Source organism: Vibrio sp. sp1 (assembly GCF_016920955.1).
Lineage (GTDB): Bacteria > Pseudomonadota > Gammaproteobacteria > Enterobacterales > Vibrionaceae > Vibrio > Vibrio alginolyticus.
This window is the reverse complement of record NZ_CP060590.1, coordinates 747,810-805,480: the sequence shown is the minus strand read 5'-3', so window position 1 is coordinate 805,480 and position 57,671 is coordinate 747,810. Positions and strand designations below refer to the sequence as shown.

General features: G+C 43.8%; 55 protein-coding genes (2 of these 55 cut by a window edge). 34 read left to right on the top strand and 21 right to left on the bottom strand.

Features of this window, described 5'->3' with window-relative positions; genetic code table 11:
* The 6 genes from H9L11_RS19110 to ppiC all read right to left on the bottom strand — a co-directional run.
* Positions 1 to 384: the beginning of an ABC transporter permease subunit gene (locus tag H9L11_RS19110; RefSeq protein WP_170893358.1), read on the bottom strand. The gene continues 1,329 nt to the left of window position 1, outside the view; the window shows 384 of its 1,713 coding nt (coding positions 1-384); it begins with the start codon at positions 382 to 384; the stop codon falls past the left edge of the window.
* A gap of 46 nt (positions 385 to 430) precedes the next feature.
* Positions 431 to 1,945, bottom strand: a complete 1,515-nt coding sequence (locus H9L11_RS19105; protein ID WP_205391399.1) for an ABC transporter substrate-binding protein — start codon at positions 1,943 to 1,945, stop codon at positions 431 to 433.
* Positions 1,935 to 2,783, bottom strand: coding sequence for a dipeptide/oligopeptide/nickel ABC transporter ATP-binding protein (locus tag H9L11_RS19100; protein ID WP_205391398.1), 849 nt, complete (start codon positions 2,781 to 2,783; stop codon positions 1,935 to 1,937). The genes H9L11_RS19105 and H9L11_RS19100 overlap by 11 nt, the downstream gene beginning before the upstream one ends.
* Positions 2,784 to 2,803: 20 nt before the next feature.
* Positions 2,804 to 3,565 carry an ATP-binding cassette domain-containing protein gene (locus tag H9L11_RS19095; RefSeq protein ID WP_205391397.1) on the bottom strand — a complete coding sequence of 254 codons (762 nt, stop codon included), beginning with the start codon at positions 3,563 to 3,565 and terminating at the stop codon, positions 2,804 to 2,806.
* Positions 3,566 to 3,736: 171 nt separating this feature from the next.
* Entirely contained in the window at positions 3,737 to 5,041 is a 1,305-nt protein-coding gene (locus tag H9L11_RS19090; RefSeq protein WP_161441156.1) for an MATE family efflux transporter, read from the bottom strand.
* A 343-nt stretch (positions 5,042 to 5,384) separates the two neighbouring features.
* Positions 5,385 to 5,663, bottom strand: a complete 279-nt coding sequence (ppiC, locus tag H9L11_RS19085; protein WP_005375342.1) for a peptidylprolyl isomerase PpiC — start codon at positions 5,661 to 5,663, stop codon at positions 5,385 to 5,387.
* Positions 5,664 to 5,940: 277 nt separating this feature from the next.
* On the opposite strand from ppiC, the gene H9L11_RS19080 reads away from it, so the two are divergent.
* Positions 5,941 to 6,855, top strand: coding sequence for a chemotaxis protein (locus tag H9L11_RS19080; protein WP_005385059.1), 915 nt, complete (start codon positions 5,941 to 5,943; stop codon positions 6,853 to 6,855).
* 80 nt (positions 6,856 to 6,935) lie between these two features.
* Here H9L11_RS19080 and H9L11_RS19075 read toward each other — a convergent pair whose 3' ends face one another.
* From H9L11_RS19075 to hutW, 4 genes are all read right to left on the bottom strand, one after another.
* Positions 6,936 to 7,472, bottom strand: a complete 537-nt coding sequence (locus H9L11_RS19075) for an ATP:cob(I)alamin adenosyltransferase (RefSeq protein ID WP_115386758.1) — start codon at positions 7,470 to 7,472, stop codon at positions 6,936 to 6,938.
* 97 nt (positions 7,473 to 7,569) lie between these two features.
* Positions 7,570 to 8,100 carry a heme utilization protein HutZ gene (gene hutZ / locus H9L11_RS19070; protein ID WP_005375331.1) on the bottom strand — a complete coding sequence of 177 codons (531 nt, stop codon included), beginning with the start codon at positions 8,098 to 8,100 and terminating at the stop codon, positions 7,570 to 7,572.
* 56 nt (positions 8,101 to 8,156) lie between these two features.
* On the bottom strand, positions 8,157 to 8,660 hold the full coding sequence (hutX, locus tag H9L11_RS19065) for a heme utilization cystosolic carrier protein HutX (RefSeq protein ID WP_005375329.1): 504 nt from the start codon (positions 8,658 to 8,660) through the stop codon (positions 8,157 to 8,159).
* 32 nt (positions 8,661 to 8,692) lie between these two features.
* Positions 8,693 to 10,063, bottom strand: a complete 1,371-nt coding sequence (gene hutW, locus H9L11_RS19060) for a heme anaerobic degradation radical SAM methyltransferase ChuW/HutW (RefSeq protein WP_025768508.1) — start codon at positions 10,061 to 10,063, stop codon at positions 8,693 to 8,695.
* Positions 10,064 to 10,223: 160 nt separating this feature from the next.
* Here hutW and H9L11_RS19055 point away from each other — a divergent pair, with 160 nt between their 5' ends.
* The 6 genes from H9L11_RS19055 to H9L11_RS19030 are packed head-to-tail and all read left to right on the top strand — an operon-like array spanning position 10,224 to position 14,805.
* Positions 10,224 to 10,970 carry an energy transducer TonB gene (locus H9L11_RS19055; RefSeq protein ID WP_172563903.1) on the top strand — a complete coding sequence of 249 codons (747 nt, stop codon included), beginning with the start codon at positions 10,224 to 10,226 and terminating at the stop codon, positions 10,968 to 10,970.
* Positions 10,970 to 11,668, top strand: a complete 699-nt coding sequence (locus tag H9L11_RS19050; protein ID WP_005375324.1) for a MotA/TolQ/ExbB proton channel family protein — start codon at positions 10,970 to 10,972, stop codon at positions 11,666 to 11,668. The genes H9L11_RS19055 and H9L11_RS19050 overlap by 1 nt, the downstream gene beginning before the upstream one ends.
* On the top strand, positions 11,665 to 12,078 hold the full coding sequence (locus H9L11_RS19045; protein WP_005375322.1) for a biopolymer transporter ExbD: 414 nt from the start codon (positions 11,665 to 11,667) through the stop codon (positions 12,076 to 12,078). The genes H9L11_RS19050 and H9L11_RS19045 overlap by 4 nt, the downstream gene beginning before the upstream one ends.
* 28 nt (positions 12,079 to 12,106) lie before the next feature.
* Complete coding sequence (locus tag H9L11_RS19040) at positions 12,107 to 12,976, top strand: ABC transporter substrate-binding protein (RefSeq protein WP_005375320.1); 870 nt, start codon at positions 12,107 to 12,109, stop codon at positions 12,974 to 12,976.
* Positions 12,977 to 12,985: 9 nt separating this feature from the next.
* Complete coding sequence (locus tag H9L11_RS19035) at positions 12,986 to 14,023, top strand: iron ABC transporter permease (protein WP_005375318.1); 1,038 nt, start codon at positions 12,986 to 12,988, stop codon at positions 14,021 to 14,023.
* Positions 14,023 to 14,805 carry a heme ABC transporter ATP-binding protein gene (locus H9L11_RS19030; protein WP_005385036.1) on the top strand — a complete coding sequence of 261 codons (783 nt, stop codon included), beginning with the start codon at positions 14,023 to 14,025 and terminating at the stop codon, positions 14,803 to 14,805. Before H9L11_RS19035 ends, H9L11_RS19030 begins: the two co-directional genes overlap by 1 nt.
* A 112-nt stretch (positions 14,806 to 14,917) precedes the next feature.
* Here H9L11_RS19030 and H9L11_RS19025 read toward each other — a convergent pair whose 3' ends face one another.
* Positions 14,918 to 15,379: a TetR/AcrR family transcriptional regulator gene (locus H9L11_RS19025; protein WP_005385033.1), complete on the bottom strand. Its 462-nt coding sequence runs from the start codon at positions 15,377 to 15,379 to the stop codon at positions 14,918 to 14,920.
* A gap of 607 nt (positions 15,380 to 15,986) precedes the next feature.
* Here H9L11_RS19025 and H9L11_RS19020 point away from each other — a divergent pair.
* Positions 15,987 to 16,286 (top strand): YfcZ/YiiS family protein, encoded by a 300-nt coding sequence (locus tag H9L11_RS19020; RefSeq protein ID WP_005375307.1) that lies wholly within the window; start codon positions 15,987 to 15,989, stop codon positions 16,284 to 16,286.
* Between the two features lie 88 nt (positions 16,287 to 16,374).
* Here the strand turns inward: H9L11_RS19020 and H9L11_RS19015 are convergent, their stop codons facing one another.
* Complete coding sequence (locus H9L11_RS19015) at positions 16,375 to 16,647, bottom strand: YnjH family protein (RefSeq protein ID WP_005375306.1); 273 nt, start codon at positions 16,645 to 16,647, stop codon at positions 16,375 to 16,377.
* A 319-nt stretch (positions 16,648 to 16,966) separates the two neighbouring features.
* Between H9L11_RS19015 and H9L11_RS19010 the strand changes: the two genes are divergently transcribed.
* On the top strand, positions 16,967 to 17,566 hold the full coding sequence (locus tag H9L11_RS19010) for a hypothetical protein (RefSeq protein WP_033906776.1): 600 nt from the start codon (positions 16,967 to 16,969) through the stop codon (positions 17,564 to 17,566).
* A gap of 73 nt (positions 17,567 to 17,639) precedes the next feature.
* Here the strand turns inward: H9L11_RS19010 and H9L11_RS19005 are convergent, their stop codons facing one another.
* Positions 17,640 to 18,749, bottom strand: a complete 1,110-nt coding sequence (locus tag H9L11_RS19005; protein ID WP_005385027.1) for a 1-acyl-sn-glycerol-3-phosphate acyltransferase — start codon at positions 18,747 to 18,749, stop codon at positions 17,640 to 17,642.
* Between the two features lie 191 nt (positions 18,750 to 18,940).
* Between H9L11_RS19005 and H9L11_RS19000 the strand changes: the two genes are divergently transcribed.
* A complete protein-coding gene (locus tag H9L11_RS19000; protein WP_033906775.1) occupies positions 18,941 to 19,549 on the top strand; it encodes a hypothetical protein in 609 nt (202 codons plus the stop codon).
* Positions 19,550 to 19,658: 109 nt separating this feature from the next.
* Here H9L11_RS19000 and H9L11_RS18995 read toward each other — a convergent pair whose 3' ends face one another.
* Positions 19,659 to 20,141, bottom strand: coding sequence for a hypothetical protein (locus tag H9L11_RS18995; RefSeq protein WP_017635276.1), 483 nt, complete (start codon positions 20,139 to 20,141; stop codon positions 19,659 to 19,661).
* A gap of 14 nt (positions 20,142 to 20,155) precedes the next feature.
* Positions 20,156 to 20,689: a nicotinate-nicotinamide nucleotide adenylyltransferase gene (locus H9L11_RS18990; RefSeq protein ID WP_005375300.1), complete on the bottom strand. Its 534-nt coding sequence runs from the start codon at positions 20,687 to 20,689 to the stop codon at positions 20,156 to 20,158.
* Positions 20,690 to 20,867: 178 nt separating this feature from the next.
* Here H9L11_RS18990 and nadE point away from each other — a divergent pair, with 178 nt between their 5' ends.
* Positions 20,868 to 21,698: an ammonia-dependent NAD(+) synthetase gene (gene nadE, locus H9L11_RS18985; RefSeq protein ID WP_005375299.1), complete on the top strand. Its 831-nt coding sequence runs from the start codon at positions 20,868 to 20,870 to the stop codon at positions 21,696 to 21,698.
* Between the two features lie 100 nt (positions 21,699 to 21,798).
* On the opposite strand, the gene H9L11_RS18980 is transcribed toward nadE, so the two are convergent.
* A complete protein-coding gene (locus H9L11_RS18980; RefSeq protein ID WP_205391396.1) occupies positions 21,799 to 23,616 on the bottom strand; it encodes a hybrid-cluster NAD(P)-dependent oxidoreductase in 1,818 nt (605 codons plus the stop codon).
* Positions 23,617 to 23,883: 267 nt separating this feature from the next.
* Between H9L11_RS18980 and H9L11_RS18975 the strand changes: the two genes are divergently transcribed.
* Together H9L11_RS18975 and pyrC are read left to right on the top strand one after the other, a co-directional pair.
* On the top strand, positions 23,884 to 24,048 hold the full coding sequence (locus H9L11_RS18975) for a YqaE/Pmp3 family membrane protein (RefSeq protein ID WP_005375297.1): 165 nt from the start codon (positions 23,884 to 23,886) through the stop codon (positions 24,046 to 24,048).
* Between the two features lie 155 nt (positions 24,049 to 24,203).
* Complete coding sequence (gene pyrC, locus H9L11_RS18970; protein ID WP_005385019.1) at positions 24,204 to 25,232, top strand: dihydroorotase; 1,029 nt, start codon at positions 24,204 to 24,206, stop codon at positions 25,230 to 25,232.
* A 95-nt stretch (positions 25,233 to 25,327) separates the two neighbouring features.
* On the opposite strand, the gene H9L11_RS18965 is transcribed toward pyrC, so the two are convergent.
* Positions 25,328 to 26,233, bottom strand: a complete 906-nt coding sequence (locus tag H9L11_RS18965; RefSeq protein WP_017821242.1) for a DUF808 domain-containing protein — start codon at positions 26,231 to 26,233, stop codon at positions 25,328 to 25,330.
* A gap of 172 nt (positions 26,234 to 26,405) precedes the next feature.
* Here H9L11_RS18965 and H9L11_RS18960 point away from each other — a divergent pair, with 172 nt between their 5' ends.
* From H9L11_RS18960 to H9L11_RS18930, 7 genes are all read left to right on the top strand, one after another.
* Complete coding sequence (locus tag H9L11_RS18960) at positions 26,406 to 27,326, top strand: M14 family metallocarboxypeptidase (RefSeq protein WP_205391395.1); 921 nt, start codon at positions 26,406 to 26,408, stop codon at positions 27,324 to 27,326.
* 761 nt (positions 27,327 to 28,087) lie between these two features.
* A complete protein-coding gene (locus tag H9L11_RS18955; protein WP_205391394.1) occupies positions 28,088 to 29,032 on the top strand; it encodes an iron chelate uptake ABC transporter family permease subunit in 945 nt (314 codons plus the stop codon).
* Complete coding sequence (locus H9L11_RS18950) at positions 29,029 to 29,982, top strand: iron chelate uptake ABC transporter family permease subunit (RefSeq protein ID WP_275890755.1); 954 nt, start codon at positions 29,029 to 29,031, stop codon at positions 29,980 to 29,982. Before H9L11_RS18955 ends, H9L11_RS18950 begins: the two co-directional genes overlap by 4 nt.
* A 53-nt stretch (positions 29,983 to 30,035) precedes the next feature.
* The gene (locus H9L11_RS18945; RefSeq protein ID WP_054701806.1) at positions 30,036 to 31,004 is read left to right on the top strand and encodes a siderophore ABC transporter substrate-binding protein; all 969 of its coding nucleotides are present in this window, start codon (positions 30,036 to 30,038) and stop codon (positions 31,002 to 31,004) included.
* 94 nt (positions 31,005 to 31,098) lie between these two features.
* On the top strand, positions 31,099 to 33,279 hold the full coding sequence (locus H9L11_RS18940; protein ID WP_205391393.1) for a TonB-dependent receptor: 2,181 nt from the start codon (positions 31,099 to 31,101) through the stop codon (positions 33,277 to 33,279).
* A 264-nt stretch (positions 33,280 to 33,543) separates the two neighbouring features.
* The gene (locus H9L11_RS18935; RefSeq protein WP_005375287.1) at positions 33,544 to 35,154 is read left to right on the top strand and encodes an ABC transporter ATP-binding protein; all 1,611 of its coding nucleotides are present in this window, start codon (positions 33,544 to 33,546) and stop codon (positions 35,152 to 35,154) included.
* On the top strand, positions 35,151 to 36,842 hold the full coding sequence (locus H9L11_RS18930) for an ABC transporter ATP-binding protein (RefSeq protein WP_033906768.1): 1,692 nt from the start codon (positions 35,151 to 35,153) through the stop codon (positions 36,840 to 36,842). The genes H9L11_RS18935 and H9L11_RS18930 overlap by 4 nt, the downstream gene beginning before the upstream one ends.
* A 203-nt stretch (positions 36,843 to 37,045) precedes the next feature.
* Here H9L11_RS18930 and H9L11_RS18925 read toward each other — a convergent pair whose 3' ends face one another.
* Complete coding sequence (locus H9L11_RS18925; protein ID WP_005385013.1) at positions 37,046 to 37,834, bottom strand: helix-turn-helix transcriptional regulator; 789 nt, start codon at positions 37,832 to 37,834, stop codon at positions 37,046 to 37,048.
* A gap of 98 nt (positions 37,835 to 37,932) precedes the next feature.
* Between H9L11_RS18925 and H9L11_RS18920 the strand changes: the two genes are divergently transcribed.
* The 3 genes from H9L11_RS18920 (at position 37,933) to H9L11_RS18910 (ending at position 39,886) form a co-directional block, all read left to right on the top strand.
* Positions 37,933 to 38,838, top strand: coding sequence for a DMT family transporter (locus H9L11_RS18920; protein WP_017821248.1), 906 nt, complete (start codon positions 37,933 to 37,935; stop codon positions 38,836 to 38,838).
* A gap of 145 nt (positions 38,839 to 38,983) precedes the next feature.
* A complete protein-coding gene (locus H9L11_RS18915; protein ID WP_005375279.1) occupies positions 38,984 to 39,469 on the top strand; it encodes an acyl-CoA thioesterase in 486 nt (161 codons plus the stop codon).
* Between the two features lie 171 nt (positions 39,470 to 39,640).
* Complete coding sequence (locus tag H9L11_RS18910) at positions 39,641 to 39,886, top strand: hypothetical protein (protein ID WP_005375277.1); 246 nt, start codon at positions 39,641 to 39,643, stop codon at positions 39,884 to 39,886.
* A gap of 367 nt (positions 39,887 to 40,253) precedes the next feature.
* Here the strand turns inward: H9L11_RS18910 and malG are convergent, their stop codons facing one another.
* The 3 genes from malG to malE all read right to left on the bottom strand — a co-directional run bounded on the left by malG (position 40,254) and on the right by malE (position 43,989).
* Entirely contained in the window at positions 40,254 to 41,144 is an 891-nt protein-coding gene (gene malG, locus H9L11_RS18905) for a maltose ABC transporter permease MalG (protein WP_005375275.1), read from the bottom strand.
* Positions 41,145 to 41,156: 12 nt separating this feature from the next.
* Positions 41,157 to 42,731 carry a maltose ABC transporter permease MalF gene (gene malF, locus H9L11_RS18900; protein WP_005375273.1) on the bottom strand — a complete coding sequence of 525 codons (1,575 nt, stop codon included), beginning with the start codon at positions 42,729 to 42,731 and terminating at the stop codon, positions 41,157 to 41,159.
* Between the two features lie 79 nt (positions 42,732 to 42,810).
* Positions 42,811 to 43,989: a maltose/maltodextrin ABC transporter substrate-binding protein MalE gene (gene malE, locus H9L11_RS18895; protein ID WP_005375272.1), complete on the bottom strand. Its 1,179-nt coding sequence runs from the start codon at positions 43,987 to 43,989 to the stop codon at positions 42,811 to 42,813.
* Positions 43,990 to 44,661: 672 nt separating this feature from the next.
* On the opposite strand from malE, the gene malK reads away from it, so the two are divergent.
* The 11 genes from malK to H9L11_RS18840 all read left to right on the top strand — a co-directional run.
* Positions 44,662 to 45,780 carry a maltose/maltodextrin ABC transporter ATP-binding protein MalK gene (gene malK / locus H9L11_RS18890; RefSeq protein ID WP_005375271.1) on the top strand — a complete coding sequence of 373 codons (1,119 nt, stop codon included), beginning with the start codon at positions 44,662 to 44,664 and terminating at the stop codon, positions 45,778 to 45,780.
* 420 nt (positions 45,781 to 46,200) lie between these two features.
* Positions 46,201 to 47,601, top strand: coding sequence for an undecaprenyl-phosphate glucose phosphotransferase (locus H9L11_RS18885; RefSeq protein ID WP_042521578.1), 1,401 nt, complete (start codon positions 46,201 to 46,203; stop codon positions 47,599 to 47,601).
* A gap of 10 nt (positions 47,602 to 47,611) precedes the next feature.
* Positions 47,612 to 48,817, top strand: a complete 1,206-nt coding sequence (locus tag H9L11_RS18880; protein WP_017821252.1) for an outer membrane beta-barrel protein — start codon at positions 47,612 to 47,614, stop codon at positions 48,815 to 48,817.
* 33 nt (positions 48,818 to 48,850) lie between these two features.
* Positions 48,851 to 49,363: a polysaccharide biosynthesis/export family protein gene (locus H9L11_RS18875; RefSeq protein ID WP_240199948.1), complete on the top strand. Its 513-nt coding sequence runs from the start codon at positions 48,851 to 48,853 to the stop codon at positions 49,361 to 49,363.
* Between the two features lie 15 nt (positions 49,364 to 49,378).
* A complete protein-coding gene (locus H9L11_RS18870; protein ID WP_171342490.1) occupies positions 49,379 to 51,559 on the top strand; it encodes a polysaccharide biosynthesis tyrosine autokinase in 2,181 nt (726 codons plus the stop codon).
* Positions 51,537 to 52,346 (top strand): putative capsular polysaccharide synthesis family protein, encoded by an 810-nt coding sequence (locus tag H9L11_RS18865; protein WP_154203977.1) that lies wholly within the window; start codon positions 51,537 to 51,539, stop codon positions 52,344 to 52,346. The genes H9L11_RS18870 and H9L11_RS18865 overlap by 23 nt, the downstream gene beginning before the upstream one ends.
* Before the next feature lie 2 nt (positions 52,347 to 52,348).
* Entirely contained in the window at positions 52,349 to 53,401 is a 1,053-nt protein-coding gene (locus H9L11_RS18860; RefSeq protein ID WP_053303827.1) for a glycosyltransferase, read from the top strand.
* Positions 53,367 to 54,614 (top strand): O-antigen ligase family protein, encoded by a 1,248-nt coding sequence (locus H9L11_RS18855; RefSeq protein WP_205391391.1) that lies wholly within the window; start codon positions 53,367 to 53,369, stop codon positions 54,612 to 54,614. The genes H9L11_RS18860 and H9L11_RS18855 overlap by 35 nt, the downstream gene beginning before the upstream one ends.
* Before the next feature lie 15 nt (positions 54,615 to 54,629).
* Positions 54,630 to 55,463 (top strand): putative capsular polysaccharide synthesis family protein, encoded by an 834-nt coding sequence (locus tag H9L11_RS18850; RefSeq protein WP_205391390.1) that lies wholly within the window; start codon positions 54,630 to 54,632, stop codon positions 55,461 to 55,463.
* Positions 55,460 to 56,491: a glycosyltransferase gene (locus H9L11_RS18845; RefSeq protein WP_205391389.1), complete on the top strand. Its 1,032-nt coding sequence runs from the start codon at positions 55,460 to 55,462 to the stop codon at positions 56,489 to 56,491. Before H9L11_RS18850 ends, H9L11_RS18845 begins: the two co-directional genes overlap by 4 nt.
* Before the next feature lie 8 nt (positions 56,492 to 56,499).
* Positions 56,500 to 57,671, top strand: the 5' portion of a protein-coding gene (locus H9L11_RS18840; protein ID WP_205391388.1) for an oligosaccharide flippase family protein. The gene runs 136 nt beyond the window's last position; the window shows 1,172 of its 1,308 coding nt (coding positions 1-1,172); it begins with the start codon at positions 56,500 to 56,502; its stop codon lies off the right edge, out of view.

Here is a 57,671-nt window from a genome sequence, read left to right as displayed (position 1 = left end):
ACGACGCACAGTGTAAAGCACACTCGCCATGCACATTACAAATGCCATGCCTAGCGCTGTAAGCATCAGTAATAGCGACGTTTTTGCGGTTTGTTGAACGCTCTCCATGACGGATGCCCCGCTCACCCAAGAGACACCTAAGTCACCTTGCATGGCAAGCGTCAACCAATCCCACAGTCGCTCAGCAGCGCTGCGGTCAAGTTGAAGATCTTCTCGAATTGCTTGCAGAGCTTCCGCCGTCAGCAATTGTTGAGCACCCGCACGGGCACGCAGGATTGATTGGCTTGGGTCAATACCTGCAATATCCGGCATCAAACCCACCAGCACAACCACTACCCCGAGTGACAGGAAGCGCGACAAAAAACGCGTAAACCATTCAGGCATACAAGCGCTCCAACGAGAGCGCATGTTGGCAACAGACGACATCGAGTTAGTTCACCTCAGTAAACTGGTCGATCAGGCGACGCTCACGTGGGTCACGTTGTGCATTCTTCACGCGATCACTCTCACCTTGGATTACACGCTCGTGAAGCAGTGGAATCACAGCGTATTGCTCAAGGATTTTGCTTTCTGCTTCGATGATCGCTTGTTGGCGTTTCTCACCCAATGGTTGACGGTCAGCGTGTTTCAATGCAGCATCCACTTCTTCAGAGCAGAACTGACCTAGGTTGTAAGAACCTTTACAGCTAAAGTCACTTTGCATGTACGCCACTGGATCACCAGAATCCAACACTGTTGCACGTGACAACAAGAACGCATCGAACTTACCTGCTAGTGCATCGTTTTCGATTTGTGCGTATTCACGAACGTCTAGTTCAACCACAAAGCCAGCCGCTTCAAGTTGTTGCTTTAGCAGCACCGCCACTTCTGGCAACTCAGCACGGTCGGTAAATGTACCAATGGTGATCTTCTCACCGTTCGCGTGGCACATTTCCATGGTTTCCATACGAGGGTTCGCATCACGAATTGGTTGAGCCCATGCCAATGCTGGACCTAACAGACCTTTCGCTGAATCGGCGTGGTTCTCGTAAACCGTTTTGATGATTTGCTCACGGTTAACCGCTTGAGCTGCTGCTTTACGCAAACCGAACTGGCTAAACACATCTGATTTGTTGTTTAGGTAAAGCGTGTTGGTACGCGGCATTGCGACTTCGTGCAGCTGTGAAGATTCCATCATCGCGATTTGCGAAACAGGAACGGCTTCCACTACATCCGCCTCACCGGTACGCAGTGCTGCAGCACGAGCAAAACCGTTTGGTACGTATTCAGCAAAGATACTGTCTACTTTTGCTTTTTCACCCCAGTAACCGTCAAAACGCTTCAGTTTTGCGCTGGTTGTCCCGTTGATTTCTGTCAGAACGAATGGGCCCGTACCTGCTTTGATTGGCACAACACGACCGTTTTCTTGATATGCAGCACCAGAAAGGATCGCTAGCTGTGGGCTAGATAGACGGCTTGGCAACAGTGGATCATTAAAGGTCGTTTTGATTTCAACAGTGAAGTCGTCCAGTGCGCGAACTTGCCATTCGATACCATCCAAAATACGTGGCTTAGGTGCAGCATCTAATGCTTTTTGTAGAGAGTTCACAACCGCGTTGGCGTCAAGGTCAGAACCATCGTGGAATTTAACGCCCTTACGTACCGTAAATTGCCACGTCATCGGATCAACTTGTTCCCATTCCGTTGCCAGCATAGGCTCTGCTACCGACTGATCGTTTAGGTTCACTAGCGTTTCTGCTGTGCTCCAACGTGACAGTTTGAACGCGTCATCTGAAAGTGGTGACAAACCTGTGCGTGGTGGTTGCATCATGGCGACGCGAATTTCCGTTGCTTGCGGTGCAGCTGCTTTTTCCGCTTCTGGCTTGCTTTCGCCAGAGTCAAAACAACCCGTCAGCAGTGCGCTTAAAGCCAGCGACAAAGCCAACTTGGGAGTACTAAGGTGCATAAGAAACCTCTCCAATGGTTTTTGTGAATTCATTACTTTTGTGTTGAGCGCTCATCAAGGCTCTCGTGATCAAGTGCGATGGGTTATTTGTCACGTTTTGTGCCGTGCCGTGCTCGACAACACGCCCTTTGTCTAACACTAAGATTTCATCGCATAGGGTTTGTGCCGCATCGAGGTCATGCGTCACCAAAATCAGGCGCATCTGACGACTCTTTTGAATGCCTGCCAACAAGTCGAGAATCTGTTTACGACTGACGGGATCTAGGCTGCTGGTTGGCTCATCGGCAACCAGCACACAAGGCTCGACAATCAAAGCTCTGGCGATAGCCACACGTTGCGCTTGCCCAACTGATAATTGCTGCGGGTTACGATCCAACAATGTGAGATCCAAACCGACATCCGCCAAGACCTTTTCCACCTTCTCGTTAAGCTCTTGCGTTAAACCAATATTGCTTAGCGGCTCCAGTAAGATCTGACGAACGGTGTAATACGGATTCAAGCTCGATTGCGGCTCTTGTGGGATCAGTTGAATGTGCTGACACAACTCTTGTCGCTGCTTAGCCGAGCTGCGCGATAGCGGATAGCCACACACATACACTTCACCAGATGTGGGCTTACGAAGACCGAACAGAAGCTCAATCAAAGTCGATTTGCCCGCACCAGAAGGACCAACAATCGCAATGTTCTTTGTGTCGATGGCAAGATCCAATTGGTCGAGCGCTTTAAACGGTTTGCCCCCTAACCAACTTGGTTTGGAGTAATAATGAACACTGGCTTGCTCAAAGCGAACTTCCGCCGATTTAGACTGCGTGTGCCCGCTCAAGTTGTGCTTAGTCAAAATAGGCTCCAGAGATGAGGTTAAGGCAGCAGTTGCGCAAGTTGTTGGCAGAAAGGATGCGAACTTTGCTGAATGGCTTGCCATGGTGCGCCATAAGCCACCATGGTGTTGTCCGCAATCACCAAGACTTTGTCACACGCCAAAGCCGCAGAGAGATCGTGCGTGATCAACAAACCACTGATGTTGCGTTGCTGAACACTACTGCGAAACAACTCGAGGATCTCCGCTTCGGTGATTGGATCGAGCGCACTGGTGGGCTCATCAGCGATGATCAAGTTGGCACTACCAAGCAACGCAATCGCAATACAAATACGCTGGCGCTGACCACCAGATAACTGGCTTGGATGCTGCGCCAATGCTGCTTTTGGATCCGCAAATCCGAGTTGAGACAACAAGGTCGTCACCGTTTCTCGGTTTACTGAAGACAAGCGTGTTTTGTTACCTGTCAATGCCAAACACAGTTGTTGCTCGACAGAGGCCAATGGATTCAGTGCTTTAAGTGCATCTTGGAAAATGACCGCGGGACGCTGGGATTGACTCCGTTGCAGCATGGCAGTTTGTGCGACTTCACTGCTGTTAAGCTGGATACTTCCGTCTACCCAAATATCAGACGGCAAAAAACCTGCGACGGCTTTCGACAACATGGATTTACCAATGCCGGAAGGTCCCATAATGGCAAGAACTTCACCTTGAGACAGCTCAAAAGAAATGTCTTTGAAGAGTGTACGCTCTGAGTCTGTAAGGCTGAGATTATTAACGGAGAGTATTGGTTGAGAAATCACGGCATAAACTAAATGTAATAATATAACATCACAAATAATATCATGCGGGTTAAAGCAAGGAAACCAGTCGGAAAGGTTATTTCATCACCTTTTTCAGATTTATCAACAAGGGCAGATGGCTCCACCCTTGTTATAAGAACATCTAAATTAGGTCGTTTGTGACAGTGTGAATTAAAGACACTTTTGTTTAACTTGACCGAGGTATCGAAACAAGAAGACAAAGCGCCCAACGTAGAACAAAGTGAATGCCAGCCATAAACCGTGGTTGCCCCAATATTGCACCGCAATCAATTGAGTCACTAAGAACAACACCATGGTTAGAAAGGTAGAGTTACGCACTGGTCGCGTCGTCCCTGTACCGGTAAAGATGCCGTAAAACGTAAGACCAAAACCAGCAACCAACGGGAATGCCAATAACCAAGGGCTCATGTCTAGATACAGTTCAACAAGGTTTGGCAAGGTGGTAAACAACATCACCACTTGGTGTTTGAACAGCACTAACAGCAAGGTCAAGACAACAACGAACGCCGCGGTCCATTGCGTGTTTAGCTTAATCACGTTATCAAGCAATGTCGGATTCTTCTGCCCTACCGCTTTACCTGCAAAGACGCTCGACGCGTTCGCTACACCGTCGAACATGTAGCTGACGATAAAGGTCACTTGCATCATGATTGCGTTCGCAGCAAGCACATCAGAACCAAGCTGAGAGCCTACACGCGCCATCATGTTGAAGAACACCAATAGACACACAGTACGAAGCAGCAGATCCATATTGGAAGACGCAATGACTTTGAGATCTTTACGCGTCATTTTTGCGGTCTGAATGTGATCAAACAGCGGGAAGCGACAGGTTTTCAACACCAGCACCGCACCAATAACAAACGTCGAGATTTGCGCGATAAGTGTCGCCACCGCAACACCAGCAATGCCCATATCGAAGTACAACACAAAGACGATATCCAGCACGATATTCAGCACGTTACCAAACACTTGCGTGAACAAGGTTTCTTTGGCTTTCGCCTGCCCCATCAGCCAACCAATCACGGTGTAGTTCAGCAGTACAAACGGTGCACCAAAGATCATGATATCGAAGTAAATCTTCGCGTTTTCGGCCACGACTGCATCAGGGGAGATAATCAGCTCTGCCCCCATCCAAATCACGGACTGCAACGCAATGAAAATCAAGCCAAGGCAAAGCGAAAGCACGAAAGGACGAAATAAGCTGCTCGCTTGATCTTCTGGGCTATTTTTACCTAATGCGATTGCACTTTGCCCCGTAGTACTTACGCGGAAAAAGCCAAACAACCAATACAAGGTGTTCATGATGACGGTGCCGATCGCCACACCACCAATCATCTCAGCCACACCGAGTTTACCGATCACCGCGGTGTCCACCGCCCCCAACAATGGTTGGGTAACAGTAGAAACAATGAAAGGAAATGCGATTTTAAAATAGTCTTTATGAGTCAGGGACATCTTAAATTATGAACGGGGTTAATTTTTATAAGGTCGCTATCATATGCGAATGGCGCCCGAACATGAACCAAAGTTCGCCAGCAAGGAATAGCATTGATAATTGATACAACCAGCAAACGTATTCTCATACCAAAGCTTGAAATAGGATAACGACTTATGAGAAAAGCCAAGTTAACTGCATATAAATGAGTTTCTAGTTTGGAAAGATTAGCGTTTGGTTGAGCATGGCAGATCAGAATGTATCTGCCATGTCATGACGGTAGTGATTGGTGAAAAGAGACCGTACAGATGATATTTAATGCTTGTGGGTTTCATCTGACAATGTTTAGGTCGATACCAAGCCTTATGTTCTGTAAAGCACCTTTACAACATGCCAACCGAACTTGGTTTTAACTAAATGCGGCGTTAACACTTCGCCAGAAAAGCACACTTTGTCGAATTGAGGTACCATTTGACCACGGCGGAATTCACCAAGGTCACCACCGCGTTTGCCTGACGGGCAAGTTGAATACTTCTTCGCTAATGTCTGAAACTTTGCGCCTTTTTTCAGTTGCTTGATTATGTCTTCCGCTTGCTCTTTGTGCTTCACAAGAATATGTAATGCGGCTGCTGTATTTGCCATTGATCTATCTCTCACTATTCTGGTCGCGCAAGTGTACCCAATCCTTTTTAACAGACCAAACATTTCTTAATAATAGCTCAGCGGTAAAGGCCCAAATACACGAGGAATATAAAATCGTCTACATAATGAGTTTAAAATACAAACAAGTTTTGCTCAGTTAATCACTATTCTCTAAAAGATTGTCTAAAAAGCTCACATTTGTCTCTCCGATGGTTGAAGCCTTCGTCTGATAAGATTAGATTAGACACAATTCGGTGGTATTTATAAGGTTATTTTCATGGCAAAAGTCGTTAGCAAAGCGAATCAATCTCAGGGCATGTTGATGTTTAAGCTCACCCTGCAACAGAGTTTCGCTATCGGTACGCTAAAAGTCCGTGAAATCGTCCCGTACATGCCAACGACAAAGATCCCTTACTCGCATCATCACGTCATTGGAACCGTTACGATACGGAACTTAACAGTACCAGTGATCGATATGTCAGCGGCTGTTGGCTTTCGTCCTATAAGTGAAGAAGAATATAAAAGCTGCTACTTGATCGTGACAGATTGCTTGCGAACCGTGGTTGCTTTTATGGTTCGTAGTATAGAGAAGATCATTGAGTGCGATTGGAAAGCTATTGAAACGCCACCTCCGAGCGCTGGAAAAAATATTTTCGTGACTGGAATTACTCGCTACGAGGATAAAACGGTTCAAATGCTGGATGTGGAACTGCTACTTTCCAAAATTTATCCGCAGTACGAGAATTCAAAGATCCCAATGCTGACAGATATTGAGCGAGAACGCCTAAAAGCACTCAGTATTCTATTGGTGGATGACTCTTCCATCGCTCGTAAACAGCTATGTGACGCACTCGATAGCATCAATATTGGGTATCAAATCTGTAAAAATGGTTTAGATGCATTGGAACTGATGAAAAGTGACGCTGCGGCTCATCGCCCAATTGATATTCTGGTCAGCGATATTGAAATGCCCGGATTAGACGGTTATGAGTTAGCATTTGAAGTTCAGAATAATTCCTCTCTGAACCATTCATACCGCATTTTACACACATCGTTATCGAGCGAAATCTGTGTAGACAGAGCTCACCAAGTTGGCGCGCATGAGGCACTTGAGAAATTCAATGCAGGAGAACTAATCGAAGCGATGCTTCGCGGAGCAAAAGAGCTAGAAGCCAAAGCTATGACTTCTTAACTCTTATTGGACGACTTGATTTGAGAATATAATGCAGTGCTTGTCCTATCCCTGATGCTCACATCCGCTAATTTCTCAGCTCACTTCTTTGGCATCGCGTAACTACGAGAAACGAATTCCGTCTCTTTGACTTGGTGAGCATGATTAATATAAGAAGCTAGGCTGTAAAGTACATTCGCTAATAAGTTCGCGTAACGAAACAAAATAGGTGCGGGCTGCTTCTTACCTGTATGTTCAACGGCAACTAATGCTCGTACCGTTTTTTTAGCTTGGCAACGGCACAAATGCAATTGACTGGCTGCCGGGTGCCCTCCGGGTAGAACAAAGCCTTTGAAGCCGCCATCAATACGTTGCTTGAGCAAAGCATAATCGGCCTTTAACTCTTCAACTTCCGCCTCTGTAATCGCTAATTTTCCGCGAACCGAGCCATTTAGATGATAAACATTAGGCTGCATTCTTGTCAGTATATCGCGGCTAAACTCGTCCAACTCCATAGCGAGAACAAGGCCAATACGACTACAAAGTTCATCTGCTGTAATTTCAAAGTCACAAACCGGACTGTCCTCGTAAATAAACGGATAGCAAATCTCGCTCAATTCCTTACTTACAGGTTTCATGCTTTTGTTCCAATATAAAAAAGGGAGTCAGTATAACCTAACTCCCTTTAAACGTTCATTATGCCAAATGATCGACATTCATATGATCGGTTAACAATCAGGCACTTTCGACTTTCTTGTGACCTTCTTGAAGGTGAACAAAATCGACTAAATCATCACCAGACACTTGATACGCCTGACCAAAACCTTTAACAAATAGCCCCGATTCTGGCTTTAAGTTGAACAAAACGAAATCCTCTAGCTGGCTTAGACCATCAATAATCTCACCAAAACGCTCTTTCATTTGTCCAACAACTTGTTGCCACATCTCTGTGTCTCGCTCAACTACATTTGCTACCGCATCAAAAGTTAAGCGCTTACGAGCAAACAGCTGCTTTGAAGACTCTTCATCTTCGATCATCATCAATGAAACATTTGGATTTTCTAAAAGGTTACGGGCATGACGAGCGATTTTAGAAATGAGAACGAAATAACCTTCCTGGTTTTGGACATAAGGCGCGTAGCTTACATTCGGGCGACCTTCTGCATCGACAGTTGCAAGCTGAAGTGTACGACGCTCCTGACGGAACTCTTTGATCTCTGGCCCTAAACGACCTTGCAAACGCTCTTGTTTAACTTGTTGATCCATATTGATACCTGACTTTACTAATTAGTATTCGAGTTAAGCCTCGATTATGTTTGTGATTACTTTTTTAATTCGGCTTGTAGGGCGCGAAATGCGGTGACTTGCTCTTCAATCAACTCGCGCTTTTCGTTACGGCCTAAATAAATCTTGAAAATATTGCTTCCGCACTCTGAGAAAAAACCAAAATAGTGACTCTCTCTACCCATAAACGGTTTACTGACTAATGCGACATTTTTAACGTTATCTAATTTAAGGTGGCCGTGCAGTTCACCTTCTCTACCCATTAAATTGTAATAGCCACGCGCCACTTTTCCTTTTGGAAACGGCGCTTTAACTTCAAAGATAGAACCAAAAGAGTGGACGATGGTCGTCACCGGGCCAAAACCAACCAAACTTTCTAAGATGCTTTGCGCTTGCTCTCCTGGTGCAATAGCCACCATTTCCTGAGGTAGAGCCGCAACAACCTCAAACTCGGAAATGCCAAGACGCTCTGCCATCGCAGCTGGCAATAATTGTGGTTCTTGCTCTAGTAATACTTCAACTTGTTGCTTGATTGATTCCATTGTGTCTTCCGTTTTTATTCAATTTGTTTTCATTAATTATTGGATGCTTTCGGTACGGTTTCGTTCATCTCTGACGTGAGTACCTGAATACAACTTTGAGCCAATGACACAGCCCAGAAGCTGCCTGCAAGAGTAAGGACTGCGCTACGTTCATGTAGTTGTACTAAGCCTTTCGCTTGCCACACTTTAAATAGAGGCAATAAAAACCCGAACGCGTCCTCTCCCATAAATGATGGAAGTTGATTTGCTTGAACAATGCCACGGTCAAACGCAGATTTGAGTGCAGAAAAAAGTGGTTCTAGAGGGCTTTGCTTCATCATCATCGCGATGGTGCTTTGACCTTCTTTGACCGCTTTAATATAGGTCTCTAGTGTGCGGTGTTGCATCATCCCGTAGCCACCGATATTACCTCCAGCACCACAGCCAATTGGCAATACCTCTGCATAAGTCTTGGCTAAACTATTGTATAAACTGCGCTCGCGGTTATCGATTGCCCAATGGTTCACACTCAGTTGCTTCATATGGTGTTTGGCCATAAAGTTCACACCGAGCTCATACATTCCCGCTTTTTCTGGTGTGGTCGCAGGTGGCGGGATTTTTCCCTTTTCTACGAGGTTGAGCATGGGAGCTGACCCACCAACCACTAACTGATACAAGTCCAGTCCGTGTGCGCCAGTCGAGAGGAAATCATTTAAATCTTGCTCTAACACTTCTTTGGTTTGATAAGGTAAGCCATAGAGTAAATCAATAATGACCGGAATTTTGTCTTCTTTGGCGATCTCGCTCACCCGTTTGAGGACATCTTCTCTATCATCTAAACGTTTTGCGCTGCGGCGCACTTGTGTATTAAAACTTTGCACACCAAAAGAGAAACGATTAAACCCACCGTCTAAAGCGCCTTGATACAACTCATCAGAAAAACGATTGATGCGACCTTCTAAGGTGATTTCGCAGTCTGCGGCCAAAGGAAAGTGGTCTCGGATAGCCTGGCCTAACACACGAACCTGTATTGGAGATAAATCCGTTGGCGTTCCGCCCCCGATATATACGGCGTGAAAAATACCATTTTGTGTCCAAGGTAATGCCGCTTTCTCTCTAAGCTCCTGCATTAATGCTTCAAAGTACTCATCAACCAGTGTGCGACTTGCAGCATTTTGAAAGAAGTTACAAAAAGTGCAACGAACGCGACAAAACGGAACATGAATATAAAGACAGCGCTTATTGGTCGCTTTAATTGAGTTAGCCGTAATACTCGAAAAAATCGCCTGTTGTTGAGACGAGGGCACAGGTACGCTCGCTCCCCCGGCATGTGCAGAATGCTTCTTAACAAAAGCAAATCGCAATGGATCAGGACTATCACTGCCCAACACTGATTCATCAAGCTTATCGATATCGACGCTCATATATACTCGCTTAACTCCCATCATGTAAGGGATGGAAGCTGATCTTAAAAATTCTGCAAGAATCATAATTTGAGCGTAATGATAATGCAATTGATAATTGATCTTATTTCCATTGTAAGTAATAATCTGCCCAAGTTTTCATAGTTTCCCGAGATATTCCGTGAACGTACAAAGATATGTCATTGCAGGAGGTGCTTCCCTTGCCATCCATGCCGCACTTCTTTTTGTTTCTCAAGAGACAAAGGTGTTCGCGATGCCGGCTGGAAACCCAGCAAGTTCGGTAAGTCTAAATCTTGTGTCTGCTCCTCCCGCTGTCGAAAAATCTACACCAGAAAATGTAGCGCCACCAAAAGAGCAGCAGCCTCAAGACCAACCTGAACCAGAAAAGAAGATTGTAAAAAAACAGGTCGTCAAGAAAGACGCTGTTAAGAAGAAGGTAGTAGAGAAAAAACCTGAACCGGTTAAACAATCTAAACCTAAAGCGGTCGAGCCCACCAAAACCGTAACAAAGCAAAAGGTTCAGCCCGAAGCGAAACCAAAGAAAAAAACGGAACCAGTGAAGAAAGAGACGGTAGCTCAACAATCCGCACCTGCGAGCCAATCCAAAGGGGCAACGTCTCAGCCTGTCTTGGTCGACAAACCAACGTTTGTGAGTCAACCAACACAACCCCGTTACCCAAGATCTGCACAAAGACGCGGTATTGAGGGTGTAGCCTTGTATGAGATATGGCTAGATGAGAATGGTAACCAGATTAAACAGGTTTTGATTGAGTCTTCCGGCACAGAGTCGCTAGATGCCTCAGCACTTCGTGCGATCAAACAGTGGCAATTTACACCACATATTTTAGGTGGGCTAAAAGTCGCTCACCGAGTACAAGTACCTGTTCGTTTTAAGTTGGATGGATAATGGAACAACTACAAGAATTACAAACTCAATTTGGGCTGATGACATGGCCTTTGATCATTTGCTCAGCTCTAACGGTGATGATCATCGCCGAGCGATTATTCCATGTGTTAATTAGCCTTGGTGTAGGAAAGCGAGCCATTCGCCAAAAGCTCACAGGATTAGACCCAACAAATGGGAGCGAGCTTGAAGCACTTGCTGAAGAGTTGTCGAATAAGCGGCCGCTTCTGTACCGTGGTGTTGCGATGTTGCTTGCTCATCATTCTTTCTCGAAATCTTTAAGAGAGGATGCCGCAGGTATTTGGCTGCAAGAAAAACGCCATCAGCTGCATTCCGGCCTTCGTTTGCTGACGCTGATTGGCGTCATCAGCCCTTTAATTGGCTTGCTTGGTACGGTACTTGGCTTAATTGACATGTTTAAAGGCATCGCGGTTTCAACGGGGAATATCACTCCGAATGATTTGGCTGACGGCCTAGGTCTTGCTATGCGCACCACTGCCGCGGGTCTCATTATCGCACTTCCTGCCATTTCAGGAGCGCAGATCATTGGTTTGTGGGCGGATCGTGTAATCGCCAAGCTTGAGCACACTTTAAACTACGTCAACTTATGGCTTGAAGGTATCTCGTTACAGCATGTCTCGCCAGACCACTCAAAAGTAACACTGCGCTCTTCTGAGAAGATTGAGGCAGCAACTAAATGATTAAAACACCACAAGAAAATAGTCGTAACGGTTTAACCCCCGATTTAACACCGCTGTTAGACATTATTTTTATCGTCATGGTTTTCCTGATGTTAACCGCAGCGGTCAAACTCGATTCATTAGACGTCAATTTACCGAGCACAGAATCTCAGGCTGTTGCAGATGTCGATAAGCAATCCATCACGGTAAATATTCTTAAAGACGAGCCTTACTGGGCTATTAACGGCAAGACATATATCGATTGGGACAACTTTACCCTCGCGCTGTTAGAAGAGAGTAAGTCAAGCGATAAACCGATTGTAATTGGAGCAGAAAAAACCGCGAATATTCAGTCGCTAGTACAACTTCTCGGCTTTTTACAAGAAAACGGAATTCAAGCAACTCAGTTACTCACTGAAGAGCCATCATAAAAATAAGTAAGATAGAGATCCTTTCAAAATGAAGAACACACGCATCACTATTCATGCTGTTGTCACGGCAGCTATTTCCCTACTTGCGAGTAGTCAACTTTTTGCCAATGAAACGCCATCCTCAGAGCGCGTTGTTAGCGCAGGCAGCGCCGTCACTGAACTCTTGCTTGAACTCGACGCTAAAGATAGCTTGGTTGCTATCGACGTCACCAGTCAATTACCAAAAGGAATGGAACTGCCTAAAGTGGGCTACCATCGTCGTCTTTCAGCGGAGGGGTTGCTCGCCTTACGTCCGACAAAAGTCATTGGTTCTGATGAGATGGGGCCGAAAACAACATTGAGCCAATTGAAATCGGCTGGCGTAGATGTAGAAATCGTTAATACTGATGCAAATGTCGAGGGCCTTTATCAACGTATTGATCAAATTGCGAACCTTATGGATCGCAAAGCTCAAGCTGAAAGCTTAAAGCAAGATGTCCAGGCGCAAGTACAAGCACTCAATGCAAACCAACCTGATCAAGCGAAGAAAAAGAAAGTGCTCTTTCTGCTGATCCATGAAGGGCGACCTGCAAATGTTGCGGGCTCACAAACGACACCCGATGCAATTATTCAACTCGCCGGCGGACAAAACCCAGCCGCTACACAACTCTCGTCTTACAAGCCTCTATCCACAGAAGCGATGGTAGAGATGCAGCCTGACGTGATTCTTGTTAGTGGTCGCAGCTATGAAACGTTGGGTGGTGCCGATGCAATTTTAAAAGCAATGCCGCTTCTTGCTGCAACACCCGCTGGAAAGAACAAAGACATCATAACGATTGATGGCCATGCTCTGGTAGGTGGTTTGGGCCTTAAAAGCCTTGCAGAAGCTAAACGCTTGAATGCACTGCTTTACCCATAGAGACATGACATGTTGTTAAGACGCATCCCCCTTTCAACGACGTTATCAGTGCTTAGTGGATTTTTAGCATTTATTGCTATCGCCTCTATTACCGTTGGCCCAATGAACATTAGCTTTGCTGACAGTTTGCGTAGCCTAACGGGAGGCAGTTCTGATCTCGCTCCTCACATTCAGTTGGTCATTAACGAAATCCGATTGCCTCGCACCATTTTGTGTATGTTCATCGGCGCCATTTTGGCAATTTGTGGTGTGGTTATGCAGGGCTTGTTCCGTAACCCATTAGCCGAGCCTGGTATCATTGGTGTGTCTGCTGGCGCTGCTCTTGGTGGTGCATTCGCTATTGTTGTATTTGCTGAATTTAGCCAAAACTATCCGCAACTAATGAACTTAGCGGCTTTGCCTCTTTTTGCTTTCCTTGGCGGTGCACTAACGACTATTCTCGTTTATAAACTCGGCACAAGTAAGTTTGGTACCTCAGTTACAATTATGTTGTTAGCCGGCGTTGCCATCAGCGCGCTCTCGGGTGCTGCGATTGGCTACATGAACTTTATCGCAGATGATCAGATGCTGCGAGACTTGACGCTTTGGTCGATGGGCTCATTAGCTGGTGCAAATTGGTCAGGGATTGCTCTATCTGCTGTAACACTCGTCATCCTATTGCTCTGGTTTCAGAAGAAGTCGATGGCGCTGAATGCTCTGTTGTTAGGGGAATCAGAAGCAAGACACTTAGGAGTTCCGGTTCAAAAACTCAAACGTCAGCTTATTTTACTTTCTGCACTGGGTGTTGGTATTACGGTGAGCATCAGTGGTGCAATTGGCTTTATTGGGCTCGTGATTCCTCACTTAGGGCGCATGCTCGCTGGGCCTGACCATCGAACGCTATTACCAATATCTGCCTTAATGGGAGCACTGCTTCTTACTGCCGCAGATATGTTTGCTCGTGTTGCTGTGGCACCAGCTGAATTACCAGTTGGAATCGTGACCGCATTGATTGGCGCGCCCTTTTTCATCTACTTATTGTTCCAGCAAAAAGGGAAGATTTTGTAATGAACCAGATCGTTTTATCGGGGAAAAACATTTCGATGACGTATGGCAACCGTGTGGTGCTCGATGACATCAACATTGATATCCGAGCTGGTGAAGTGACCGCCCTACTCGGCCCCAATGGCGCAGGTAAAAGTACTTTGCTCAAGCTTCTATGCGGTGAGATCTCTTCGAATCATCACATCACCTACTTCGGTAAACAAAAGCATGATTGGGAGCCTGAAAAAAGCGCCAAACATATTGCAATGCTCCCGCAGCACAGCACCTTAACCTTCCCATTTCTAGCCAGAGAAGTCGTAGAGTTGGGGGCAATACCGCTATCACTGTCCAATAAAGAAACCACTAAACTGGCTTTACATTACATGGAACAAACCGACGTATTGCATTTAGCAGAAAGCCTGTACCCGTCTTTATCTGGTGGAGAAAAGCAACGACTGCATCTAGCACGAGTGATGACACAACTACATCAATCTGGCGAAAAACGAATCTTAATGCTTGATGAACCTACCTCAGCGTTGGATCTCGCCCACCAACACAACACGTTAAAGATTGCTCGTGAAACGGCAAAAGCACAAAACGCAGCGGTGGTTGTGGTGTTACATGACTTGAATCTAGCCTCTCAGTACGCAGACCGCCTTGTACTCTTGCATAACGGGAAACTAGTTTGTGATGACACGCCATGGAATGCACTAACGTCAGAGCGCATTGAGCAAGTTTATGGCTATCGATCTATTGTGACAAAACATCCGACGCTAGACTTCCCTCAAGTGCATGCCGCAGCATAAAGCGTATCTCCTCTAAGCCGTCTCTAAAACACTTTGATACGACAAAGGCCCGCAATATGAGAATTGCGGGCCTTTGCTTTGATAGTGGCAGAATTTGGTGCTTTAAAGGCTATTACTTGCTCATTTGGATCAATGATCGACCAATCAACCACTCAAGCTCTTTGTCACCACCCGCACCAAACTGGCTTTCAACCATTTTGTATAAGCGGTCAATACCATTAGCAGCAAATTCTTGCGCATTTTCAGCGGTGACAATGTGATGGAATAGCAGTCGTAAAATCGCGAGAAACTCAGCATCTTCCAGCGCTTTAATCCAACTTTGTGAAAATGCATTTAATCCTTTATCAAACTCTAAGTGTTCAATAAACATTTTAAAGATACGGCCATCCAGTGCGGCGGTGAAGTCCGTTTTCTTAGGGAAGTGATGGCTAATACCGGTACGCGATATACCTGTCTGCTGGCTTAGCGTCGTGTACGACATTTTGTCGTAACCTAATCTGAGTAGCTGATCAATAACGGCATCCATGATCTTTTGGATAGTGATTTCGGTATCTTCTTTACTACGCTTTGGCATATTTTAAGCTCTTCTCTTTGTAAATCCATCTAACTCACTATTAAATGAGGCCAGAATGAAATCATTCTTAGCATTATACCCGGCTCGCCGATGCGGTTCGATTAGCGAAAACCTAGAAATCAGGTTGCTAAGCGCTGCACTTGAAAGCGCTTTGGGTATATGTATTGCGACTATTTAATATCATGTCGAGTTCCAAACCATAACGTCTTTACACTGCGTAATGTGTAATTTTCAGTTATGTTTTTGTCAATACATGCTACTCAAAATAAGGCGAAAAGTTAGTCTCATCAAAACCTTGCGCCAATTATTCATCGAAACTATTCAAAGACCAAGAATGATAATTATTAAAAATAATCAATCAAGAAATAGTCTTATAAATTAACCATTAGTTCAACTGGACTGAGCAAAATCTCGTCACTATGTTCGTTAATTGATTTTAAATGTTGATATATATCACATTAACGTTCTTGATGATTTAGTAATCCAATCTTTAACCCTTACTTAACAAGTGCCTATTCTGTTCCTTTTTTACGCAAAAGTCGTCATTTTTGTAGATACAGATCAAATACCTGATAGAATACCCTTAGTATTTACAAGAGGATTCGTTATGAGTGTCGAATTAGAAAAAAACCAAGTATGTGAGGCCTGCGGCTGTGCTGGCGAGATAGGCTTTATCATCAAAGAAGGTGACGAAGTTGCCGACGTAACGGTTTTCGCACAGACAAAAACAGAGCTAGAGTCTGAACTACAAAAATACATCGAGCTCGCTAAATCAGTATGTGCTGATGTTGAATACAATGTTTCAGAAATAACCGAAGAATCGAACCAAGCGACGGCTCGATTCAAATTTGAAGTAAGTGCTGAAAAACTTATCTTTGAATTAAAAACTCGCTCACTCGCGCGTTAATGAAAAAAGCGAGCATGATGCTCGCTTTTTATTTTTCCAATCTCTTAATCTTAAACCGCTCTAAATGAAACAGACAACTTCGGCGCGTTTATTTATCTTTTTTGAACACGACCCACTTTAACGAGCCATTGGTTTCAAAATCGTTCTCAGCGGTACACATCAGTAATACGCCTTCAACATTAATCACGGCCCCAGTGGTGTAGGCTTTATCATCGTAGTAACAGATACGCTGACCTACCTTACCGTCAGCAACTATTAGCGCTTTGTTTTCTGGTGTACTGTATGATTTAGCAAAAACGGAACCCGACAGCAGTACTGCAAAAACACCAGCGGTAAAAATAGATACACTTTTTAACTTCATGAAAATCTCCCTCAAACCTCAATAATACTAACAAGGACCCTTGTGAAGTTCTTGGAAGAATCTCATATTATTCAAATATCTACTGATATTTTTCTCACCTCTACACTTGGGTCTGCTTCACATTCAATCATTTAATTTATCTCATTTTAGTAAGCTTGAAGTTACTTAGCTCAGTAAAGAAGCGCACACTTTTAACGTGTATCTCTAATTTGAATATTTAAGTTATGAATCAAAAACTGTGAGCAAAAAATGCATAATAGGTTTATTTAAGTATAAGATAAGCACCTGTTGATCTCGGTATTTAACTAACTCTTTGACTATGCGTTTTGTTTCCCTATGCCTTACTTCAATCCTACTCTGCTCGTCTCCTTTGGCATATGAGCTAGATTACTATTCTAAGTTTGGTCACATCGATAATTACGGCAATCTTGATCTTAGAAACAAGCCTTACACCCAACTACCCTCTGGCCTAGTGGTAAAGGGTAACTTAAACATCTCACAAACCCCTATCAAAACCTTGCCTAAAGGGCTTGATGTTGAAGGCAGTCTGGAAGCAACTAACAGCGCACTCAAAGTTATTCGCTCAGGAACAAAGATAAAAGGCTATGCAAACCTACTAGGTAGTAAGATCGAAAACTGGCCTAAAGGCATCAAACTAGGCGGTTACCTAAATCTGACAGATACACCGTTAAAAGCGCTTCCAGCTAAACTTCGAGTAAAAGGTGATCTAAGTGTTATTCGCACTCCCATTTCTGAACTTCCTGAAGGATTGGTGGTTGATGGTAATCTTTATATTGGAGGATCAGCGCTGAAAGTATTTCCAGACACAATGACGGTGAAAGGGAATATCTATTTAGGTGGTAACAAGATCACAAAATGGCCCAGCAATTTAACCCTTGGTGGCGCCGTCGCACCTTAAAGAGCAGATAAACAAAAGCCCCGGCAGACCGAGGCTTTAAGGCATTCTGAATCAACGAGTTCAGTGACGAAGATTACTCTTGGTTATTCACAGGATTGGCATAGCTCGCCACCAAATAAGGTCTTGCGCCTTCAGGTAGCTGATCCAACTTATCCGCGAGATGACGCTTAACCGCTTCCGTAATGATGCTCGAATCTTCATGCCCAGCAGCTAACAAGTTGATTGGGTACAACTTGTAGTTGTTGTGAATTTGGCGGTCAATTTCACCAGCAAGAGATTCCGGCGTTTCAAACTCTTGCTCAATCACATCACCAAACGCAACATGTACACGGCCTTTATAACCAACGATACCTTGAATGATACTTTCGATATCTTCAAATTCGCCTTTTTCATAGCGGCCATTTTCTGCTTTTTCGTACAGCTCTTTTGCTTTGGCAATGTCACATGGATCATTTTCATAGGCAATCGAGACAGGAACGATTTTCAGAGAACGCGTGTACTCACCAAAACTGATCTTTTGTTTACGACCTTCAACATGGAACATTTTTAAAATCGCAGGATCAGTAAAGTCGTTTCCATCTTTAGCACGACCTTCCTTTTGGGCAATCCAAATTGAATTGCCAGTATCAAGCGAATGTTTGATATAGCTTGACAGTTGTCCCAATGCTTTCATCATTTCTCTAGGCGCTTTAGCAGAGCGCTTAACGATGAAGCTCTTATTGAGTCGCATCAGTTCTGTCGCACATGGCTTCTTCAGCAGGTTATCGCCAATCGCTATACGAACTGTACGGTGCCCACTTTGGTACAAGCCATAATTTACGAGCGCAGGGTCCATCGCAATATCACGGTGGTTAGAAACGAATAGGTATGACGTGTTTTTATCCAGCTTATCCAAACCAGAAAAAGTGACGCCATCCGTTGTCTTATTCAATGTATCTTTCAGATACTTCTTCACTTCAATCTGAATTGCTTCGACAGAATCAAGCTTGCTCCACTTGGCTTTCAGGTAGATTCGCAGGATCGGGCTCATTAGCGTTTTGAACCACGCTGCTTTATTAGCAAAGCGATGTTCTAGGATAGCAGTGATAAATTCATCATCTTGGATTAGACGATCCAGCGCTGCTGGAATTTCTTCGTCGTTGTAAGGACGAATTTCAATATAAGGATCGGTATTGGCTGTCATTGTTCATTACATATCAAAAAAAGCTGGCACATTTTACGCGTAGTTTTGCTGACAAGCAGCATTTCAACCCATACTTTTAATATGGTCATACCAGTTAAGCCACCATTTATCATGCTAAAAAATTCTCTCAGCAGGTTGGAATCGTATGGGTTTAACGTTACCCTTAGCGCCAAAAAACACTGGTACTCATAATGAACTACGCAATTGAATTTCACGACGCTAAATACCCCTTTCTTGATGTAGCTGCGCGTAAAAAAGCACTGAAGCACAGTCTACTATCTGTCATCGAAGGGTTAGCCGTCATTAAATTGGGTAAGCAGGAGTATGCCATTGAACCAGGCCAATATTTTTGGATTCCTCAAGGATGTTTGAGCTCCCTCACCTTTTTACCTAATTCTCGTGTATATCGTTGTGATTTTTCTGTGCGTTTAAATGACGACTTCTCACAACAGGCGGGCTTTGTGAAGCCTTCACCGCTACTAAAAGCGCTCGTCGAGAAGCTAGCAACAACTGCCGAACGCTCGGGTCTGCAAACCGATCTACTGACAGTAGTAAGACATGAAGTATTGACGCTGTCTCCCAAACTAGCGCACTCAACGTTAACGAGAACCATCAATCAATGGACTCCTGGCTGTGACATGAATATTTCTAAAGAGCTTTGCTTGGTACTAACACTACGTGAAGCAAGAAAAATGAAACTGTCGGGGAAGAAGGAAGAGCAAATTGTTGACTCTCTTTTTGCTGGTAACACCGAAGAATATGAACAGCTTTGCTTTTTAGTCTTTGGAGAAGCGCTATAACTTGCTCTTCAACAAGCTACGTCTTCAGCATTACGGACACAGAAAGTAGATTAAAACAAAAAGGGCGTACATTGATAATGTACGCCCTTTTTTCATTTGCTTGAGGTGTCTAGAAAGGTACCTCTATCTGCATCATCCAGTCAGCGTCATAATATTCGTGCCAACGATAATCAAACCGCATTCTTGGCTGCCCGTCGGATTTATCACCAAAACCAACGCTGAACATCAACCCGTGACTACGAAGCCACTCTTCTGTATCCATTTTACTCTCTTCGTCTCGAAGCTCTTCCGGCATCCAAAAACCAAGACCAAAGTAATTCTTTTCTAAGTTTTGAGTTAGAAGTGGGGTGTCTTCCGGCTTAATCGCCCACTCCTCCCAATAGTTTTCTGTTGGTCCTTCAAGCTTCGCTTCCGCTGCATACCAAATCAATGCTTCAGTACTTAACACGCCGATGGAATCTAAAATTTCTTCACAGATTGGAAGAGTGTTATCTTCAAACACCACGGAACGATCAGAAAAATAGTTACACGCGGAATGAGCTTGTGTCACCACAAGCAGCGCACATGCACTAAATAAAACGACTCTGACCATGAAAATCTGACCTCTCAGTTCCCAGACAATGTTTCTCTGTATAAGCCTTTACTAAGTAATAAATCACGTACGGAAGGTGTTGTATAGGCACCGATCTCTTCACCCTCGGCCAATGCTTTGCGAATATCTGTGCTTCTGACTTTTACTTTTTCAGGACATGCCATAACAGTCCAACGTTCCGTAATCTCTTCAGCTCTACTAAATTTAGCAAATTTGAAGAAATTATCAGGACCAATGACAAAAGTTATATCGGCAGTTGGGTAGATTTCTTGAATTTTTTCTAACAACGCATAGGTCGTCACACTTTGTCCAGGTTGGTATAAAGCTTGCTCCGCATCAGAACGCTGAACATTAGAAAGCCCCATATCCTTGATGAACGCGTCAACCATTTTGCACCGAGTTGGGTAATCAAGCATGTTCTTGCCCCAAGCGTGTGCAATGCTTGGCTCAAGTAGCACAAGATCAAAGTGGCTCAAAGACTCAATAACACTTTTATGCCCTAAACTAGGTGGGTTAAATGCACTACCAAAAATGGCGATTTTTTTCATATCCGGTGATTACCTGGTTGAAGAGAGTTTTCTAATCTGATGATTTCGGTATGATACTACTAATCTTTACAGCTTTTGACCCTAAAGTCGCATTTAATGAGCCTCAACTGTATGGTTTATCACCATTTGAGCAAATGTGCTTTAGAGTCTGAAATATTTGCAGGAAAAGGAACCCTAAATGGAACAATCCATCCGTGACGAAATGCGCGTACTCCCTTCAATTGATCCGCATTTTGAAATTGAACGCCGTGTCGCTTTTATTAAGCGTAAATTGCAAGAAGCGGGCTGTAAGTCTCTTGTTCTTGGCATCAGCGGTGGCGTTGACTCAACGACATGTGGTCGTTTAGCTCAGTTGGCTGTAGACCAACTGAACGAAGAAGCGGGCAACAACAGCTACCAATTTATCGCAGTTCGCCTGCCTTACGGGGAGCAAAAAGATGAAGATGAGGCTCAGCTCGCTCTGTCTTTTATCCAGCCAACCCATTCTGTATCGGTGAACATCAAAGCAGGTGTTGACGGGCTTCATTCGGCTTCTCACGTTGCATTAGAAGGCACAGATCTTCTACCAACTGATGCAGCAAAAGTCGACTTCGTAAAAGGCAATGTAAAAGCGCGTGCTCGCATGGTTGCTCAATACGAGATCGCGGGCTACGTAGGCGGCCTTGTTCTTGGTACTGATCACTCAGCAGAAAACATCACTGGTTTCTACACTAAATTTGGTGATGGCGCTTGTGACATGGCACCATTGTTCGGATTAAGTAAACGCCAAGTTCGTGAAGTGGCTGCTACATTGGGTGCACCTGAGCAACTAGTGAAGAAAGTGCCAACAGCAGACTTAGAAGAGCTTGCTCCACAGAAAGCAGATGAAGATGCCCTAAGCCTAACTTACGAGCAAATCGACGACTTCTTAGAGGGCAAACCTGTTCCACAGCAAGTTAGTGACCGTCTGGTAGCGATTTACAAAGCAACGCAGCACAAACGCCAGCCAATCCCGACGATTTACGACTAAGCGATATTTTCAGCTCTCTTTAAAACTCAAAACGCTGCTAAAAATAGCAGCGTTTTTTTGTCTAGGAACAGTTTTTGTCGAAGGACAAAGTTGCTCTCGCCTAGTTGGTTACTGTTACGTCCGTCTCTGGCACAGCACAACACGCCAATACGGTTCCCATTGCACGTTCCTCATCAGTCAACGCGGGCACGTCCGGATGATGTACTTGACCCGACGTAAGCTGAACTTTACAGGCACCACATAAGCCTGCACGACAGCTATTGCTGATGACCTTCCCAGCATCTTCGAGCTGATCTAACAACGTTTTTTGGTTGTTGCCTACGAATTTAGTTCCATTAAAGTCAATAGCGAGACTCTTCTCTGGCTTTGACGTAAGAGAAGAAACTCCAAACGCTTCTTGATGGTAGTTTTCCTCTGGCAGCCCTTTTCTTAGTAGAAGACTTTTTGCTTTATCCATAAAGCCATCCGGGCCACACACAAACACTTGGCGCTGTTCAACATCTTTGATTTGCTTAATGTGTGACAAACTTAAACGCCCTTTTAACCCAAACCAATCAACGGCAGGCTGCGTTAAACAGACTTTTACTTCTAGCCCTGGGTGCTCACGCTTTAACTGCTCCAACTCTGAGCGACAAGGAATATCATTTTCGGTCCGACATTGATGGTAGAAAACCACGTTCTCCAACTGATTATGATCCGCTAAGTAACGCACCATTGATAACATTGGTGTTACTCCGCTACCCGCAGAGAGTAACAGCAGAGGCTGCGCTTCATGCGTTTTAAGGTGGAACTGACCGTCAGGTTGTTCTGCCTCTAAAACATCACCGACTTGTAAGTTGTCTAAGAGTGAGTTAGAGACTCTTCCGCCCGCGATACGCTTTACAGAAATAGCATAACGACCCGGACGAGAAGGACTGGATGATAAGGTATAGCGTCGACCCACTTTCTTACTATCAATATTCACCTCTATTGGCAGGTGTTGTCCTGGCAAGTAATTAGGCAACGAACCTTTGTTTGGCTCTAACCATAAGGTCACAAAGTCTTGGGCAATTTCTTCACGCTCAACACATGTAAGCTTCATGCGCACTGGCGAGTTATCTGCGTAAAACTCCGGCTCTTTGTACTCCAATACTTCAACTTTATCGCCTTGACGAATAATGCCTTCATTTCGCGCGACAAGATTCTGGCCAAAGAACACACCACCGACATCGTTTGCACGGAACTGTTGCAAGGTTTTGAGCGGCTCTTTGCTCTCACGGAATGTGCCTCTTTGGGTATTCACCGTAGTCAGGATACAGCGCTCGCAAGGTTTGAGAGACTCAAACTCTACCTCACCGATTCGTATGCGCTTCCATGAATCTTCTTCAAATGGCTTAGTATCAGAGACAACTAAGTTAGTACGAAACTGATCCATTGAGTGCAGCTCTGAACTTCTTCGGTTCAGCTCATCAAGTGAAGCTTGGCTGATCACTAAAACCGGATAACCATCAGCAAAACTGACGTTTTGACCTAGCTTTTCACGGACACGATTCGATTGCTCACCACTAAACAACAACTCAACGCGCTGCCCCAACACACGACTAAACCAGTCATCTGCATCATCTGTCGTGGTATAGGCAGTAAACGTATCTTTCCAAACCGTTGCAGGTGTCTCCTGCATTTTGAAATCTTGGTAACGGATTTTAAGTGGCTCCATACCCAAACTACTAAACACCACTCCATCGGACAATAAGGCAGACTTAATGGTTACCATTTGCGGATACTTTCGCGCAGTGATCATCGAGCCATCAGCTTTCGCAATCATAAAGCGACGATCGAAGCTCAATCCTTGCTTCTCAACCCATACGGACGACAGCGATAATCCGCCAACTGACTTAACCGGAAAAACATTAATTTGGGATAAAACGGGTTGCGACATGGCCTTCTTCCTACGGGTGTTTTTTATTTGTTGCGGTATTGTATACTCAAATCACATTAAGTTGCAGAGTCTGCTGCCTCTTCATCCATTTCAACTTTCTCGAAACCATATTCTTATAAATTTGGTTTTAGTGACAAGTATTTACTACACTCAATATTCGCGTTTTTTAACACCGTTCTGACCAAATACCGTTTGATAAAGTGTGATACGACACACATAATTCACCCAAGTTATCACTACTCCCATTTATCGATTTGGAGCTTAATTATGGATACAAGAAAACTGGTTCTGATTTTGTTATGTATCTTTCTTCCGCCTGTCGCGGTGTTTATGGAGAAAGGTCTAAATAAAGACTTTTTGATTAATCTAATATTGACGTGTTTCTTCTTTCTACCAGGTACGATCCACGCGCTTTGGTTAACAATGAAGTAACCACTTACACTCTCACTCTTTATAAAATTGAAAAATGGGATGAAATATGAGGGCAATTCCTCTATCATCCTGTCGCCTAAGCGCAAGCGTTTGCTCAAAAGCAAATACAGCGCTTAGGCTCCAATCAGACAACTTTTCAATGGTGGGAGCAATTAATGACAACACTGACTATCACTCGTCCTGACGACTGGCACGTTCACTTACGCGATGGGGAAGTTCTTAAAGACACCGTTCGCGACATCAGCCGCTACAATGGCCGTGCGCTGATTATGCCAAATACCGTCCCACCTGTTACTACAACTGAGCTCGCCCTAGCCTACCGTGACCGAATTCTCAAAGAGCAACATGGCGAACAGTTTGAGCCTTTAATGGCGCTTTACCTTACAGATAACACGACACCAGACGAAATACGTAAGGCTAAAGCAACCGGACACATTGTTGCTGCCAAGCTCTATCCTGCTGGCGCCACAACAAACTCAGATTCCGGTGTGACCAATGCGAAAAACATTTATCACGTTTTAGAAGCAATGGAAGAAGTAGGAATGTTACTTTTGGTTCATGGGGAGGTAACACATCACGATGTTGATATATTCGACCGAGAAAAAGAATTCCTTGATACCGTCCTCGCTCCTATCGTCAATGATTTCCCTAATCTTAAAATCGTACTAGAACATATCACCACCGCCGACGCAGCAAACTTCGTTAACAATGCCTCAGACAACGTAGCGGCTACCATCACTGCCCACCACCTTCTTTTCAACCGTAACCACATGCTTGTGGGTGGTATTAAACCTCATTTCTACTGTTTGCCAATTCTTAAGCGCGGAACCCACCAGCAAGCGCTGATCGAAGCAGCAACTAGTGGTAGCAAGAAGTTTTTCCTAGGTACAGACTCAGCGCCACATGCGAAAGGGGCAAAAGAATCGGCTTGCGGTTGTGCTGGTTCTTACACTGCACACGCTGCGCTAGAGCTTTATGCAGAAGTCTTCGAAAAAGAAGGCAAGTTGGAAAACTTGGAAGCTTTCGCAAGCTTCAACGGTCCTGATTTTTACGGCATTGCACGTAACACAGATACAGTAACGTTAGAAAAATCCGCTTGGGATGTGCCAGAAACGATGCCATTTGGCAATGATATCGTTGTGCCTATTCGAGCAAATGAACAGATCGAGTGGAAAGTGAAGTAAGTACTTTACTGACGTTTCACCCATAAAACAGGGTCATGCTTTTTGTAAAAAGAAGTCATGACCCTTGTTATTATCGTCTCATGTTTTAGATGTGATTATTGACCACGAAGCTTTTCAACCATCGTCCATACCGCAACCACAACCAACCCCGCCACAAAGCCGATAATACCGTTCAGTAAAATAGGCAAAATGGCTGTAGCAACCGAATGACCACTAAAGTTCATAATAATCGGCTCTACAAAGTGATGAATGGCTGGCACGTTGTGCACCACAATTCCTCCACCCACCAAAAACATCGCAGCAGTTCCTACAATGGTTAACAACTTCATCAACTTTGGTGCAAAAGCGACCAAGGCCCCTCCGACTTTCGCTACCCAACCTTTACCATTTGAGCGACTTTCAAGGTAAAGGCCTAAATCATCTAGCTTCACAATCCCAGCGACTAGTCCATAAACTCCAACCGTCATAATCACTGCAATTAAACTGACAACTAAAATTTGCGTAACAAGACTGGCTCCTGTCACGGTACCTAACGCAATCACGATGATCTCTGCTGAAAGGATAAAGTCTGTTCGAATCGCACCAGAAACTTTACGCTTTTCATACTCTTCTATCGACTCTCCAGTATTAACTAGCTCCTCTTTTTCTTCGTGCGGATGCGAGTGAGGAAACACTTTCTCAAGTACTTTCTCTGCCCCTTCAAAGCAGAGAAATAAGCCGCCAATTAGCAATAATGGCATAATAAGCCATGGAATAATCGCGCTAATAAGTAAAGCTGAAGGAACTAAAATCAATTTATTTTTGAATGAGCCTTTTGCAACCGCCCAAACCACTGGAATCTCTCGCTCAGATGCAACACCAGACACTTGTTGAGCGTTTAACGCTAGATCATCTCCCAATACACCTGCGGTTTTCTTTGCCGCCATTTTTGACATTAAGGCGACATCATCAAGCACCGTGGCAATATCGTCCAACAGTGTGAGTAAACTTGCTCCAGCCATTTTTTGTCTCTTATATGAAATTGAGTAAGTAACAAAATGTAACACCAATGAATCACTCATCAAAGTGATGATTTTGCAAAGAATACCACCCCAAATGGTGTTTTATATTGCCGTAAAGATAAGACAGGTCTAGTCTTGTGATACCTTTCAGCAGTCAAAAGAAAAAGTATAGATGAAAAGTGGATACATTTACCCGATCGGTACTCCTGGCCAACCTTGGAACGAAGAAGAACGTAAAGCTTGGTTAGCAACGCAAGAAGTAAAACGTAGCTACCAAGATGAAGTCGTCAGTAAAATCGATGCCCTACGCGAGCGTTTTGATGTTGAACAATATGGTGCGCTCTCATACAACGAGGCACGCTTCCCTCTGTTTTGTATCAAAACACGCAATTGGGATTCAACTAAACCTGCTGTGTTGGTCACAGGCGGCGTGCACGGTTACGAAACCAGCGGTGTACATGGCGCATTAAAGTTTGTAGAAACGGAAGCAGAGCGCTATGCAGAGCATTTCAATATTGTCGTTGCCCCCTGCGTAAGCCCTTGGGGTTACGAGGTGATCAACCGCTGGAATCCAAACGCGATTGATCCAAACCGCTCTTTCTATAAGGATAGTCCTGCCGAAGAGTCCGCTAACCTCATAAAGCTAGTTGCAACTTTAGGCGATGTGTTAATGCACATTGATCTACATGAAACGACAGATTCTGACGAAACTGAGTTCCGTCCAGCCTTAGCTGCTCGTGATGGTATTGAGTACATTGAAGGTATGATCCCAGATGGCTTTTACACGGTGGGAGATAGTGAAAACCCTCAGCCTGACTTCCAAAAAGCGGTCATTGAGTCAGTTGCAAAAGTGACTCACATTGCACCAGCAGATGAAAACGGCGAAATCATCGGTTCACCCGTCGTACAGTTTGGCGTTATCAACTACCCAATGGTAAAACTGGGCCTGTGTGGCGGTGTAACAAATTGCGTTTACGGCACGACAACGGAAGTGTACCCAGACAGCCCAACGGTGACCGACGAAGAATGCAACGATGCGCAGGTTGCAGCCGTGGTCGGTGGTCTGAATTACGTACTAAGTAAGCTCGAATAACACAGGTTAACAATAAAGCAACTGACGATGTCTTTGAATTGTGAATCAGCTTTACTTTGCTCCAAAAGCAAGTTGAGACATTAATTCGCTAGTTTATTAGAAATTACCGCATTAACATCGCTAACACTGAAGATGCGAAGCATCACGACTTTATGACGCTATTTTAATGCGGTATCTAATAAATCCTAAAATACAAACGACATCTAGACATCATCGTCACTACTAACTCCTCTTCCTGAACAAACTATCGTCATACCATTTAAATCAAACCTCAACCAACGAGCTTCTGAAGCGAAAAACATCCTTAAACAATAAGAAAGCTTAATGCTCTTTGGCTTTATTTTTTAATCACTTACCCAAAAGCACATGCATTAGCCATTGCCTTGTTTTTTATACGCGATTGATCTTTTTAGAGAAACACATATGAACTTCATTGCTTAACCGAAAAAACAAAGATATAATGAAAATAATTATCATTTGTATTTTAATTTTAAATCGAGAACCTCTTTCTCTTTGCATTGAAAGCGGCACTTTTCTTTTGCTAGTTAATCCAGTTTTAAAGCCAAATCAGCACGTTGAATTTTTAGGTATGGCCTAGTGATACTTTGAGGGCTGGATTGTGACCTTAATGTTTATAAAAAATAACTTGGTTATGTTTTGTTGGAATTTAGAACCTATATGCGAATAGATATTCATTATTCGTATTCCATCCCCAAGTCATAAGTTAAGAGAAACTCACTTTATTTTGGGGCAGATTCTGTATGAGTATTCACGTAGTAAGCCTGTTTTTTATACTGTGCTTAACTTCAATTTTCGTCGGCGCAAACCAACTAGATTGGTCGTTATTGCTGACCATGGATGACAAAGCTTGGCTACCGATTACTGCTAGCAGATTACCAAGGCTAATCGCACTAATTCTTACCGGATCTGGTCTCGCAATATGTGGTGTTATTCTTCAACATATTGTTAGAAATCGTTTTGTTGAGCCGGGCACCACAGGCGGTATCGATGCGGCAAAGCTCGGTATTTTGGTATCTATCGTCATGCTTCCATCCTCAGACAAGCTTGAACGTATGCTCTTCGCCGTACTATTTTGCTTCGCCGCTGGCCTTATCTACATTGCCATCGTACGAAAAATTAAATTCAGTAACTCTGCGTTAATACCTGTGATTGGGCTTATGTTTGGTAGTGTACTAAGTGCTATAGCGGAGTTTTATGCTTATCAAAACAACATCTTACAGAGTATGTCCGGTTGGTTAATGGGAGATTTCTCCAAAGTGGTCCAAGAACACTATGAAATAATTTTCTTGATTTTACCCATCACCCTACTGACTTACTTATATGCACATAAGTTTACTGTGATGGGAATGGGCGAAGATGTTGCGTCCAACTTTGGAATTAATATTGCGTTCACTGCCGCCTTGGGTCTAATGCTAGTTTCCGTGACAGTTGCTATAACAGTGGTGACCGTAGGTGCCATTCATTTTATCGGTTTAGTCATACCTAACCTAGTCGCACTAAAATATGGCGATCACCTTAAAAACACCCTACCAATCGTTGCACTAGGCGGCGCTTCGTTACTTATTTTTTGCGATGTCATAGGCAGAGTTGTTGCCTTTCCTTTTGAAGTCCCAATTGGATTAACAGCCAGTGCTATCGGGGGAGTCATGTTTCTTGTGTTTCTTTTGAAAGGAGCACGAGTATGAGATCACATTACTCAAACATGCGAGTGAGCATTATACTCGTTTGCATACTGTCTATCGCCTTTATCTTTACAAGCTCTGGGTGGGATTTTGATTACGTCATCCCTAAGAGGCTGATTAAACTTGGTGCCATAGTTATTGGGGGCAGCTGCGTGGCCATCTCTGCTGTTATTTTCCAAGCTTTAGCTGGTAATCGTATTCTTACGCCATCCATTATGGGATATGAGTCGGTTTATCTGGTTTGGCAAACCCTACTCTTATTACTAGGGGGCACTTCTGGCATTGCTACATTAGGTGTTGTCGGTAATTTCGCTGTCTCTGCAATACTCATTCTGTTGTATTCCTTAGCGATTCAATCTTGGGTACTCAATAGATTTAAACATGACATGCACCAAGTTCTGCTGATTGGCTTTGTTTTGACAATGGTGCTGACAACTCTTGCTCAATTTATCCAGCTCAGAATAAGCACTGGAGAATTCTCTATCCTTCAAGGGCTCAGCTATACCTCGTTTGAGCGAGCGAAACCTTCTACGTTACTTTTTTCCAGTATTGCGTTAAGCGTTTTGGCACTCTTTGCTAACAGATGGTCACGCGAGCTAGATGTGATAGGTCTAGGTCGAGACCAAGCGATGTCATTAGGACTAAATGATAAGCAATATGTACCAAAGTTCTTTGCTGTAATCGCCATTTTAGTAGCAATTTCGACGAGCTTGATTGGCCCAACGGCTTTTATGGGAATTTTTATTGCCAATATTGCTTATTCCGTTACTAGCGCACCGAACTACAGACACATATTGCTCGTTGCTTGTGCTATTGCAATTGTCATGTTCTTGTCTGGTCAACTTCTGATAGAGCACTTATTTAACTTTAAAACCACCGTCTCTATTTTGGTGAATGTCCTTTGTGGGGGATATTTCCTAGCCATCACGATAAGAACAAGAAGCCAAATATGAAAACTGTTACTCGCCTGTTTAAAGACAACTCACTGACAAAAAGGAAATACCCCATGTTTAAGAGCCCCCTACGTTTGAGTATCGCGCTTGCTTGCTGCGCTCTAGGAACCTTATCAGGTTGCGAGCCGGAAATAACTAAAATTGAAGATACTCAGCCATTAGAAAAGCTCATCGTGATTGAACACAATCTCGGAGCAACTACTATTTCTCATCGCCCTCAACGAGTGGCAGCATTAGATATGAACGAAGTGGACTTTTTAGATCAGCTAAATGTTCCAATCTCAGGAATGGTGAAAGACTTTGTTCCTCACTTTCTAGCGAAATACAAAGACACACCTGAGATAGCGGATCTTGGTGCGATAGTTCAGCCTAATATGGAAAAGATCTATGCCCTAAAACCAGATCTCGTATTGATGACTCCGCTACATGCTAATCAGTATGAAGAACTCTCTCAACTCGCTCCGACTTTACATTTTGACATCAACTACCGTAATAGTCGTGACCATCACGTCGATACCATTAAGAAACACCTTGTAGAGCTTGGTGAGATCTTTGAAAAGCAGGAGCTAGCCCAACAGAAAGTTGCCGAAATCGATGCAAAAGTCGCAGAAGTGCGCGCTGTTACGAAAGAGCGTTCTGAAAAAGCTTTGGTTGTCATGCATAACAATGGTGCTTTCAGCTCATTTGGCGTTGAGTCTCGTTATGGCTTCGTTTTCGATGTTCTGGGGGTAAAACCAGCGAGTGAAAAAGTGGAGACAGGTTTGCATGGTCAGCCAATTTCTAGCGAGTTCATTAGCCAAGCTGATCCAGACATTCTTTACATCATTGATCGAACAGCAGTAATGGAAGGAAAGCCTGTCATTGATGCGGAACACTTAGCAAACCCACTACTCCGTCAAACCAAAGCATGGAAAAACGACAACGTCGTTTTTGTTGATGCCGATGCTTGGTACATCACTTCAGCAAGCATCACATCTCTGAAAATCATAATTGAAGACATCCTAAAAGGTTACCAAAGCTAAATCTAATAACAATGAGTTGGATCTTAAGTAATTCAACACTCAATCGACGTCAGAACGGATGTGAGCTAGCCCAAACAAAGAAAAGGAATCTATAATGACTCATGACTATCATCAGATAGCGATGGACTCTTCACAGAAAAACAAACCAAGCCCGTGTCATATCGCCCTCTTTATTTCACTTCAATTTAGTACTTTTGTCGTACCAATTAGTATCGCTCAAGCTGAAGAAGTCGTAGATGAATCAATGACAGTTTATGGTGAAGCAAACGGAGTTTATGCCGCTGGCAAAGTTTCTCACGCGAGTAATATGGGAATGCTTGGCGACAAAAACTTCATGGAAACGCCTTTCAATACGATTGGATACACAGAAAAACACATTCAAGACCAACAAGCACGCGATATCTCAGATGTAATCTCAGCTTCTGATCCCTCTGTTTTCACCAGCGGTGAAACCGGCTTAAACAAAGAAAGTTTCAAAGTAAGAGGTTTCAACTCAGACATTAGCGACGTTATGTTTAATGGATTGTATGGTATCGCTCCTTATTACCGAACCTCTCCTGAAATGTATCAACGTATTGATGTACTTAAAGGTCCTGCTTCTTTGCTCAACGGTATGCCACCGAATGGATCTGTTGGTGGCACCATCAACTTAGTGACAAAAAGAGCACAAGAAACACCAATCACATCTTTCACCGGCAGCTACTTATCGGACACTCAATTCGGAGGACATATCGATATTGGACGTCGCTTTGGTACAAATGAAGAATTTGGTATTCGTTTCAACGGTGCATTTAAAGATGGAGACACCGCGATAAACAACCAAAGCAACAAAACTCAACTTGCATCATTAAGCCTTGATTGGCGTAATGACATTGCTTTCCTTGAAGCAGATTTTTACTACAGTACAGAGCGAGTTGAAGGTGCAAACCGTGGGTTAAGCATCGCTTCTGGTCTCAAAATCCCATCATCTCCTCCATCTGACACATTATTGACGCCAAGTTGGGCCTACAATGATAGCGAAGATAAAGGGATGATGATTCGCGGGGAGCTAAACGTTAGTGACTCTGTAACTGTATACAGCGCATTGGGTGGTAGCCGTACAGATTTTCATTCAAATGTACCGCAACGAATCAAAATCATCGATAACGAGGGTAACCTAGAGGTATCTCTCGGATCAGTTAAGCTCGAGAACAAACGGACTTCAGGTGAGATAGGTGTTCGTAGCAACTTTGACACTGGCCCAGTAGAACACCACCTTGTACTGAATAGTACTTACTTTAGAGAAGATAAAAATGATTCTCCAACAGGTAATAATAATCCAGCCCCTTGGAACTCGAATATTTATGATCCTGTTTGGGGACCAGAAAATTCAGTTTACGACAACTACTATGGTTTACCTGTCGATTCAACTCAGGTCAGCTATGGCATTGCCGATACGTTATCTTTTGTTGATGGGAAATATCAAATCACGCTCGGCTTGCGTTACCAGAGCATTGATTATGAATCTGGAATAATAATGAACGGAATGTCGCTTCCTACCACCAAGTTTAAGGAAAGTACTTACACTCCCGCACTTGCAGCATTATACAAAGTTTCGAGCTCAGTTTCGCTTTATGGTAACTACACCGAAGGCTTAACGAATGGGAAAACAGCAGGCTCTAGCGCTGCAAACGCAGGAGAGGCTTTTGAACCCCAAAAAACCAAACAGACTGAAGCAGGCGTGAAGCTTGACCTGGACGGCTTTGCTCATACGTTCAGTTTATTTGAGATTAAAAAGCCAAATGGGTACCAAGATCCGGATACCAACATTTTTTCTTTCGGTGGTGAACAGCGCAATCGCGGTATTGAATGGGGGTTCTACGGCACACTATCAAAGGACTATACACTCATCGGTGGTATCGCCTATACAGATGCAGAGATTACAAAAGCAACAGATGTGACAGAGGAGGGGAAACAAGCAACTAAGCTACCCGATTTACAAGCTAAACTCGCATTAGAATGGAACCTCCCTGCGATGCGTGATCTCACGCTTATCGGCCAAGCGAACTATATGTCTGAACAATACATTGATGCACAAAACACTCAGGCATTACCTGCACAGACTATTCTTGATCTTGGCGCACGCTACAACTCAAAAATTGCTGAAACAAGCGTGGTTTGGCGCCTTAGCGTAAACAATGTACTGGATGAAGATTACTGGACAACCACCCACTATGCGGACCTAGCTCTTGGCGCATCACGTACAGTGATGCTGTCAGCTACTGCGGATTTCTAATCCCTCCACCTCCCCTTTAGCCTGCCTTCTAAGGGGGACTTACTCCCATTTGGCTGTTCATGAAAATTCACAACAAATCAAAGGAAGTACTCATCTTCAACATTCAAGCAGACAAAGAGCTCGCAACACCTACGGCCAAAGTTAATTCAAAACATAATCCATCAACGTCCACTTCCATAGGCTTTATATGAAAAACGATAAGAGCTCAATATGCTCTACCACGTTCTCCTTATTTTCGCTTGATAGGCTAGATAAGGTGACAATATGATAAGTAAAATCAGCCAACATTACGTTACGCCTAGCTTAATGCCAGCCTTAAAGCCATCGATTAAGAAGCTTGCTTTGGGAACGTTTTGTGAAGCACTTGCCGCTGTGGCAAAAGTTGGTGCACTGCTATGCTTGATAAACCTTATCGATAAATTTGCAAACCAATGGATTTACGGTGCCATAGGACTTTGGGCGGCTAGCGCACTTGCCTCATCAGTGGGCTCGTGGTTAGTTCATGATGCCGAGTCGCAGTTTTCCACTCGATTACGTCGCCAAGTTGCTCAGCACTTGACGCGCTTGCCAAGCAAGACCATCTCTCAATATGGTGATAATCAACTGCGTCGCATAGTTTCCGAAGACATCAGCACGCTTCACCACATGGTTGCGCATTTGCCTTCAGAACTCGTGACATTCATTGTCGTACCCGCAACTTCTATTTTTATCATGTTGAATCTCACAGGTCCGGTAGCGATGCTTACTCTGCTCCCTGGTCTAATTGCATCATTGTACTACCTACTCTTTTTACCTAGGTTTGCCGCTAAACATGGCAAAGAGCGCATGACAATAATGGGTGATATCGTTACCGCAGTAAACGACTACACAAGAGGTATCCGAGTAAATCGAATTTACGGCACGCAAGCAGGAGCACTCGACAGCTATAATGATGCCACAAGACGCTTTACTCACGGCATAGTGAAATGGGTTGGTAGCGTTGCCCTTCCAGCAGCAATTGCTACCGCATTACTTCAAGCGGTTTCGACTTTCGCAATGGCCTATACCATTGGCTATGAATTAAGTCCCGTGGCAATGGCGTCGCTATTCTTTTTTGGTTTGGCCGTCGTATCACCCGCACTGAAGCTTGGCCATGGATTGGACTACGTTAACGCAGGAAAGAATGCTGCAAAGAACATCAGCGACTTTTTACAGCAACCACAAATAGAAAGTGGCAGTTTGAGCGCGGGAGAAAAACCGCTATCACTACAAGCATCAAATATCGTAGTGGCTAATGGAACTGTTAATATTATTGATAACTTCTCCCACTACTTCCCACGGGGTTCATTTACAGCCATCATGGGGCCTAGCGGAGCAGGCAAAAGTACGTTACTACGTCTATTAGCAGGTCAAGAAACACCTCTTTCAGGCTTCGTTACCTTAGGAGGCAATCAACTGTCTAAACTCTCTGAGATATCCCGATACTCCGCCATACGCTATGTACCCCAAGATATCGGTGTACTCAAAACTACCATTAGGCAGAATTTGAAACTATCAACGCCAAGTTCAAGTGACGACGAGCTGAACCAAGCTTTGCAACAAGCTCAATTAAAGATTGACCTCAATTCTGATGCAAGCGTGCTTTCAGGAGGCGAGCAACAACGTGTCGCAATAGCTAACACATTTCTAACTCAAGCCAACGTTCTATTACTGGATGAACCAACCAGTGCTCTCGATAAAAATACGGCCTTCACTGTGATCAGAAATCTCGCGAAGTTTGCGAAAACACAAGACAAGATATTGATCATAATTACTCACGACTCAGAACTCGCGAAACTTGCAGACACTACATTGATGCTCAACAGAAAGGCTCAACGACAGGATGAAGAAGTATGACGGCTCACAATACCCTCTATTCCAATTCGACAATTCCACAAAGTGCAAAGCACCGTCTATATCGAGTCGCTATAGGTTGGGGACTAGTTGCATTATTTGAGGCAACGGCTTACACATTTCTTGCAATATCTATTGTCGAACAAGCTTCACCATTGAACGTCATAATAGCTGCTGTTCTAACTGTGATAGTTACCGTTATTGTAACTCGTTCTGGATTTCTCTCTGGTGCGAAACTGGCTGGGGATCTTTATTCATCAGTAGGTCATTCGCTCAGTAAAGCAAAGTTAGCTTGGTTTAATGATCAGCATAGAACTCAGCTCACTCAACTAGCAGAACGAGGAATACCTGGCTTTATGGCCATTCCTGCTCATCAGCTACAAACATTTTTACACGCTCCAATGTTACCCATATTTTTAATTATCGGTATTGGGGTCGTTGGAGGAGGTGAAATTGCACTACTCAGTGCCGTACTGTTACTAGTTGCACTGCTCGTTCAGTACAAGGCGCAAAGATACCTAAGTCGCTCAGATAGCGACCGACATGACGCAGAGCTTCAAGCGACTAAATCAACACTTGAGCTCATAGATCACCTTGAGTTACTTCGCTCAACAGCGGGGCCTGAGCGCTCAATCGAGCGTATTGAACAGAGTTGGCACGCACAAGAAGAAGCTCATTCAACTATTAATCGTAACGCTTCTATCGCAACCTTAGTATCAGGATTGGCAACGATTTTACCCCTTGCAGGTATCGCCATCTATCTCGTCTTAGAGCCGATTACTCAACCCTTATTAGTCTTGGCTTTATTGATATTGATTACCCGTGCAGCTGCACCTTTGGGTGAACTCGCGTTGGCAGGCTTTGCGATTAACGACGTAAAATCCTCAATTAAAAATTACGCTCAGTTAACGAATGTCCCTGTTCTGCCTGAGCCTAATCCTCAATTTGCAACCTCCCCCAAAAACCATAAGTTCGAACTGAACCTTGTGGGCCATTTAGATCTCTTTGAAGATGCTAGCACGGAGATCAAACAAGGTGATACCGTCGTCATCAATGGAGTCAGTGGCAGTGGCAAAAGCACTTTACTGGGCCTGTTTCTAAGGTTTGATGATCCTGACCAAGGTCTTATTTCGCTCGGAGGGATAGATCTAAAGAATATCCCTTATGACGTGCTCACCCAGCATATAGCCTATGTTGCTCAAGAACCGGTCATTTTTACTGGCACATTGGCGGATAACATTCGGTTAGGTAATCCCAATGCAAGTGATTATGAAGTTGAGAGCTTTGCAAGACACGCACAATTGGACAAACTTATTGACTCATCTCCTAAAGGAATACATCAAACAGTAGGACAAAGAGGCTCAGGGTTGTCAGGAGGTGAAAGACAGAGAGTCGCAATTGCGCGAGCTCTCATTAAAAAGGCGCCAATCCTCATTTTCGACGAAGCGACGGCAGCATTAGACGAAGCAACCGAAAAAAGTATTGCTCAACATATTCAAACATTGAACTCGACCGTGATTATTGTGACGCATCGCGATCAGAATATATGGTCACCCACATTGGAACTCACGATTGAGGGTAGAAGAGTTATAGTTGCACAGTACAACTCTACTTCCTTGAAAAGTAGGGACAAATTGGCGGCTGAAGAAACTAATAACAATCAATACTTAAATCTAAGCGGTGTCAATTGAGTTTTTTGTCACTTTAGCACATTGTATCATCTAAAGAATCTTACAGGCATGTTGTAAAGCAATGATAATAAAGCGAATTCTCAAGGTTATAATTCTGACTCAATCTGACACAAGATAGACGTAGGTCTTTCCAATACCATCAGCTTTTCGAGTCGGTCATCATACAGCGCATTGTCAATTTTTTTAAAATAGACTCTACACTTTTACAACAATCGATTCTTGTATTGCTCCGGTGTCATGCCGGAGTATTTCTTGAACATCGCGATAAAAGGGCTGGCTTGGTTATAACCTAACGTCAGAGCGACTTCTTTTACGGTCTGCCCTTTACGCAGCAACTCCATAGAATGTAAATATCGCACACGTAAGCGCCACTCAGTAAAGCTCATGCCCAACTCACTCTGGCAATGTCTCGCTAACGTGCGTTCTGTGGTATGCACTTTTGCCGCCCACTCCGCCAAACTGATCTCATCCGTCGGCGATTCTTCTACTGCTTTTAAAATCGGTTCAAGATACTTATTGTCGGTAGTCGGTAAAAAGTGATGTTCGACTTCTTGCTTTGCAAGCTGGTCCAATAACACTTGTACCAAGCGCTTGTCTTCATCAGTTTGCGCCACGTTAATGTCTCGCTGACGAAAGTCCTCAATAATAGATGACACGATTGGAGTCACTTTGATCAAGCTCGTTTTAGTTGGAAAATGCGCCGTCAATTCAGGGGCAATATTCAAAGAACAATATTCGATTGGCTTACGGTTGTAGCTAGTGTGACGAATTCCGGCGGGAACCCAAATAGCAAGATGTGGAGGTGCTAGAAATCTTGTGTCTTCTGCATCCATCTCCAGAATCCCACCGCTGATCAGTTGCACTTGCCCCCAAGGGTGGCTATGAATTCGTGTTTCTGTATTAGAGAGAAACGCTTCGAAATTCATAAATACATCTGATGGCGCACGATCGATTGATAAGGAGGGGTGAAGATTTCTGGCGCTCTTTTTCAAAATTGTCTTCCTATCGCTTACGATGTCTTTTAAGAGATACTTTTTATTATAAAGACCTGCCAGACTAGCGCCATCAATAATTGTGCTATAGGGTTCTCATGATTTATTTACTTCCGTTTTTCACCGTTATGATTTGGGGTGGTAACTCAATTGTGAACAAGATGGCTGCGAGCGCCATTGAACCAAGTGCGATGAGTTTCTACCGTTGGTTTGTCGCAATGGTACTCCTAACGCCATTTTGCCTGCCTGCAATCATCAAACAACGACACATTATTCGACCTTACTTAGCTAAGTTGGCGTTTCTTGCGTTACTTGGTATGGTTCTCAACCAGTCACTTGGATACTATGCCGGTTTAACAACAACGGCCTCTAATATGGCCCTGATCACCTCTTTAGTTCCTTTGATCAGTGTGTTTTTAAGTGTCCCATTGCTCGGTAAATCTATATCAATGTTAAGTATCGTCGGTGGTGTCATTTCGCTCGGCGGCTTGGCATTTATGCTTGGTCACGGTGATATCACTTACTTTTTACATCAAGACTTAACGCAAGGTGACAGCTTAATGCTCGTTGCTGCCATGGTATACGCGGCTTATTGTGTTCTGCTAAAACGCTGGAAAATGCCATTCAGTAGTTTGACTCTGGTTTACATGCAGGGCTTCTTTTCTGTTTTGATGCTCACACCACTTTGGCTCTCTAGTGAGCAACTGTTACCAAGCCAAGACGCGCTACCATTAATCGCTTATGCTGGTATTGCTGCTTCCATTTTCGCGCCGCTGATGTGGGTCAAAGCGATTGATTCAATTGGTGCTGATTCAAGTGCTATGTTCATGAACCTAATGCCTGTGGTTTCCGTCATACTTGCTTCAACACTAATTGGTGAGAAAATTTACGCTTACCACATTATTGGTGGGTTGTTAGTCATCTCTGGCGTTATCCTGTCGCAAATAAAAGTAAGACAGAGAAAACCATTGTCCAATTCTGAGATTGCCTCTACCGCCAATTAACATCTACACCTCAAGCCATAGAACTACGCTGTGGCTTGTCACTTCCAGCGTTCGAATAAAAGTTAATGTTTTGTTTCATTCGCTATTCCCGAAAATTCATCTTGCTGCTAAATTGGGAAAACAATAACCCATCAAGGAAAGACAGATGAGCAGTGGTCAAAGAGACATTACCCTTCGCTTTTTAGCAGAACCCAGCGACGTAAATTTTGGCGGAAAAGTGCACGGCGGCGCCGTAATGAAATGGATCGACTTGGCAGCGTACGCCTGTTCTGCAGCGTGGAGTGGTAAATATTGCATTACCGCATATGCTGGCGGCATTCGGTTTGTTGCGCCGATTCATGTCGGCAACTTAGTCGAAGTTAGCGCGAAAGTCATTTATACCGGACGAAGCTCAATGCACATTGCGATTGACGTGCAAGCTAGTGATCCAAAGCAAATGAAAAACAGACTCACCACTCACTGTATCGTTATCATGGTTGCTGTAGATGAAAACGGAAAACCAACCGATGTACCGAAATGGATTCCAGAGTCAGATGAAGACAAAGCCTTAGAGCAATCCGCTATCCGTCTTATGAACATGCGTAAAGAGATTGGGGAAGAAATGGAAGCACACGTTAAATATCTCAAGTAACTGGCATCCGTTAAGAACGCTATTAAGTACCTCAACGTTACCTAGACCCAGAGTGTGGAGCAACATCATGGTTTTGCCATTTGTTTCACGCTCGCCCTTCTCTGTCATAAATCCTTCACCTAGCTTTGCTTAAATCCATCCATTATTTTAGAGTTGGATAGAGTTTGGATCTTGAGACTAAAAGAAACGACCTTAAGTGAAGAGACGTTGACCAATTTAAAAGCGGTCGAGTACCAGTGGGTGAGAACCATGTACGTCGAGGGGTATAACGAAACAGAAATTAATCATTACATTCAAACTTGCTTTGGCGGTGACGTTACCTTTGCTAATCTATTTCGTCGCGTCGCACTGCAGCAAGAAAGTTTGTACACGCTGCTTCAATACGTTGGATGCGCACCTTCCAGCCGAGAGTTTTAATCTCTTCCTTCCCTACCTCAATTTAGCTTTTTACTAAGCTCTAGTTATTTATGTGAAGTGCTACGCAGGGCATTATTCAAGCCCTGTGTAATCCATTGCAAAGCCGCTAATCTCTATCTACTTATTGCACAATTGCCTTTAACAGGCATAAAAAAACCTGAGTCTAAACTCAGGTTATGGTTACAAAAACTGTTAGTGATTGAATCGTAAGGAACTAAGCTAACAGCCAGCTATGCGTAACGCCAATAAAAGCCAAGATATTACTGATCGGCGGCCAAACCAAAATTGTAATATCCGTGCTAAGTATAAGGGCGACCATGTGGTCGCCCTTTTCTAGTTATTCTTATCAATCTCAGACCACAAGAGATTATCCTTTCACACCACCAGCGGTTAGACCACCAACCAACCAGCGCTGCGCAAGTAAGAATACGGCAGTGATTGGCACTGCTGAAAGTACAGCAGCTGCGGCAAAGTCACCCCACAAGTAGTTTTGTGGATATAGGTATTGCTGCATACCCACTGCAAGTGTGTACGAGTCTACATCAGAAAGCAGTAGTGACGCTACAGGAACTTCACCAATTACCATGATGAACGACAAGATGAAGACTACCGCTAGGATTGGCACAGACAGTGGCAGCAATACCAAACGGAATGCTTGCCATGGTGTAGCACCATCAAGAGCCGCTGCTTCTTCTAGAGACGAGTCAATACTTTCGAAGTAGCCTTTAATGGTCCAAACGTGCAGTGCGATACCGCCTAAGTAAGCGAAGATCAGACCGCCATGCGTGTTCAGACCAAGGAAAGGAATGTACTGACCCAGTTTGTCGAACAACGCGTACAGAGCAACCAGTGCCAACACCGCAGGGAACATCTGGAAGATCATCATCGCTTTAAGAATGGTGTTCTTACCTTTGAACTTCATACGAGCAAACGCGTAAGCCGATGTGGTTGATAGCGCCACGATTAGGATTGCAGAAATACCACCCACTTTTACCGAGTTCCACAACCATGTCATTACTGGGAATGGTGGCGGTGTAACTGTACCGTCTGGATTAGTCACCGAGAAACCTAATGCCAATTTCCAGTGATCAAGTGTTGGGTTGTCTGGGATCAGGCTACCCGTTGCAAAGTTACCTTCACGGAATGAAATCGCGATGATCATCAGTAAAGGGAAAATAATCAGTGCCAAGAATGCCCACATTGCAATATGAGTAGCCCAAACACGATACTTTAATGACTTACCTTGTACCATTGCCATTGTAATTTCTCCTTAGTCCTGAGCTACTTTAGTTACGCGTAGGTTGATAAGTGCCAATGCGCCAACCAATAGGAAGATAAGCGTTGCTACTGCACTTGCTAGACCGAAGTCTTGACCACCAGCACCTTCGAATGCGATTCGGTAGGTGTAACTTACTAGCAGGTCGGTGTAACCCGCAGGCTCTGATGTACCAATCATGTTTGGACCACCGCCAGTCAACAACTGGATAAGTACGAAGTTGTTGAAGTTAAATGCAAAACTCGCGATCAACAATGGTGTTAACGGCTTCAACATCATTGGTAGTGTGATACGTGTGAAGTTCGTGACAAAGTTCGCACCATCAATTGCTGATGCTTCATATAAATCGTCTGGAATCGCTTTTAGTAAGCCCATACACAAAATCATCATGTAAGGGAAACCAAGCCAAGTGTTAACAATTAAGATCATGGTTTTCGCCATGAACGGATCAGAGAACCAAGCCGGGCTAATGCCGAATAAGCCTTCCAACAACATGTTGATCTCACCAAAGCTTTGGTTAAACAAACCTTTAAAGATCAAGATAGAAATAAACGCCGGAACTGCATAAGGCAGGATTAGCAACAAACGGTAAACTGAGCGACCTTTAAGTGCTTCCCACTGAACCACACTGGCAAGGACAAGACCAATAACAAGCGTAAATAATACGGTTAGCGCAGAGAAAACAATGGTCCAGATAAAGATACTGATAAACGGCTCTTTGATACCATCATCTTTCCAAACACGCTCAAAGTTGTGGGTACCAATGTTCACCACGAAACCTGGTGACACTGTGCTACCAACAAATTGACCGTTTTCATCGACAGGCTGGTAGTAACCTACTTCCATATTTGGACGTAGCGTTTCTTCAGTCCGGTTGTTGTAAAGCGTTTCACCATCTTCTTGTAATGTGTACAAAGGTACAACTGCAGCAAATTTGCGCAGCCCACTCATGCGGATATCATCACCACTTGGCAAATGTAAATCGACACTGCTCAACGCACTGCGGTTCTTAACAATCGCCTTGATTGATTCTTTTTCACCCGTTACTTCTTCAATTGGTGAAAGATCAAACTCCGATGCTGAAAGGTTATCAAGCTGAAAAGTCGGGCTTGCAAGTAGCTCACCATCTTTTTCAACCACAAGTTGATGGCCTTGCTCCGTTTTATACAAAGTGAACGGGTAGCTATCACCACTTTGGTAAGTTCGGTCCAAAAGTACGTTCTGAGCGCGATCAAAAGAGAGTTGGTTCTTCGCGCTATAGTTGGTAAACGCCAAACCTATGGTGTACGCCAAAGGGAAAAGAATGAAAAGGATCATCCCTGCTATACCAGGGTAGATGTAACGGTGTGCGTACGTCTTTTTACTACCAAAGATGAACAACGCTAAAGCGGTAAGAATGAGCGTAAGTAGTGCAAACGCAATCTCACCGCGAGAATACATAAGGATTGTTGCGTAGCCATTGATGATGCCGACTGTGCCTAAAAGTGACCATTTCATGAACACTTTTTTGCTGCTCGGAAGGCTGGCTTCTGGTGCTGTCATAGCATTTGTACCTTGAACTGACTGCATAGGGAACCTGCTAGCGAATATAGAATAAATATAGAAAAGTAAGGAGGAGTTGCCTCCTCCTTAAAAAGGTCTTACTTAATTATTTAGTCATTTGTTTTTCTGCATCTGCAAGAGCTGCATCGACAGTTTGACGACCGTCAACTACGTTGATGATTGCGTTCTTAGCCGCACCCCAGAATGCGTTCATTTGAGGGATATTTGGCATGATTTCGCCGTTCATCGCGTTATCCATAGTCGCAGCGATACGAGTATCTGAATCTAGTTCACGTTGGAACGAGTTAAGCGCTACCGCACCTAGAGGCTTATCGTTGTTAACCATACGTAGGCCATCGTTTGTTAGTAGGTAGTTCTCAATGAACTCAACCGCTAGGTCTTTGTTTGGAGACGCAGTGCTGATACCAGCTGTTAGAACACCAACGAATGGCTTAGAAGATTGACCTTGGAACTTAGGTAGCGTAGTCACGCCGTAGTTAACGCCTGACTTCTCAATGTTGCCCCAAGACCATGGACCGTTGATCGTCATCGCTGTTTTGCCTTGGTTGAACGCAGACTCAGACACTGAGTAATCCATATCCGCAGAGATTACGCCTTTATCAACTAAGCCTTTTACGAAGCTCATTGCGTCTTTAACGCCTTCTTTCGCGATACCAGCGTCTTTAACATCGTAACCTTCAGAAGTGTATTTGAACGCGTAGCCGCCATCAGCCGCCATTAGTGGCCAAGTGAAGTACGGTTCTTTTAGGTTCCACATGATTGCAGACTTGCCGTCTTTTTTAAGTTTTGCATCTAATGCTGCAACCTCTTCCCAAGACTTTGGTGGGTTTGGAACTAGGTCTTTGTTGTAGATTAGAGATAGAGACTCAACCGCAACTGGATAGCCGATCAATTTGCCGTCGTAACGTACTGCATCCCAAGCGAAATCAACGATACCTTCTTGAATATTCTTAGAAGGTTTAATTTCTGCTAGCAGGCCAGCTTCTGCGTAACCACCGAAACGGTCGTGAGCCCAGAATACGATATCAGGACCGTCGCCAGTCGCTGCAGTTTGAGGGAATTTGTCTTGAAGGCCATCTGGGTGAGCCACAGTCACTTTAATGCCTGTGTCTTCTTCAAATTTCTTACCAACTTCAGCAAGGCCGTTGTAGCCTTTATCACCGTTGATCCAGATAGTAAGTTGTCCTTCTTCGATGGCAGCATTAGCACCAAAAGAACCCAAAGCAACAAGAGTACCTAGTGCTACAGCGCTTAACTTTTTCATGTTCGTATCCTTTTTATATTTTTGATGTAGGGCTAGTCCATTGAGGTTCAGCCGTATTTCGACATATATCATCTGAAATAATCCAATATGTCTCATCCTCCTAATCCCTACGCCCTTACAATTATGACGTATTTTCGTGATCTAAATCGCCAAGGGTAAGAGACTAAAATCACAAAATGGATAGTTCCTGTGATCGGTTTCAACTTTAGGTGGTGCAATAATGTGATTTCCGACCAACTGCTTTCTTCCTCCTCCTTTTTTACTCCTCCCTTTCTACTCCCCCTACAATTATTTCTATTAGGAGGATGTCGCACTACGCACAATCTTAGAAACTGCAGTCATCCAAGAGTGGATGGTAAGAACCCTTTCCCAGCAGTGCCTACGTATTAGGAAAAAGATTTGCTGGTTTTGCATTGCCAGACGAGTGGAATGTCATTATTAGTGTTGTTTGTGGTAATTATTTCACGGGGGAGACAATACGAATAATGTGGGGGAGAGAAACTCGTACTTGGCTATGATGGGTAGCACTTCTATTCAGGACATTTTATTGAAGTGCTACCCTACTTTTCTTACCAACCGCAAGAACTTACCGATTCCTACTGTTACTGCTCGCTAGATAATTCATATAATGATGAGCGGTGAATAATAAAAAATTGATCGAGGACGAGCTACATGGCGAGTGTCACGTTAAAAAATGTTTGTAAAGCGTATGGCGACGTACTGATTTCTAAGAACGTAGACCTAACAATCAACGAAGGTGAATTTGTTGTTTTCGTAGGTCCATCAGGTTGTGGTAAATCTACCCTTTTACGTTGTATTGCCGGTCTTGAAGACATTACTTCAGGTGATTTGTATATTGGTGACCAGCGCATGAATGACGTCGAACCATCCAAACGTGGTGTTGGTATGGTATTCCAGTCTTACGCTCTTTACCCGCACCTTAACTTATATGACAACATGTCATTTGGCTTGAAACTAGCAAAAGCAGACAAAGCAGAAATCGACAAGCGTGTTGAACAAGCAGCAGAAATCCTACAACTAGGCCACTTGCTTGAGCGCCAACCAAAAGCACTTTCTGGTGGACAGCGTCAACGTGTGGCGATTGGCCGAACATTGGTATCGCAGCCAAATGTATTCCTTCTAGACGAGCCACTATCAAACTTGGATGCGGCACTGCGTGTAAACATGCGTGCACAAATCACGAAACTTCAGCGCCAACTTGGTTGTACCATGATCTACGTAACGCACGATCAGGTAGAAGCGATGACAATGGCAGATAAAATCGTTGTACTAGACGGCGGTTATGTATCGCAAGTTGGTAAGCCGCTTGAGCTTTACCATTACCCACAAAACCGCTTTGTAGCTGGCTTTATCGGTTCTCCGAAAATGAACTTCATGAGCGTATTCATTGATGAAGTAGAAGCAGAGCGCGTCAAAGTTCAACTATCTAACGGCGTATCTTTCTGGATTCCGGTGGATGGTACAACCGTTAACCGCGGCGACCGAATGTCTTTAGGCATTCGCCCTGAGCACCTATTATCCGCTTCTGAAGCTGATGCAAGTATTCACGGTGAAGTGATGATTGTTGAGAAGCTAGGTAACGAAACTCAAGTATACCTAAATCTAGAAGGCGCGGACGCCGACGTTATTTTCCGTCAGCCGGACACGCTTGCAGTCGACACTGGCGATAAAATCGAGATCGGTATTCCAGCTCATCGTTGTCACCTGTTCCACAGTGATGGTCGCGCATGCCGCCGCCTATACAAAGAAAACGGCGTAGAAGTCGAATAGTTCATTCGTCCTTACTCAAAAATCCCTCTCAAGTGAGAGGGATTTTTTTATCTTAATAAATATCAGCAATTCGATACTAAATCATTAATCGTTAACGAATCAAATCACCCGTTTCTTCTACCCTCACATAAACCATTGTCTTTGTACTGATACTTCATTTTTAATACTTTTCCTCATTCCTCATAAGTAAGTACCAGCTTTTTCCTAACCCGCCAAACTTAGCCAAAGGGCTAAATATCATTCTTATTTCCACTTACCTCAACAAAGCAAATTTTTACACTTATCAACGAAATTACACGTGACAAAAAACTCAGCAGCATTCCACAGAATGCTCTGTGCACTAACTACTAATAACGTTCACGACACGGCAATTGGGGAAGACACCCAAGGGCGGTAGCGTGTCAGAAGGGAAACTGAGTCATGAAACAAAAAGGACTTATCCGCTCTCATGAGATGGAGTTCGCTTTTTTATATCGCATCTCAGATCTTGCTGTCATCGTCTCTTTTATGCTGCTTTTAGTGTTCAAAGACATGAATACTGCGATGGGGAAAGATTACGTCATATTGGCTTTCGTTGGAGGCATCTCCTTTCTATTTATGGCAGAAAGCGGCAATCTGTATCGCTCTTGGCGAACCAGTTCGTTTAAAGAGCAGATGTTTATTGTCTGTGTTGCTTGGGCGGTGACTTCTGCACTTATCTTTGTTGTGCTGTATTTTTCTGAAGTCCATACCTTATTTGATAACACAATTTTAGCGCTGTGGTTTGCGATTACGCCCGCTCTGCTTTTGGCATGGCGAGTAACATTCCGTACCGGATTAGCCTATTTGAGAAAAAAAGGATTCAACACTCGCACTGCAATCATCATCGGCCAAACTCCTCACGGCATTACCCTAGCTAACGAAATTCAAAACCACACAGAACACGGCGTGCTTTTTGATGGCTTTTACGACGAACGATCTTCCGACAGATTGCCAAATTCTGATTATCCTATTAAAGGAGCTGTTGACCACGCCCTTGAGCGAGCTAAAAAAGGGGAAGTAGATTACGTCTATATCGCGATGCCAATGCACGCAAAAGAGCGCATTGCGTCACTTCTTAACCAATTCTCAGATACCACCGCAAATACGTATCTGATTCCCGACTTCTTCACTTATAACCTTTTACATTCTCGTTGGGCGCAGATCGGCCAAGTTCAAACACTAAGTGTCTTTGATACACCTTTTGCTGGAATTTCTTCTTGGGTAAAACGGTTTGAAGACATCTTGTTTTCGAGCATTATTTTGGTCTTAATCGCCCCTATTCTATTCGTCATTGCGATTGGCATTAAGGCAACGTCTAAAGGCCCTGTCATCTTTAAACAACATCGGTACGGTCTTGATGGACGCAAGATTGAAGTCTGGAAGTTCCGTTCAATGACAACCATGGATCAAGGTTCCAACGTGAAACAGGCGACAAAGAACGATCCTCGTATTACGCCTTTTGGCGGATTTCTACGTCGCACCTCTTTGGACGAACTACCTCAATTTATCAATGTACTGCAAGGGACCATGTCTATTGTCGGCCCACGCCCTCATGCCGTGGCACACAATGAAGAATACCGTCAGATCGTGGATCGCTACATGCTACGTCACAAAGTAAAACCAGGCATTACTGGCTGGGCGCAGATTAATGGTTATCGCGGCGAAACCGACACCTTAGAAAAAATGGAAAAGAGAGTCGAGTTTGATTTGGATTACATCCACCATTGGTCGGTTTGGATGGACATCAAAATCATCTTTATGACCGTTTTCAAAGGCTTCACTGGTGCTAACGCTTACTAAGGTTGAGATTATGAAGAAACTGACAATGGCAATAGCATTGAGTCTGTTTTCTACTGACTTGCTCGCAGAACCGATGGCTTACCAAACCGAGTCTGGTATAGAGTTGATTCCCCTCGTAAAAACTTTCTACGAGGGAGATGACAACATCAATAAAGCGGAAAAATCCGGCAATGTAGAGTCAGTCAATATTTGGGGTATAGAACCAAGCTTACTAGCACGTATAGAACGGAATCGCTATCGCGCAGATATTTTATATAAGTTAAAAGCTGGCTTTTCATCTGACGATCGCAACGACTTCGACGACCACACTTTTCAGTTTTCCAACTTTTTCGAATTTAATCATCGTCATCGTTTAGTGGTTGATTACCGTTTTCGCGCCCAGCATGAAGTTCGAGGAGAAGATATTACCGAAGGTAATGGTAGCGCAATCGACTCACCAATAGAGTTCAACCGTAACGATGTAAAAACCAATTATGTCTTTGGATCTAACGGTGCCAAAGGCAGACTCGAATTCGGTTTAGGCTATAGTGATAAAACCTATCAAAACTATCGTGACGGCTTGCCTGGTCGCCCAAACGCTAAAACTAAATACAACGATTTTCGAGCTCCCAATGCACATTTGGAGTTCTATTTAAGAGCGACGCCAAGAACCTATTGGTTAGTCGGAACAAACCAAATCGTAACCGAGTATCAGCACCGAAATTCTGCGCAGCCATCGAAAGATAACAACACCAGTTTCTATTACACCGGTGCCGAATGGGAAGTCACAGGAAAAACCAAAGGCATCGCTCGACTCGGTTATCAAATCAAAGATTTTGACAGCGCTCAACGAGAGACATTTAAAGGCTTTAGTTGGGATATCGGCTTTGAATGGTTGCCTCAAGAACAAACTCTAGTCAGCGTGAAAACCACTCAAGCGGCGGTTAACCCCGATCAAGATGGCGATTACAACCTACAAACTCGTTACCGACTGAACCTCAAGCACGATTGGAATAGTTACCTTGCAACTCGCTTAGGTGCTGTTTATCAACAAGATGATTACACGGGAATCTCCAGAAACGACGATCGGTACACTCTATCTTTTGGTATCGATTATCAGATCAAACGTTGGATACAGCTGCAAGCCGATTGGCAATACCAAGATAAAAACTCTAGCCGATCGGGTTATAGCTTCGAACAAAACATTTGGACTTTAAGCGCACAGTTTTCTCTGTAAAAAGGATTATTAATGAAGGCATTCATCAAATTCATGAGTGTAGCGTTGTTGCTATTTAGCACTTTGGTCAACGCTGACTCAAACGAGGAAGATTACTTACTCGATACTGGCGATACCATTTCCGTGCAGGTCTATGGTGAAGAAGATCTTACGATTAAAAATATTCTAATAACGTCAGATGGCTACTTTGATTACCCCTACCTTGGCCGAATTAAAGCAATCAAAAAAACACCAAAACAACTCAAGTACGAAATAGAAACGGGCTTAAAAGGCGATTATCTCATCAATCCAAAAGTGATGGTCACCATCAATAACTTTCGTCTGTTTTACGTTAATGGAGAAGTCAGGAAACCTGGTGGATTTGAGTTCCGTCCAGGGTTAACCATAGAGAAGGCCATCGCTCTAGCAGGTGGCTTGACCGACAGAGCCTCACGCAAAGGCATTAACCTCACCAAGCATAAAACAGGTCAAACGATGGAGGGGGTCAGTATGCACCGCAACGTTGAACCTGGTGACATTGTATTTATTGACCAGAGCTTCTTTTAAGTGACAGGGAATCAAATGAACGGGACTCATCCAAATAATCTCCAGATGAACAAAGTAGAACTGATTCGTTTTGGCCATCACTTCAAAGCGATTAAAAAGAATTGGCTAAGCATCGCAGCATTCACGCTTCTGTTCTCATTAACTTGTACTTGGTATATCTACTCCAAAGCATCGATATACCAAGCTACAGCTACGCTACTCATCCAAGAGGAGCAAAAAAGCGCCCTTTCAATCGAGGAAGTATATGGCGTCGACACGACAAAAAAAGAGTACTTTCAAACGCAAATCGCCATTTTAAAATCGAATCATATTGCAGATAAGGTCATTAGAGAGCTGAACCTTACCCAATTACCTGAATTCACAAGCTCAGGGGGGTTAAATAAAAAAATCGACCAAATAAAGTCGATTCCTTTTGTTCAAGACCTACTGAATGTAGCACCAAGCCCAAAAGAAACCGCGCAGTTTTCAGAGTCCTATTATCAGGCACTTCAAGCTTTCAGAAGTAAACTCGATATTGAGCCAGTACGTAACACCCAATTAGTCAGAATTCGCTTTCGTTCTACCGATCCTAAGCTTGCTACGACAATCGCCAACGCGGTCGGCCAAGCCTATATTGACGCAAATTTTGAAGCCAAATTGGTCGTTACACAAAATGCGGCTACTTGGTTGACAAATAACTCTCAAAAATTGGAGGAGCGATTACGTAACTCGGAGCAAGCGCTGCAAGAATTCTTGTTAAAAGAAGGGTTGATCGATATAAACGGTATTGATGAAATTTACGCAAATGAGCTAGAAGAACTCACTCGCAAGCTGAATATCGCTGTTAATAAGCGTATTGAAGCGCAGACGTTAATCCAACTGTTACGACGTAAATCTTCGCAAAGTTTAGACAGCTTGTTGTCAATTGATGAATTCGCTAATCAAGCGCAAATCCGCGATCTAAAATTGTCGGAAGCACAGGCAGCCAAAAATCTCTCTGAACTGGCACAGCGCTACGGACCTAAACATGATCGAATGATTCAGGCGAAAGCACAGCTTGCTGAAATTCAATCAAGAACCCAGCAACTCATCCGTGACATTTCCTTCAGTAAGCAACAAGACCTTCTTGCTGCAAAAGCGCAAGAGGACATGCTTCGAGCAGAACTCGATAACAAAAAGTCAGACTTCCAATCGTTAGGGTCACAAAAAGCGCGTTACGAACAGTTAAAACGCGAGGTTGAATCTAATAAGGCACTCTATGAAGCGTTCTTAAATCGTGAGAAAGAGACCAACGCCACCAGCGACTACAAGAATGTCACGGCTCGCTTTACTGATAAAGCCATCATTCCTCTGTTCCCGGTGGCACCACAACGAATCAAACTGGTACTGATTGCCACCTTTTTTGGCTTTGCCATTGCTTGCGCTCTGGTCATCATCTTAGAAACGATGCGAGAAGTTATCCGAAGCACAGCCGATGTGCAGGAAAAACTTGGTGTTACGTGTTTAGGTGTGATTCCTATGGTCAAAAAACGCAATTTGCGTAAAAACGGCGTCAGTTATACCGCGTATTTAGATGATGAAGAAAAGCTATTTAGTGAAGCTTGCCGCTCAGTCAGAACCTCGCTTCTGCTCAGATTAACCAACACGAAGCAAAAGATATTGCCCTTTACCTCTGCTATTCCAGAAGAAGGAAAAACATCGACCAGTATCAATATGGCGGTGTCGTTTTCAAAAATGGAAAAGGTGTTAATCATCGACTGCGATTTACGTCGACCTTCCATCGCAAAGCGATTCGGTATTGCAGAATCAAGCCCTGGCTTAACGCATATCCTGACGATGGACACGCCAATCAAAGATTGTGTTACACATATAAAAGAAGCCAACTTAGATGTATTACCGGCGGGCCTAATTCCGCCAAACCCACAGGAATTATTAGCTTCTGATCGCTTTAAAAAGTTGCTCGAACATTTTCAAAATAAGTATGACCGGATCATTATCGATACACCTCCACTACTGTCAGTGAGTGACGCACTTATTCTTGGTCAGTATGCCAATGGTCTGATTACCGTCATTCGCTCAGAATCGACAAAATCATCACTGGTTAACCTTGCGTTATCTAAACAAATACAACACTCAGTTCCATCTCTTGGCGTCTTAATCACACAAGCCAAGGCCAAGGAAGGAGAGACGCTTTATGTCCAGAAATACGCCTACTAACGTAAACCTATCTTGGTACCAAACGTTGAAAAGCCAAGAACAGCCGGTATTGATCTATCAAATGGGCAAAGTAGGTTCGAGTGCATTAGAGCATTCCATTCCTGAGTCGATTCACTTGCACGACCTTATGACCGTCGATGCGCAAAAACAAATATCCCCCGTTAGAGCGCAATTGCATAAGCCTCAGATCAATGCGTTAAAGCGACGACTAAAGCGTATAACGATGAGCCATATGTTAAAGCGCAAGAAAAAAGTTCGAATTATCTCGCTGGTGCGTGAACCGATCGGACGAAATGTCTCAATGTTCTTTCAAGCACTTCCTTTTTGGATGGCGGACAAATATCTAAAGGATGACAGCGCAATACGTACCGAACGACCGCAATTACTCCAAGAAGCATTTGATAAGCACATGAATCATCAATATGCGCTGCAGTGGTTTGACAACGAGATCAAACAACTAACAGGGATTGATGTGTTTAACGAGTCTTTTAATCACGAAGTAGGCTATCAAACATACCATAACAATAACTTCTCACTGTTGGTCATTCGAAGTGACAAGCTAACAAAGGCTAACTCCGCAGTTGAAGACTTTTTAGGTTACCCCGTGGATGTTGTTTATGAAAATCAATCAGACAACAAATGGTACTCGCCACTAATGAAAGAATTCAAAACGCAATTTCAACCTACACCCGAGTACGTTGAAGAAATGCTGAATTCTAAATTGACGAAGCACTTTTTCTCAAATGCAGAAATCACCGACCTTAAACAGCAATATCTGACCAATTAATCATGAAAACCAAGATTCTACATATTATCAATGATCTTTCTCAGAACGGCGGTGCTCAGAAGTTCTTAGTCGACCTTGTTTTAGAACATAAGCCTGAATACGAAATCAAAATTTTGGTCTTGTGTGATGAAAATGATTACTTACCAATGCTATCCGCCCAAGGGGTAGAGTGTTTTAACTGGCGCACATTGTCATTGAGTGAGAAATTCTCTTTGCTGCGTTGGCCGGATGTCGTTCACGGGCACCTCTACCCTTCCATTTACCTAGCGCTATTGGCGGTAGGTAAAAAACGAATCCAGACTGAGCACTGTTCTTATAACCGTCGACGTGACTATCCGCTGTTTAAGTTCATGGAATACGTCTTATATTGGGGCCACGACTTGACGGTCAGTATTAGTGAAAAAGTACAAGATGAACTGGTGAAGTTCATGCCTCGCTATCAACATAAATATCACGTGGTGCACAATGGCGTTGATTTAAAAAGGTTTTCTATGACGCCAAGATTCGCCAGCCACCTAATCGACAAACCAGTTATCAAGATTGGAATGGTGGGCCGACTTCACCAACATAAAGACCATGAAACGCTTATCCAAGCACTTATCCATTTACCAAGACGATACGAACTCCACCTTGCGGGAGATGGAGAAAAAAAATCGTCACTGCAAGCATTGGCAACAAAAATCAACGTCGCGCAACGTGTTCACTTTCATGGCGTAGTTTCTGACGTTCCAGCCTTTTTGAACGACATGGATATTTACGTGCAATCGTCGCACGTCGAAGGCTTTGGTTTGGCGGCGGTTGAGGCGATGGCAGCAGGCTTACCCGTACTATCGTCGGACGTACCTGGTTTGGATGACGTCACCGGACGTGCCGAATATTTATTTCAAGTTGGTAACGCCACTGAACTGAGCCAAAAAGTTCTCCAACTGTGTGAAAGTGTTGAGCGGTATGACGCTGCAAGTCAATACTCAGTCAATAGGGCCTCTCTTTACACCATCGATAAATTTCGTGAAGGTTACTATGGAATCTACCAGCAGCTTTGCGCCAACAAATAGCTCCGCGCCATCGAGCCATCGCGCCTCATTGCTTGCAGCATGCCTATTAGTATTGTTCTTTATTCCAATGAAGTTTCGTGCTGGAGGAATAGCGCTAGCCCCATCTGACATCGCAAGCCTTTTGTCTATTGGTTTTACTGCATTAGTGGTATTGGAAGGAAAAGCTGAAAAACTCATGCATCCCTGTATGGGGTTCCTCGTATTGTTCACTGGGTATGTGTTCATAAATGGTCTGCTAAATCGCGTCCCTTTAATGCCGCTAGTTATAGAAACTGTGCAATGGTTAGCGATTTTGTGCCTACTGAGCCTAATGTACGCCTATGGCGTGTTTGATGACGAACGGGTAATGGTTTATTTCACGTATCTGTTGTTTTTCATCTGTTCGCTCGTTGCCTTATGGCACTTTGCTCAGGGCTATCAAAGTGGGTTTAAGTTACTCGGGGTAAGTAAATACGGGTTCGGTGTACTGTGCTCACTACTGTACCTTTATCGAGATAAAATTCGCGCTTTCCACCTTTTGATGCTCGTAGCTTTAGTATTACTGGTGTTGTCACAAGAAAGAAAAGCGCTACTTGGTTTTTGTCTGCTTTTCTTCTTTGACCAACTGCTCGTAAAAAACTTAATGAGAAAATCGCTCAGCGAAACGTACACGTGGGCGATTTTATTAGCCTTGAGCTTCATTGTGTTTACTGCCGTCACAACCACACTCTACGTTGGGTTTGAAACTCTAGCAGACACATTGGAAATAACCCAAGAAGACGTCTTATTTGCCAACCAAAGTGAAGCCCGCTGGGTATCGAATCTTCATAGAAAACTTTTACTTGCCAATGGGCTAGATATTTTACTTCAACACCCAGTGTTAGGTGTCGGCGCGAAAATGTTACCCAACTTTATGATCAGTTACTTTAACTATGATGAGCTGGCGATCTACACCCACAACTTTGTGTTAGATACCGCAATTGAATACGGATTGCTTGGTATTGGTCTGCTGTTTGGTGGTTATTTTCTTTTTATTCGCTTTTGCTTCCGTAGTCTTAATGAAAACAGAAAAAGCCTATTACTTGCGATATACGCCCTCATCATGGTGTTTTTCGTTGCGGTAAACACCACCATAATTTTAATACTCTTGTTACCCGTCATGATCAGCATGAGCAACGACTCAAGGGCCATAGCTCATACTTTTCCGGTAAACCATCACCACGAATATGAATAATCAAGGATAGGATAGATGAAGTATTCAATCTCTCGACAATTTGAAAAGAACCGAGAACTCCAAGCTGATAATTTTGTTTTAGTTTACCAAATGGGTAAAGTTGGCTCCTCATCAATTGAGCACACGCTAGGGGAGAAAAATATCCCGAGCTATCACATCCACACCTTTGATGATCACGAAGAATTTCACATGTATCACAATAAAAAAGACGTGAGTAAATTCTTCGACTTCCGAAACCGCGCACTCTATCGCTTAGTGCTCAAGCAGCGAAAACGTATCTTACAAAAACGCGAGCAGATTAAAATCGTTACGCTGGTCCGCGATCCAATCGCAACTGTCTTTTCTCGCTTCTTTCAAGATCTCCATTTGCAATTTATCGAAGGCAAAAAGAACGATGCAATTCACCGAGATATGGAAGTCACGTATCAGCACCTCGAGCATTGCTTTGATAACTATATCAATCTCAACTATTTTGCGGACTGGTTCGACAACGAGTTAAAGCGTAATTTCAATATCGATGTGATGCGCCAAGAGCTGGACAACACTCACCCTTTCTTCACATTCCAGAACGATCAGGCCAACGTCATGCTAATCAAATGCGAACAGCTCAGTTCTCTTGATAAAGAAATCGGTGAGTTTCTTGAGTTGCAAGACTTCGTGCTGAAAAACAGCAACGAAGCGAAAAACAAGTGGTACTCCAATATCCACCTACACTTTAAGAATCACTACGACTTCTCAAAACTGTTCTATATGTACGATCTTCCCTTGTATCGCCACGTTTATTCAGAGCAAGAGCGTGATGCTTTTAAACACAAATGGATGCAAACACCAGGGACAAAATCATCATGAAGAAAGTGCTCCATGTTACAGAAGCATTTGGAGGTGGCGTTCAAACTGCTCTCTATAGTTATGTTCACTCATCCAGAGACGAGCCTTATCAACATTTCTTGCTAGCCAGAGCCCGAGAAAACGACTTGACCAATGAGAACAACAACCACATTTTCGTACAGACAAAGTGGGTAGAAGGCGGCTTGCTTCAATTTATTCGCGATGCAAACCACATGATTGCATCACTTGCTCCCGACGTCGTGCATTTGCACTCGAGTAAAGCGGGATTTCTCGGCCGATTTCTAAAGCTTGGCAAGGCACGCTTGGTTTACACACCGCACTGTTATGCCTTCGAACGTGAAGATATCTCAGAGCTTGCACGCCAGATCTATAAAGCACTAGAGAAAGTAAAACTGAGCAAAATTGATGTGGTTGCAGGCTGTAGCCAACGAGAGTGTGACCTAGCCATTAGCATTGGTGCGAAACATGCCGAACTGCTCAACAACTACGTGTCTTATCAAAGTGAAGATCGTATAGAGCGAGACAAGCAAAAAGCGCTGAAGCTCGTTGTACTTGGTCGTGTCGCGCCCCAAAAAGATCCTCAGTTTCTTATCAGCACATTGCAGTTCCTTAATCGGTATGCGCTTAACCGCCCGATAGAGATCACATGGATAGGTGGCGGTGACCAAGTACTCGAACAGAAATTACGTACTGAAAATGTGGATGTAACGGGTATGCTGCCTCGCGATGAGGTAGTTGAAAAGCTCAAAGGTTCAGACCTTTATCTACATACTGCAGCATGGGAAGGGATGCCGTTAACCATTCTAGAAGCATCCAAGTTACATCTTCCTATGGTTATTCGGACCATCGGCGCAACCAAAGATCTCAACTACCCGTTTTTAGCGCTCACACCTGAAGAAATGGCCAAGCAGATCGCGCATTGTGTCAATTATTATGAAGAGATCGATTTTCGCCAATATACAGCAGAATTAAACGATGCCTTCAGTGAAGAAAAACAGCGCCTAGCACTCAATAAACTATACGGTTAAATGCTCCTATGTTTCACACTGTTCAACAAAAATTACTGTTGATGCCCAGCGGTAAAAAAAGCTTGTTATCTACTGGATTAAAAACCGCAATCACGCGTGTGTTGAGTGCGCTATTTGCTTTTTTACTGACTCTGATTGTATCGAAGACCAGTGACGCTTCGACGGCCGGTCAATTTTTCTTTTTATTCAACCTAGTCTCGCTACTCGCTATCGTTTCTCAGCTAGGTTTTGATGTCTCGTTAGTTCGTTACAATGCGATCGCTTTTAATAACAAAGAGAAGCTTGAACAAAGCCAAAACTATAAAACCGCACTTTATCGAAGTATGGCATTTTGCTTGCTCGCCATAGGCGTTTTGTTGGCAGGGTTTAATCTGTTTCCAGAACAGCTAAACCAGACTCAATCACCAATGTATGCGATTACTTTATGCTTGCTTTGCATACCTTTCTTGGTGCTTGCGCAAACCAACAGTCGGGTGCTTCAAGCATGTAGAAAAGTCGTATCATCTCTGTTTGCGTTGCAGCTTGGGGTAAGCATGTTGATGGTCATTTTTGTCTTTGCCCTAGACTATATCGGTCAGCAAAATATCAACAATCTAATGACCGCACTGCTTTTAGCGAGCATAGGTGTCGCGGTCATATCTAGTGCCAATTGGCTTGGCTCAGATCAATATCAAACATCGGCTTTCGTACCAAACAAAAAAATGGTCTCTTCTGCCAAGCAAGTCTGGGTTGGCAGTATCTTCACGAATGTTCTTCAATGGGGAAGCCTTGTTATTGCGGGCTTTTTTATCTCAACAGCGGAAATCGGTTTGTTAGCCGCAGCCCAACGCACATCACTACTGATTGGCTTTGTGCTGATTACCATTAACTTTGTGGTCGCCCCGATGTTTGCCTCTCTCTACAAAGAGCGTCAAATGCTCAAACTGCAGAACCTGAGCCGCTTGGCGTGCCGAGCCAATGTTGGTTTAGCGATTGTACCCGTAATTATTTGCACCCTCTTCCCCGAGTTTGTAATGCAGTTTTTTGGTGAGGAGTTTCTCGCCGCGGCGCCACTATTAGTCGTCCTTTCTCTGGGGCAGTTAGTCAATGTTGCGACTGGTTCAGTAGGTTTTTTATTATTAATGAGTGGTCATGAGAGAACCATGAAATACATTACAATTTCCTCCGGTACGGTGTCCAT

Coding starts and splice junctions, on each gene's coding strand:
- H9L11_RS19105 (WP_205391399.1), bottom strand. CDS start 1,945: ATGCACCTTAGTACTCCCAAGTTGGCTTTGTCGCTGGCTTTAAGCGCA.
- H9L11_RS19090 (WP_161441156.1), bottom strand. CDS start 5,041: ATGTCCCTGACTCATAAAGACTATTTTAAAATCGCATTTCCTTTCATT.
- ppiC (WP_005375342.1), bottom strand. CDS start 5,663: ATGGCAAATACAGCAGCCGCATTACATATTCTTGTGAAGCACAAAGAG.
- H9L11_RS19080 (WP_005385059.1), top strand. CDS start 5,941: ATGGCAAAAGTCGTTAGCAAAGCGAATCAATCTCAGGGCATGTTGATG.
- H9L11_RS19075 (WP_115386758.1), bottom strand. CDS start 7,472: ATGAAACCTGTAAGTAAGGAATTGAGCGAGATTTGCTATCCGTTTATT.
- hutZ (WP_005375331.1), bottom strand. CDS start 8,100: ATGGATCAACAAGTTAAACAAGAGCGTTTGCAAGGTCGTTTAGGGCCA.
- hutX (WP_005375329.1), bottom strand. CDS start 8,660: ATGGAATCAATCAAGCAACAAGTTGAAGTATTACTAGAGCAAGAACCA.
- hutW (WP_025768508.1), bottom strand. CDS start 10,063: ATGAGCGTCGATATCGATAAGCTTGATGAATCAGTGTTGGGCAGTGAT.
- H9L11_RS19050 (WP_005375324.1), top strand. CDS start 10,970: ATGGAACAACTACAAGAATTACAAACTCAATTTGGGCTGATGACATGG.
- H9L11_RS19045 (WP_005375322.1), top strand. CDS start 11,665: ATGATTAAAACACCACAAGAAAATAGTCGTAACGGTTTAACCCCCGAT.
- H9L11_RS19040 (WP_005375320.1), top strand. CDS start 12,107: ATGAAGAACACACGCATCACTATTCATGCTGTTGTCACGGCAGCTATT.
- H9L11_RS19035 (WP_005375318.1), top strand. CDS start 12,986: ATGTTGTTAAGACGCATCCCCCTTTCAACGACGTTATCAGTGCTTAGT.
- H9L11_RS19030 (WP_005385036.1), top strand. CDS start 14,023: ATGAACCAGATCGTTTTATCGGGGAAAAACATTTCGATGACGTATGGC.
- H9L11_RS19025 (WP_005385033.1), bottom strand. CDS start 15,379: ATGCCAAAGCGTAGTAAAGAAGATACCGAAATCACTATCCAAAAGATC.
- H9L11_RS19020 (WP_005375307.1), top strand. CDS start 15,987: ATGAGTGTCGAATTAGAAAAAAACCAAGTATGTGAGGCCTGCGGCTGT.
- H9L11_RS19015 (WP_005375306.1), bottom strand. CDS start 16,647: ATGAAGTTAAAAAGTGTATCTATTTTTACCGCTGGTGTTTTTGCAGTA.
- H9L11_RS19010 (WP_033906776.1), top strand. CDS start 16,967: ATGCGTTTTGTTTCCCTATGCCTTACTTCAATCCTACTCTGCTCGTCT.
- H9L11_RS19005 (WP_005385027.1), bottom strand. CDS start 18,749: ATGACAGCCAATACCGATCCTTATATTGAAATTCGTCCTTACAACGAC.
- H9L11_RS19000 (WP_033906775.1), top strand. CDS start 18,941: ATGAACTACGCAATTGAATTTCACGACGCTAAATACCCCTTTCTTGAT.
- H9L11_RS18995 (WP_017635276.1), bottom strand. CDS start 20,141: ATGGTCAGAGTCGTTTTATTTAGTGCATGTGCGCTGCTTGTGGTGACA.
- H9L11_RS18990 (WP_005375300.1), bottom strand. CDS start 20,689: ATGAAAAAAATCGCCATTTTTGGTAGTGCATTTAACCCACCTAGTTTA.
- nadE (WP_005375299.1), top strand. CDS start 20,868: ATGGAACAATCCATCCGTGACGAAATGCGCGTACTCCCTTCAATTGAT.
- H9L11_RS18980 (WP_205391396.1), bottom strand. CDS start 23,616: ATGTCGCAACCCGTTTTATCCCAAATTAATGTTTTTCCGGTTAAGTCA.
- H9L11_RS18975 (WP_005375297.1), top strand. CDS start 23,884: ATGGATACAAGAAAACTGGTTCTGATTTTGTTATGTATCTTTCTTCCG.
- pyrC (WP_005385019.1), top strand. CDS start 24,204: ATGACAACACTGACTATCACTCGTCCTGACGACTGGCACGTTCACTTA.
- H9L11_RS18965 (WP_017821242.1), bottom strand. CDS start 26,233: ATGGCTGGAGCAAGTTTACTCACACTGTTGGACGATATTGCCACGGTG.
- H9L11_RS18960 (WP_205391395.1), top strand. CDS start 26,406: ATGAAAAGTGGATACATTTACCCGATCGGTACTCCTGGCCAACCTTGG.
- H9L11_RS18955 (WP_205391394.1), top strand. CDS start 28,088: ATGAGTATTCACGTAGTAAGCCTGTTTTTTATACTGTGCTTAACTTCA.
- H9L11_RS18950 (WP_275890755.1), top strand. CDS start 29,029: ATGAGATCACATTACTCAAACATGCGAGTGAGCATTATACTCGTTTGC.
- H9L11_RS18945 (WP_054701806.1), top strand. CDS start 30,036: ATGTTTAAGAGCCCCCTACGTTTGAGTATCGCGCTTGCTTGCTGCGCT.
- H9L11_RS18940 (WP_205391393.1), top strand. CDS start 31,099: ATGACTCATGACTATCATCAGATAGCGATGGACTCTTCACAGAAAAAC.
- H9L11_RS18935 (WP_005375287.1), top strand. CDS start 33,544: ATGATAAGTAAAATCAGCCAACATTACGTTACGCCTAGCTTAATGCCA.
- H9L11_RS18930 (WP_033906768.1), top strand. CDS start 35,151: ATGACGGCTCACAATACCCTCTATTCCAATTCGACAATTCCACAAAGT.
- H9L11_RS18920 (WP_017821248.1), top strand. CDS start 37,933: ATGATTTATTTACTTCCGTTTTTCACCGTTATGATTTGGGGTGGTAAC.
- H9L11_RS18915 (WP_005375279.1), top strand. CDS start 38,984: ATGAGCAGTGGTCAAAGAGACATTACCCTTCGCTTTTTAGCAGAACCC.
- malG (WP_005375275.1), bottom strand. CDS start 41,144: ATGGCAATGGTACAAGGTAAGTCATTAAAGTATCGTGTTTGGGCTACT.
- malF (WP_005375273.1), bottom strand. CDS start 42,731: ATGCAGTCAGTTCAAGGTACAAATGCTATGACAGCACCAGAAGCCAGC.
- malE (WP_005375272.1), bottom strand. CDS start 43,989: ATGAAAAAGTTAAGCGCTGTAGCACTAGGTACTCTTGTTGCTTTGGGT.
- malK (WP_005375271.1), top strand. CDS start 44,662: ATGGCGAGTGTCACGTTAAAAAATGTTTGTAAAGCGTATGGCGACGTA.
- H9L11_RS18885 (WP_042521578.1), top strand. CDS start 46,201: ATGAAACAAAAAGGACTTATCCGCTCTCATGAGATGGAGTTCGCTTTT.
- H9L11_RS18880 (WP_017821252.1), top strand. CDS start 47,612: ATGAAGAAACTGACAATGGCAATAGCATTGAGTCTGTTTTCTACTGAC.
- H9L11_RS18875 (WP_240199948.1), top strand. CDS start 48,851: ATGAGTGTAGCGTTGTTGCTATTTAGCACTTTGGTCAACGCTGACTCA.
- H9L11_RS18870 (WP_171342490.1), top strand. CDS start 49,379: ATGAACGGGACTCATCCAAATAATCTCCAGATGAACAAAGTAGAACTG.
- H9L11_RS18865 (WP_154203977.1), top strand. CDS start 51,537: ATGTCCAGAAATACGCCTACTAACGTAAACCTATCTTGGTACCAAACG.
- H9L11_RS18860 (WP_053303827.1), top strand. CDS start 52,349: ATGAAAACCAAGATTCTACATATTATCAATGATCTTTCTCAGAACGGC.
- H9L11_RS18855 (WP_205391391.1), top strand. CDS start 53,367: ATGGAATCTACCAGCAGCTTTGCGCCAACAAATAGCTCCGCGCCATCG.
- H9L11_RS18850 (WP_205391390.1), top strand. CDS start 54,630: ATGAAGTATTCAATCTCTCGACAATTTGAAAAGAACCGAGAACTCCAA.
- H9L11_RS18845 (WP_205391389.1), top strand. CDS start 55,460: ATGAAGAAAGTGCTCCATGTTACAGAAGCATTTGGAGGTGGCGTTCAA.